Source organism: Streptomyces sp. NRRL S-31 (genome assembly GCF_000718775.1).
Taxonomy (GTDB): domain Bacteria; phylum Actinomycetota; class Actinomycetes; order Streptomycetales; family Streptomycetaceae; genus Streptomyces.
Window position 1 is genome coordinate 1 of record NZ_JOCB01000055.1, and the last position, 56,313, is coordinate 56,313.

Below are 56,313 nucleotides of genomic sequence, written 5' to 3' on the forward strand. Positions count from 1 at the left end.
CGTCCACCCCTACCTCGTCGCCACCCAGGCCCACCCCGAGCTGCGCTCGCGGCCGACCCGCGCCAACCCCCTCTTCGCCGGACTGGTGAAGGCCGCGGTGGAGCGGAAGATCTCGCAGTAACACACCGGCTTGTACGGTGGCCGGGGTGCGCGCCTTCGACGGTGGGCACCCCGGTCGCCGTATGCGGCCGGTCTTGCGCGCGGACGTGGAAGGACAGGGCATGACGATCAAGGACACCCCGGCGGAGTGGGAGATCCGGGCGACGGAGACCCCGTTCACGGGCAACAAGACCTCGGTCCGCACGGACGACGTGGTCATGCCCGACGGCTCGGTGGTCCGCCGTGACTACCAGGTGCACCCGGGTTCGGTCGCCGTCCTCGCCCTGGACGAGGAGGACCGGGTCCTGCTGATCAACCAGTACCGGCACCCGGTGCGGCACAAGCTGTGGGAGATCCCGGCCGGGCTGCTCGACGTGCCGGGCGAGAACCCGCTGCACGCGGCCCAGCGGGAGCTGTACGAGGAGGCGCACGTCAAGGCCGAGGACTGGCGGGTGCTGACCGACGTGTACACCACGCCCGGCGGCTGCGACGAGGCCGTACGGATCTTCCTCGCCCGGCAGCTGTCCGAGGCCGAGGGCGAGCGCTTCGTGGCGGAGCACGAGGAGACCGACATGGAGCACGCGCGCGTGCCGGTCGACGAGCTGGTGCGCCGGATCCTCGCCGGTGACGTGCACAACAACTGCCTGGTCGTCGGGGTCCTCGCGCTGGTGGCGGCCCGCGGCGGGGACGGACTGGACGCGCTGCGCCCGGCCGACGCGCCCTGGCCCGCGCGTCCCTTCGCGAACTGACCGCACTCGTCCGGCGTACCGGTGTGACGATCGCCTGATCCGATCGGGCGATCCGTCCGCCGCGCTCCTCCGGGCACGTCGCCGAGCGTGAACTAGGCTCTGACACGCCCGTATCGGAAGACACCGGCGGGCTTGCGCGTGCGGTGGGACGGGAGTGTGGCCCGTGACGGATCAGGCGGTGGACCAAGAGGGTGCGGAGCTGTCCGCGCATCCGGTCGCGGAGGACCGTTTCCTGGGCCGTACACGGGAGTTGAAGGAGCTGCGCGCGGACATCGAGCGCGCGGGCCTGGACACCCTCTCCGGCCGCAAGGCGCCCCGCGCGCGCGTGCTCCTCGTCGCGGGCCGTCCCGGCTCCGGCCGCACCGCCCTCGCCCGCGAACTCGTCCGGCGGGTGGCCGGCCGGTACCCGGACGGCGTGCTGCGGGCCCGGCTGAGCGAGCCCGACGGCACCCCGGTACCCGTCGAGCAGGTGGCCCGCGAGCTGCTCGGCGCGCTGGAGCTGCCCGCCCCCGCCGGAGCCGCCGAGGACGACCTCGCCGCCGCCCTGCGCGCGGCCCTGGCCGACCGGCGGATGCTGCTCCTGCTGGACGACGCGGCCGGCGCCGAACAGGTCGACGCGCTCCTCCCGGACGCCCCGGACTGCCTGGTGGTGGCCGTGTCCAAGGGCCCGCTCACCGGGATCGCGGACGTCCGCCCCTGCACGCTCGGCGGCCTGGACACCAAGTCCGCGGTGGAACTGCTCACCGGTTACACCGGCGCGGTCCGCGTCACCGTCGACCCGTGCTCCGCGGAGAGCCTGGTGGAGTCCTGCCAGGGGCATCCGGCCGCGCTGGTGCTGGCCGGCGGCTGGCTCGCCGCCCGCCCCCAGGCGTCCGTCTCCGACCTCGCCAAGCGGCTGCACGCGTACACCGAGGACGGCGCGGACGGTACGGACGGCGGCCCGCTGTCCCGTGTCTTCCGGCTCGTCTACGACCAGCTGCCCGGCCCGGCCGCCCGGATGCTGCGGCTGCTCTCCCTCGCCCCGGCCGGTCTGGCCGACCCGCACACCGCCTCCGCCCTGGCCGGCTGCTCGGTCGACGCCGCCCGCGCCACCCTGGACGACCTGGTCGGTCTCGGCCTGCTGCGCGCGGTGGCCTCCCCGCTGCCGCAGTACGAGGTTCCCGGCTGCCTGCACCCGCTGCTGCGTGCCCTGGCCGGGAGCCAGGAGCGGCCCGCCGAGCTCCAGCTGGCCCGGGCCCGGATGCTGGAGCGGACGGTACGGCTGCTCCAGTCCTGCCGGGCGATCACCGAGACGGACAGCCCGCAGTTCCGGGAGAAGCTCAACGGCATGCCCCGGGCGCTGCGCTTCCCGACCCCGCGGGCCGCCGCCGAGTGGCTGCGCATCCGGCGTCCCGCCCTGCTGGCGTCGGTGCGTCTCGCGGTGGCCGACGGCGAGCTGGACACCCTCGCCCGCCGGCTGATGTCCCAGCTGGTCAGGGCGCTGGCGGCGCATGTCGGCACGCAGGCCGCCGCAGCCGACCTGTACGGCGTGCACCGGCTCGTCCTGGACGTCGCCGAGCGGCGCGGGCTGCCCCGGGAGAAGGCCGCGGCCCTGCTGAACCTGGGCGATCTGGACGCGCAGACCGGCCGCACCCGGGAGGCGCTGGCCCGTTACCGGGCCGCCCTGGACGCCGGACGCGAGGCGAACGACCCGTACGCGACCGGCCGCGCGATGGAATCCGTAGGCGGCGCCTACCAGGAGCTGGCGGACCACGACCGGGCCGCCGACTGGTTCGGTCGGGCCCTGGCCGAGCGGCTGGCCCGCGGGGAGGGTTTGGAGGCCGCCCGGTTGTACGGCCGGATCGCCACCGCCCACACCTACGCCGGCCGCTACGGCGAGGCGCTGAGGAACTGGCGGGCCGCCCTGTCCGGCTACCGCCGCGGCGGCGATGTCGCCGCCAGCGCCCGGGCGTTGAGCGAGATCGCCCGGGTCCAGGAGTACGCGGGCCGGCCGGAGGAATCGCTGCGCACCTGCCAGGAGGCGGTGGAGTGGGCCCGGCGCGCGGAGGACGCCCGGCTCCAGGCCGCGCTCCAGCTGCGGCTGGCGGACACCTTGGACCGCCTCGGCGACCCGGCGGCGGCCCGCCTGCACCGCGCGGCGGCGGAGCGCATGCTGGGGGAGGAGCCGCCGGAGGACCAGGAAGGCCCCGATCAGGGCCTGGATGCCTGCGAAATCCGTACTGCATCCAGTGAAGATTGATGCAATGGAAGGCTAGACAGGCGGAACACCTTCATTAGACTGGCTCTGCCGCACGTTCTCTGCGGTGTCTCCCGGTATGCCACCGCATGTCTGGGTACGTCTCTAATGCACCCCCATACCCTCTGAGCCAAGGACCGTGATCGACGTGAAGGTCGGCATCCCCCGCGAGGTCAAGAACAACGAGTTCCGGGTGGCCATCACCCCCGCCGGCGTGCACGAGCTGGTGCGCAACGGCCACCAGGTCGTCATCGAGCGGGGCGCCGGCCTCGGCTCCTCGATCACGGACGAGGAGTACGTCTCGGCCGGTGGCACCCTGCTCGACACCGCCGACGAGGTGTGGGCCGCCGCCGACCTGCTGCTGAAGGTCAAGGAGCCCATCGCGGAGGAGTACCACCGCCTCCGCAAGGACCAGATCCTCTTCACCTACCTGCACCTGGCCGCCTCCAAGGAGTGCACGGACGCGCTGCTGGAGTCGGGTACCACGGCGATCGCGTACGAGACCGTCGAGCTGCCGAACCGCGCCCTGCCGCTGCTCGCCCCGATGTCCGAGGTCGCGGGCCGGCTGGCCCCGCAGGTCGGCGCCTACCACCTGATGCGCGCGGCCGGTGGCCGTGGCGTGCTGCCGGGCGGTGTTCCGGGCGTGACCCCGGCCAAGGCCGTGGTGATCGGCGGCGGTGTCTCCGGCTGGAACGCCACCCAGGTCGCCGTCGGCATGGGCTTCGAGGTGACGCTGCTCGACCGCGACATCAACAAGCTGCGCGAGGCCGACCGGATCTTCGGCACGAAGGTCAAGGCGATCATGTCCAACTCCTTCGAGCTGGAGAAGGCCGTCCTCGACGCCGACCTCGTCATCGGCGCGGTCCTCATCCCGGGCGCCAAGGCCCCGAAGCTGGTCACCAACGAGCTGGTGGCCCGCATGAAGCCGGGAAGTGTCCTTGTCGACATCGCGATCGACCAGGGCGGCTGCTTCGAGGACTCCCACCCGACGACGCACGCCGAGCCGACCTTCCGGGTGCACAACTCGGTCTTCTACTGCGTCGCCAACATGCCCGGCGCGGTGCCCAACACCTCCACCAACGCCCTCACCAACGCCACGCTGCCGTACATCGTCTCGCTCGCCAACAACGGCTGGGTGGAGGCGCTGCGCCGTGACGCCGCGCTCGCCAAGGGTCTCAACACCCATGACGGCAAGGTCGTTTACAAGGAGGTCGCCGAGGCCCACGGGCTGGACCACGTCGAGCTGGAGTCCCTGCTCGGCTGACGGGCGACCGACTCCGTGACCTGGTGAGCGGCCGGGTCACCCCTGGGGAAAAGGCGATTCGTCAACACACGCCGTCAACACCACACACCCGGCCGGACCTTGCCCGACAAGGTCCGGCCGGATGTGTGTATGGTCACTTTGCGGCTCTCGGCCAACTCGCCTCGAACGTAACTCTTCGACCGATTCGCACACCGGTGAAACCTGCTGTGCGACGGCCGTACGCCCTTGACAGCGAGATGTTTCATTGCCGACACATCCTGCCGGGTCCGGCGGATTGTGTTGCTGCGGACCGCCGACACGCCATAGAGTCGCCAACCGTCGGCATGGTGCCACGCTGACCTTGTCTAGAAGTTTCCTGGTCACCAAGGAGGTAAGACGACTTGTGAATGAGTCGACATTTTCTCCCGGGGGTGGTCAACCAGGAATGCCGGTCCGGGGCCAGGGTCCCGCGGGATTCGAGGCTGTCGGCTCCGTAGCTGTGAGTACCTTCGCAGCCCACCAGAGTTCCGGTCCGCAGGCGGCCCGGACAGCACACCAGAGCATGGATGGCCATCACGTGAACGCCATGGCCGGCGACGGAAGTGGCACGCCCCGCAACCACTTCGCCGACTACGACGAACTGCCCGAGGGGCACTTCTACGACCCCGACGCCGAGTACGAGCCCGATCCGGAGTACGCGGCCACGCTCGCGCCCGACGCGGCCCGTCAGCGCCGTGAGCGCGTCGGCCCGACCGGGCGCCCGCTGCCGTACTTCCCGATCCCGGGCCCGCTGACCGACCACGGCCCCGCGAAGATCATCGCGATGTGCAACCAGAAGGGCGGCGTCGGCAAGACGACGTCGACCATCAACCTGGGTGCCGCGCTCGCGGAGTACGGCCGGCGCGTGCTGCTCGTGGACTTCGACCCGCAGGGCGCGCTGTCGGTCGGTCTCGGCGTCAACCCGATGGAGCTGGACCTCACCGTCTACAACCTGCTCATGGAGCGGGGCATGTCCGCGGACGAGGTGCTGCTCAAGACGGCGGTCCCCAACATGGACCTGCTGCCCTCCAACATCGACCTGTCGGCCGCCGAGGTCCAGCTGGTCTCCGAGGTCGCGCGCGAGTCGACGCTCCAGCGCGCCCTGAAGCCGCTGCTGCCCGACTACGACTACATCGTGATCGACTGCCAGCCCTCGCTGGGCCTGCTCACCGTGAACGCGCTGACGGCGGCGCACAAGGTGATCGTGCCGCTGGAGTGCGAGTTCTTCGCCCTGCGCGGTGTGGCCCTGCTGACCGAGACCATCGAGAAGGTCCAGGAGCGGCTCAACCCCGAGCTGGAGCTGGACGGCATCCTCGCCACGATGTACGACTCGCGCACGGTGCACAGCCGTGAGGTGCTGGCCCGCGTGGTCGAGGCGTTCGACGACCACGTCTACCACACCGTCATCGGCCGCACGGTCCGCTTCCCGGAGACCACGGTCGCCGGCGAGCCGATCACCACGTACGCCTCCAACTCCGTCGGTGCCGCCGCCTACCGCCAGCTCGCCAGGGAGGTGCTCGCCCGGTGTCACGCCGAGTGAGTCTGCCCGGAGCCGACGAACTCTTCCGTACGACAGGAGGCACGGCGCTCCAGCCGTCGACTCCCCGGCGCGCGGCGGGCGGGGAGACCCGGGTGCCGGCTCCCGCCGGGGAGAGCGACGAGACGGCCGCCGCCGAGGACATGCCGCCGTCGGTGCCCGTCCGGGCGGGTGACGGCGAGGGCGCGGAGCACGAGGCGGCGGAGGCCGAGCCGGCCGAGGCCGGCGAGTCCCGCGTCCGTCCGGCCCGCCGGCAGGAGGCGCCGGACGGTGCCGCCGCACAGCCGCGCAAACGAGGGCGGGCGGCGGCGCGGCGGCCCAGCGGGCGTGAACGGCACGACGAGAAGATCACCGTCTATGTGTCGGCCGAGGAACTGATGGACCTGGAGCACGCGCGGCTGGTGCTCCGCGGCGAGCACGGCCTGGCGGTGGACCGCGGGCGGATCGTCCGCGAGGCGGTGGCCGTGGTCCTGGCCGATCTGGAGTCCCGCGGGGACGCGAGCATCCTCGTACGACGGCTGCGCGGGCGGTAGCGGTAGCCTGCGGGGGCTATGACCTCGAACGGAGCCCCTGTCCCCGCCCCCGGCGCGACCGCCGGTCGCCGGCGTGCGCCGGGAAGGGGCCCCGGGGCCGCACCGGCCGCCGAGCCCGTGGACTTCGCCGAGCCCGTGGACTTCGCGGAGCCGGAACCCACCCGGGCGGCACCCGCCCACGGCGAGGGCGAGTCCGGCGCCGACGGGGTCTTCAAGGTCCGCCTCGCCAACTTCGAGGGGCCGTTCGACCTGCTCCTCCAGCTGATCTCCAAGCACCGGCTGGACGTCACCGAGGTCGCCCTGTCGAAGGTCACCGACGAGTTCATGGCGCACATCCGGGCCATGGGACCCGACTGGGACCTGGACCAGACCACGGAGTTCCTGGTCGTCGCGGCCACCCTGCTCGACCTCAAGGCCGCCCGGCTGCTGCCCGCCGCCGAGGTGGAGGACGAGGCCGACCTCGCGCTGCTGGAGGCCCGGGACCTGCTGTTCGCGCGGCTGCTCCAGTACCGCGCCTACAAGCGGATCGCCGACATCTTCGACGAGCGCCTGGACGACGAGGTCCGCCGTCGTCCGCGTACCGTCGGCCTCGAACCGCACCACGCCGAGCTGCTGCCCGAGGTCGTCATCAGCATCGGCCCCGAGGGCTTCGCCAGGCTCGCGGTCAAGGCGATGCAGCCCCGGCCCGAGCCGCGCGTCTACGTCGACCACATCCACGCCCCGCTGGTCAGTGTGCGGGAGCAGGCGGGGATCGTGGTGGCGCGGCTGCGCGAGCTGGGCGAGGCCGGCTTCCGGGTGCTGGTCGAGGACGCCGGTGACACGCTCACCGTGGTGGCCCGGTTCCTCGCCCTGCTGGAGCTGTACCGGGAGAAGGCCGTCGCGCTGGACCAGGAGACCGCGCTCGGCGAGCTGACCGTGCGCTGGACGGGCGGGGACACGGACGCGGCGCCGATGGTCACAGAGGAGTTCGACCGGCCGCCGAAGCGGCCCGAGGAGGACGGCAAGCCGTGAGCGAGACCACCGGGGCCCCGGCGGGGCCCGTGGCCGGACTGGACCTCAAGCCCGCCCTGGAGGCGGTGCTCATGGTCGTGGACGAGCCCGCGACCGAGGAGCACCTGGCGAAGATCCTGGAACGGCCCGCGCGGCAGGTCGCGGACGCCCTGCGCGAGCTGGCCGACGAGTACTCGGCGCAGGGCCGCGGTTTCGAGCTGCGGTTCGTCGCCGGCGGCTGGCGCTTCTACACCCGTGCCGCCTACGCCCCCGCGGTCGAGCGGCTGGTCCTGGACGGCCAGACCGCCCGGCTCACGCAGGCGGCGCTGGAGACCCTCGCGGTCGTCGCCTACCGCCAGCCGGTCAGCCGCAGCCGGGTCTCCGCCGTGCGCGGGGTGAACTGCGACGGCGTGATGCGCACCCTGCTCCAGCGCGGTCTGGTCGAGGAGGCGGGCACGGAACCCGAAACAGGTGCGATCCTGTACAGGACGACGAACTACTTCCTGGAGCGGATGGGCCTGCGCGGCCTGGACGAGCTCCCGGAGCTCGCGCCCTTCCTCCCCGAGGCGGAGGCGATCGAGGCCGAGACCCAGGAGGGGGTCCCGTCGTTCGACCCGGACGCGCCCGACGCGCCCGGCGGTCAGGACGCAGACGACTAAGACGGAAACCTTGATGCGAAGCAGCGGCAGCGGCAGCGGCAGGAACAGCGGACGCGGTAATCACCGCGGCGCCGGCAACGACCGGGACGAGCGGCAGGGGCAGGGCCGTCCCCGCAAGCCCCGCCCGGAGGAGCGCCGCTACGACGTGGGCCCCGGCGCCTCCAAGGACGGCCCCAAGTCGGGCCGCGGCGGCTCCGCCCGCGGTGGCGCCAAGGGCGGCCCGAAGCGGCCCCAGCAGGACGGCCGTACGGCCCCTTCGCGCTCGCGGGAGTACGAGACGCGGGTCGAGGAGCGCAACCGGGAGCGGTACGCCGGCAAGAAGGACGTGAAGCTCCCGAAGACCTTCCCGGGCGCCGAGCAGGAGGGCGAGCGGCTCCAGAAGGTCCTCGCGCGCGCGGGCTACGGCTCCCGGCGGGCCTGCGAGGAACTGATCGAGCAGGCCCGGGTCGAGGTGAACGGCGAGATCGTCACCGAGCAGGGCAAGCGGGTCGACCCCGAGAAGGACGAGGTCAAGGTCGACGGTCTGACGGTCGCGACCCAGTCGTACCAGTTCTTCTCGCTGAACAAGCCCGCGGGCGTGGTGTCCACCATGGAGGACCCGGAGGGCCGGCAGTGCCTCGGTGACTACGTCACCAACCGCGAGACCCGGCTCTTCCACGTGGGCCGGCTCGACACCGAGACCGAGGGCGTCATCCTGCTCACCAACCACGGAGAGCTGGCGCACCGCCTCACGCACCCCAAGTACGGCGTGAAGAAGACCTACCTCGCCGCCATCGTGGGTCCGATCCCGCGCGACCTCGGCAAGCGCCTGAAGGACGGCATCCAGCTGGAGGACGGTTACGCGCGCGCGGACCACTTCCGGGTGGTCGAGCAGACGGGCAAGAACTACCTGGTCGAGGTGACCCTGCACGAGGGCCGCAAGCACATCGTGCGCCGCATGCTGGCCGAGGCCGGCTTCCCGGTCGAGAAGCTGGTGCGCACCTCCTTCGGGCCGATCACCCTCGGCGACCAGAAGTCGGGCTGGCTGCGCCGGCTGTCGAACACCGAGGTCGGCATGCTGATGAAGGAAGTCGACCTCTAGGGCCTCTCGTTTGGATCATGCCGGGCTCGCGGGGTCCGGCACCGCGCCTCGCCGCGTTGTCGTCGGTTGCCATGGCTCCGCCACGGCGCCCTCCTCCGCCTTGCGATGCACGGCACCAGACCCCGCTCCCTGATCCGGCCTGATCCGAACGAAAGACCCTAACCGCCCCTTGCGGGTGATCACCATCCCCTTTACTGTCAGGATGACGATAAAGGGGATGGTGAACCGCGTGTCCGCACGAGCCGCAACCGGCGCACTTCTCGGCCTCGCCCTCGGGGACGCCCTCGGCTACCCGACCGAGTTCAAGACCGAGCCGCTGATCCTGTCGATGTTCGGACCCTGGCGGCAGCTGGAGCTGCCACGGCACGCCCGGGTCTCCGACGACACGCAGATGACCCTCGCCGTGGGACGCGCGCTCCGCACGGCCGGGCAGCGCGGGCCCCTCGAACCGCGACTGCTGGAAGGGCCGTTGCGCGAGGAGTTCACGGACTGGTACCGGTCGCCGGAGAACGACCGCGCCCCGGGCAACACCTGCCTGACGGCGTGCGACCTGCTCCTGGAGGACGGGCGGCCCTGGCAGGACGCCAGCCAGGTCGGCTCCAAGGGCTGCGGCGCCAACATGCGCGTCGCCCCGGTCGGACTCGTCCCCGGCCTGAACGACGAACAGCGCGCCGGCGCCGCCCAGTTGCAGGCCGCGCTCACCCACGGCCACCCCACCGCGCTGGCCGCCTCCGACCTGACCGCCCACGCCGTCCACCTGCTCGCCCGGGGCACCGACCCGGCCGGACTCGTCGGGCGGCTGCGGTCCTACGCCCTGGACCACCGCACCCACTACGACCACACCTGGCTGGGCGACCTGTGGACCCGGTCCCAGGACCCGAGCCCCGAGCACTTCATCGCGCGCGGCTGGGACGAGTGCCTGGCGGTCCTCGGCCGGCTCCGGGACGCCGTGCGCACCGTCTCCCCGGAAACCGACCCCTGCCTCGCGACCGGCGAGGGCTGGATCGCCGAGGAGGCCCTCGCCACCGGGCTGCTGTGCTTCCTGCTCTTCCCCGAGGAGCCCGTCACCGCCCTGCGCCGGGCCGCCTGCACCGCGGGCGACTCCGACTCCCTCGCCTGCCTCGCCGGTGCCTTCGCGGGCGCCTGGCTGGGCGCGGACGCCTGGCCCGCCGACTGGACGGACCGGATCGAGTACCGAGGCGACCTGTTGGCCCTGGGAGCCCTCTGGGACGCTTAGACCCATGATCGACGACCTCGACATAGACCTGGCCCCGGTGGTCGCGGAACAGCCCGACCCGCTGCTGTTCGCCATCGTCTCCGGAGCCCACCTGTACGGCTTCCCCTCCGAGGACTCCGACGTGGATCTGCGGGGCGTCCACCTGCTGCCCGCCGCCGACCTCGTCGGACTCCGGGAGCCGGAGGAGACCCGCTCGCGGACCTGGGTCCGCTACGGCGTCGAGCTGGACCTCGTCACCCATGACGTGCGCAAGTTCGCCCGGCTGATGCTCCGCCGCAACGGCTATGTGCTGGAGCAACTGCTCTCGCCGCTCGTCGTGCACACCTCCGAGGCGCACCGGGAGCTGACCGCGCTGGCCCCCGCCGTCCTCACCAGCCACCACGCCCACCACTACCGGGGGTTCGCGGCGACCCAGTGGCGGCTGTTCGAGAAGACCGGCGAACTCAAGCCGCTGCTCTACACCTTCCGGGTGCTGCTCACCGGCATCCACCTGATGCGCACCGGTGAGGTCCAGGCCCATCTGCCCACGCTGCTGGAGCAGCTCGGCGGCCCCGGCTACCTGCCCGAACTGATCGCCGCCAAGCGCGAGCGGGAGCACGGCGGCGCCGACGTCGACCGCGCGCGGGTGGCGGCCGACGTCGAACGGCTGCACACCGCGCTCGACGAGGCGCAGGCCGGCTCAGTCCTGCCCGACGCCGGCAGCGCCCACGACGCCCTGCACGACCTGGTGGTCCGGCTCCGCCTGGAGGGCTGAGGCCCGGCGCACCCGGTACAGGAAGGCGGCCACCCGCGCGTGATCCGGCTCCGGCGGCAGCGGGCTGCCGCCCAGCGCCTCCTCGGCCTCGGCCGCCAGCCGGGCCGTCCACGCCTCCACCCGGGCCCACGGCACCTCCCCGCGCCGCACCGCCAGCAGCGGCTCGCGCCGCGCGCCGACGTCGATCCGCAGCTCACCGGTGCGCAGCAGGTCCCGGGCGGACATCAGCAGGCGCAGCAGGTGCATCGCGTGCTTCCAGCGCGGCGCGCCCGTCGTACGGACGTCGGCGTCGAGCTTCCGCCGCTGGCCGAGGGCGTAGCCCGTGAAGGTGTCGTACGCCCGCCGGGACAGGAAGGCGCCGCGCAGGGACAGCAGTTCGCGGCCCGTGTCGTCCACGTGCTCCACCAGCGGGGAGTGCAAGCACTCCAGGATGTTCGGATTGGCGCGCAGCGCCAGCTCGCAGAACCGTTCCAGTTCCCAGGAGAACCGCTCCTCGCCCGGCCCCTCCACATGCGTCGGCGGCTTCTCGAACCGCCAGTACAGCGGGGTGGGGGCGAGGAACACCCCGCGTCGGTCGGTGTCGCTGCCGTCCGTCGCCAGCCCGAAGGCTCGGGAGCCCATGACGCAGGCGTAGACGGTGTGGTCGCGTACGAGGTCCTGCGGCTGCATTCCCGGAGCGTACGCGGCCACTCAGCCCAGGTGGATCGAATTGCCGTGCACCGTGATCGACTCCTTGGGCAGCGGCCGGGTCGCGGGGCCGTGGGCCACCGAGCCGTCGCCGACGCGGAACCTGCTGCCGTGACAGGGGCAGTCGATGGTGCCGTCCGCCACCCGGTTGACCGTGCAGCCCTGGTGGGTGCAGATCGCCGAGAACGCCTTGAAGTCCCCCTTCTTCGGCTGGGTGACCACGATCTTGTGCTCCTTGAAGACCTTGCCGCCGCCCACCGGGATCTCGCTGGTCCTGGCCAGCTCCTTCCCGGCCGGGGACGCCGCCTCGGCGGCGAGGGACGCCGACGGCGTGCTCGGCGCCGGTGCCGTGGGCGGTACCGGCGCCGCGGCGTCGCCGCCGTCCTTGCCTCCGCACCCCAGGCATCCCACGGCGAGCGCGCCGGCACCCGTGGCGAGGAGAGTGCGCCGTGTCGCTGGCTCGGACATGTCGGACCTCCGTACAGATGTACAAATCGGTGAATACCGGATCTTCCGCATCGTCTCAGCGGGCGGGCGGCGCGCGTTCGTACCGCGCGGGCTGACTACGCTGGACGGACCAAGAACAGACACGCATGTCAGCGAGGAGCAGCACCGTGGCGGTACGAGCGGTCCCGGGGACCGTGCGACGGGATCGGGACGGGGCCGGTCGCCCCGAGGAGCGGGGCGGGAGCCCGCGCACCGCCGGCCCCGACCGGAACGGGCCGGACGTCCGGGGCGCCGTGCCCCGGGGCGTGCGGACCGCCGCGCCCATCGAGCCGGGCGGACCCCGCGCCCGCATCGTCCGCATCCACCCCGGCGCCGCCGCGACCCCGCGCAAGGACATCGCCCAGTGAGAACCGCCCTCGTCATCGGTACCGGCCTGATCGGCACCTCCGCCGCCCTCGCGCTCGCCCGGCGCGGCGTCACCGTCCACCTCGCCGACCACGACCCCGAGCAGGCGCGCACGGCCGCCGCGCTCGGCGCCGGCACCGACGAGGCGCCCGACGGACCGGTCGACCTGGCGATCGTGGCCGCGCCGCCCGCCCACGTGGCCCGGCTGCTCGCCGACGCGATGCGCCGGGGCGCGGCCCGCGGCTACCTGGACGTCGCCAGCGTCAAGGGCGGCCCCCGCCGGGAGCTGGAGGCGCTCGGCCTCGACCTGTCCGCGTACATCGGCACGCACCCGATGTCCGGCCGGGAGAAGTCCGGCCCGCTGGCCGCGACCGGCGACCTCTTCGAGGGCCGCCCCTGGGTGCTCACGCCGACCCGGGACACCGACACCGAGGTGCTGAACCTCGCCCTGGAACTGGTCTCGCACTGCCGGGCCGTCCCGGTCGTCATGGACGCCGACGCCCACGACCGCGCCGTCGCCCTCGTCTCCCACATGCCCCACCTGGTCTCCAGCATGGTCGCCGCGCGCCTGGAGCACGCCGAGGAGGCCGCCGTACGGCTGTGCGGGCAGGGCATCCGGGACGTGACCCGGATCGCCGCCTCCGACCCGCGCATGTGGATCGACATCCTGTCCGCGAACCCGGGCCCGGTCGCCGACCTGCTCTCCGACGTCGCCGCCGACCTGGACGAGACGGTCCGGGCGCTGCGCGCCTTGCAGTCCCCGGACGAGGCCGAGCGGGGCGTGGGCGCCGCGGGCATCCAGGACGTGCTGCGCCGGGGGAACGCGGGCCAGGTGCGGGTACCCGGCAAGCACGGGTCCGCCCCGCGGGTCTACGAGACCGTGGTCGTGCTCATCGACGACCAGCCCGGCCAGCTCGCCCGGATCTTCGCCGACGCCGGCCGCGCCGGGGTCAACGTCGAGGACGTGCGCATCGAGCACGCCACCGGACAGCAGGCAGGTCTGGTGCAGCTCATGGTCGAGCCGAAGGAGGCGGCGGGTCTGCGGGAGGCGCTGCGGGAGCGTGGCTGGGCGCTGCGGCAGTAGGGGGTTTCGTTTGGATCAGCCCGGGTCCGCGACGCCCGGCACGGCACTCCCCCAGCCTCCGGCCGGGGGGACCCCCACGCCGCGTTGTCGGACCACCCACACCGCACCAGGAAGGTGTCCCCCCGTGGAAAACGGCGCCGCCCCGACCGCCAAGCCCGTGATCGTCGCGATCGACGGTCCCTCCGGCACGGGCAAGTCGAGCACGTCGAAGGCCGTGGCCGCGCAGCTCGGCCTGAGCTACCTGGACACCGGAGCCCAGTACCGGGCGATCACCTGGTGGATGGTGAACAACGGCATCGACCTGGAGGACCCGACCGCCGTCGCCGCCGTCGCCGGCAAGCCGGAGATCATCTCCGGCACCGACCCGGCCGCCCCGGCGATCACGGTCGACGGCGTGGACGTGGCCGGCCCGATCCGCACCCAGGAGGTCACCTCCAAGGTCAGCGCGGTCAGCGCGGTGCCCGAGGTGCGCACCCGGATCACCGAGCTCCAGCGTTCGCTGGCCGCCGAGGCCGAGCACGGCATCGTGGTCGAGGGCCGGGACATCGGTACGACCGTCCTGCCGGACGCCGACCTCAAGGTCTTCCTCACCGCCTCCCCGGAGGCCCGTGCCGCCCGCCGTAGCGGCGAGCTGAAGGGCGCCGACGTCCAGGCCACCCGCGAGGCCCTGATCAAGCGGGACGCGGCCGACTCCAGCCGCAAGACCTCGCCGCTCGCCAAGGCCGCCGACGCGGTCGAGGTGGACACCACCCAGCTCACCCTCGCCCAGGTCATCGAGTGCGTCGTCACCCTGGTCGAGGAGAAGCGGGCCGGGAAGTGAGCCAGCCGCCGGTCCCCTCGCGGCGGGGCGCGGAGGCCGGCCGGCGCATCGGCGTCGGTCTGATGTACGGCCTGTGGAAGCCGCGGGTGCTCGGTGCCTGGAAGGTGCCGGCCACCGGCCCGGTGATCCTCGCCGTGAACCACTCCCACAACATCGACGGCCCGATGGTGATGGGCGTCTCGCCCCGGCCGACGCACTTCCTGATCAAGAGGGAAGCCTTCGTCGGCCCGCTGGACGCCTTCCTGACCGGCATCGGCCAGCTCAAGGTGGACCGTGCCGCGGCCGACCGCACCGCGATCGGCCAGGCCCTTGGCGTGCTGGCGGCCGGGGGAGTGCTGGGCATCTTCCCGGAGGGCACCCGGGGCGAGGGCGACTTCGCCTCGCTGCGCGCCGGGCTCGCCTACTTCGCGGTCCGCGGCGGGGCGCCGATCGTGCCGGTGGCGGTGCTGGGCAGCGCCGAGCGGCCCGGGCGGCTGATCAAGTCGCTGCCCCCGCTGCGCTCGCGCGTCGACGTCGTCTTCGGCGACCCCTTCGAGGCGGGCGACGGCAGCGGGCGGCGCACCCGCGCGGCGCTGGACGAGGCGACCGAGCGCATCCGGAAGCAGCTCACCGGCCATCTGGAAAACGCCAGGCGCCTGACCGGGCGCTGGGCGACACTTGAGTAGTGGATCAGCCCACGCGCGGCGACTCCACCGATCACCACGAATGAACGACGAGGTACCCACTTCATGAACGACCAGATCCAGCCCGGCGACTCGGCTGAGCACGAGTACGACCACGGGGCTCTCGGCGACGCCGAGTACGCGGAGTTCATGGAGCTCGCCGCGGTCGAGGGCTTCGACATCGAGGACGTCGAGGGCGCCATCGAGGCGGCGGGCCATGGCCCGCTTCCGGTGCTCGCCGTCGTCGGCCGCCCGAACGTCGGCAAGTCGACCCTGGTGAACCGGATCATCGGCCGGCGCGAGGCCGTCGTGGAGGACAAGCCCGGCGTCACCCGCGACCGCGTCACCTACGAGGCCGAATGGGCGGGCCGCCGCTTCAAGGTCGTCGACACCGGCGGCTGGGAGCAGGACGTCCTCGGCATCGACGCCTCCGTGGCCGCCCAGGCCGAGTACGCGATCGAGGCGGCCGACGCGGTCGTCTTCGTCGTGGACGCCAAGGTCGGCGCCACCGACACCGACGAGGCCGTCGTACGGCTGCTGCGCAAGGCCGGCAAGCCGGTCGTGCTGTGCGCCAACAAGGTCGACGGCCCGAGCGGCGAGGCCGACGCCTCCTACCTGTGGAACCTCGGCCTCGGCGAGCCGCACCCGGTCTCCGCGCTGCACGGCCGCGGCACCGGCGACATGCTGGACGCCGTCCTGGAGGCGCTCCCGGAGGCGCCCGAGCAGAGCTTCGGCACCGCCGTCGGCGGCCCGCGCCGCATCGCGCTCATCGGCCGCCCGAACGTCGGCAAGTCCTCGCTGCTGAACAAGGTGGCCGGCGAGGAGCGCGTCGTCGTCAACGAGCTGGCGGGCACCACCCGCGACCCGGTCGACGAGCTGATCGAACTGGGCGGCGTGACCTGGAAGTTCGTCGACACGGCGGGCATCCGCAAGCGCGTCCACCTCCAGCAGGGCGCCGACTACTACGCCTCGCTGCGCACCGCGGCCGCCGTCGAGAAGGCCGAGCTGGCCGTCATCCTGATCGACGCCTCCGAGAACATCTCGGTCCAGGACCAGCGCATCGTCACCATGGCCGTGGAAGCGGGCCGTGCGATCGTCCTCGCCTTCAACAAGTGGGACACCCTCGACGAGGAGCGCCGCTACTACCTCGAGCGGGAGATCGAGACCGAGCTGGGCCAGGTCGCCTGGGCACCCCGGGTCAACGTCTCGGCCCGCACCGGCCGGCACATGGAGAAGCTGGTCCCGGCGATCGAGACCGCTCTCGCCGGCTGGGAGACCCGGGTCCCGACGGGTCGGCTGAACGCCTTCCTCGGCGAGCTGGTCTCGGCCCACCCGCACCCGGTCCGGGGCGGCAAGCAGCCGCGCATCCTGTTCGGCACCCAGGCGGGCACCAAGCCCCCGCGCTTCGTGCTCTTCGCCTCCGGCTTCATCGAGGCGGGCTACCGGCGCTTCATCGAGCGCCGGCTGCGCGAGGAGTTCGGCTTCGAGGGCACCCCGATCCACATCTCGGTGCGGGTGCGCGAGAAGCGCGGCGCCAAGAAGAAGTAGCGGCACCACGACCGCAGGGCGGCCCCCGGACTACCGGGGGCCGCCCTCGTCATACGCCACGGCGCGGCCCCGGCGGCAGGGCGACCGGGACCGGTACGGGGCTCATCCCGCCGTCCTGCGGCCGGCCGAGCGTGCCGACCCGCTGCCACTGCGACTGCTGCCGGGCGCTGTAGGCCCCCGCGCTGTAGGCGCTGTACGAGCTGCTGAACGAGCCCGCCCGGTGGCCGCCGTACCCGCTCGTGCCGTCCGAGGGGTCCCCGAAGGCACTGAACCTCAGCTCCTCCTCACCGCTGCGGTCCCCCGGCAGGGTGCGGAAGGCCTTGACCCATTCCGCGTAGAGGGCGTCGTAGATCGGTGTGGCCGACGGTCCGCCGGTGGGTTCCCGTGCCGACCGGGCGGACGGCACGGAGGAGAAGGCGGGCCGACGGGGAGGAGTGTCGTATGCGTGCACGTATGTCCCAACGACGGGGGTGTCAAAGGGATGCGGTGGGGCGACCCTCCAGGGGGACGGGGCCCGCACCGCTCACCCGGCGGGAGGCCCTCACGTGCCGGCGAGGGGCAGCGCCGCGGCGACCAGCCTCCCGTTCGCCGCGGCCTTGTCCAGTGCGTCCCGCAGCAGGTCCTCCCGGGGCTGCCGCCCGATCGAGCCTGCCGGCGCCGCGAACATGAGCACCTGCTGGTGCTTGTTGGCGGCGGCCCGCCAGCCGTCGGTCACCTGGAGCGGCTGGTGCGCCTGCCACCAGGCGACCGGCTGTCCGCCGTGGCCGCCCGGCTGGAGCACCGCGTGCAGCTGCCCCATGGCCAGCAGCACGGACCAGCCGTGCAGCACCGCGGGGACGGAGGTCAGCTCGTGCAGGGGCATGAAGCCCTGCTCGACGAGGAGCGGGAGGAAGTCGTCGCCGGGCCCGATCGTGCCCGGGCGGACGATCGGGGAGGTCGGCTCGACCACGAGCGCGGGGTGCAACTCGCCGTCGACCAGGACGAGTCCGCTGGTCACACCGAGCACCGCCTGCTCGGGCACGGCCCCCGCCGGAGCGCCGCCGGCCGCCTCGCCGCCGGCGGCGCCGATGGACCGGACGGCGCCCTGGAGCTGCTCCTCGGTGACCTGGACGACCTGTGAGGGCAGGCAGCCGGCGTGGGCGAAGGCGAGGACGGCGGTCTCGTCGCCGACGAACAGGACGGTGCTGGTGCGCTCCTGCTCGGAGTCGCCCGGGGTGCGACAGGACGTGCAGTCGTAACTGCCCGGGGCGTTCTCTCCGGCGAGCAGCCGGTCGGCTTCTTCGTCGCCGATCTCGGCGCGTACGGCGTCACTGACGTCGAGCATGCGCGGCACGGGTGGCTCCCTCGGGATGCGGTGCTGGGGTCGGCCGGGTGGCTCCCGGCCGATGAGCCCCCGGGGTCGCGGGCTCATGAAGAAGACAACGGGCGTCCTGTGGTGGGAGTCACGCCCGGGGGAGGACTGGTTCGAAGCTCCCGCCGTACAGGGTCACTCAGGGTGCGGATCAAGATACTGACCGTCAACTTCGTGTAAGGTCAATGCACTTGAAGGGGTGAAGTGGGTCACAGGTCACACCCCGGGATGGTCGAAAAATCGGGAAATCAACGGATGTAGTGGGTGGCCGAAAATCGCCGATACCGGCGGTAACAGGCAACTGGCCTGGAAAGACAGCGAGTTGGTTGATTCCGGCGGCCCGTCCTCCCTACATTCCTCCGCCGTGTGCAACGAGCACCGCTCGGGTACGTCCGCCGGCCGGCGTCAGGCAGAGCAACACCGCCGACACCGGTCGCCGTGGACGGGGCGGGTGCGCGCGACCGCGGCCAAGCGCGGTCCGGGCGTGTCCGCCTGGGGGAGCCCGGGTTCGTGGAGAGGGAACCACATGTCCGAGTGTGCCGATACCACCCGCAACACCGCCCGTTCCGACGGCGCCCGCAAGGGCCGTACCACGGCCGCGCTCGCCGGAGCCGCCCTGCTGGCCCCGCTGGGCCTGCTGGCCGCGACCGGCAACGCCGCCGCGGCGGACAACGGGGTGTGGGACCGCATCGCCCAGTGCGAGAGCGGCGGCAACTGGCACATCAACACCGGCAACGGCTACTACGGCGGGCTCCAGTTCTCCGCCTCGACCTGGCGCGCGTACGGCGGCTCCGCCTACGCCCCGACGGCCGACCAGGCCGGCAGAAGCGCGCAGATCGCCGTCGCCACCCGGGTCCAGCAGTCCCAGGGCTGGGGCGCCTGGCCCGTCTGCTCGGCCCGGGCCGGGGCCTCGGGCGCCGCTCCCGCGGCGGCCCGCTCCGGCTCCGGCACACCGGCCGCGAGCGGCGGCGCGACGACGAGGTCCGCGCCGGAGCGGTCCGCGCCGACCCGGACCGAGCCGACCCGGTCCGCCCCGGCGCAGACCCCGCGCCGCCCGTCGGCCGGCACCGGCCGCGGTGACTACACCGTCCGCGAGGGCGACACCCTGAGCACCATCGCCGCCCGCCACGGGTCCACCTGGCAGCGCGTCTACGCCGCCAACAAGGCCGTCATCGGCGACGACCCCGACGTGATCGTGCCGGGCCAGCGCCTCACGCTCTGAAGGCCCGGAGCACGGCCCGCGCGACAGCCGCCGTCCCGACGGGGGACGGCGGCTGTCGCCGTGCCGCCGGAGCCGTTCGAGCCGGTGGAGCCGGCCGGGGCGGTCAGGAGGACTCGGGTCCGGCTTGGTGCCGCTTCGGCTCGGGCTGCGGCGCCTGGGCCGCGTACTCGGGATGGTGCAGGTCGAAGGCCGGGGACTCCGAGCGGATCCGGGGCAGCGTGAGGAAGTTGTGCCGGGGCGGCGGGCAGGAGGTCGCCCACTCCAGGGAGCGGCCGTAGCCCCACGGGTCGTCGGTCTCCACCTTCTCGCCGTGCAGGGCGGTCTTCAGGACGTTGTGCAGGAACGGCAGCGTCGACAGGCCGAGCAGGAAGGAGCCGATCGTGGAGACCGTGTTCAGCGCGGTGAAGCCGTCGGACGCCAGGTAGTCGGCGTACCGGCGGGGCATGCCCCCGGCGCCCAGCCAGTGCTGGACCAGGAAGGTGGTGTGGAACCCGGTGAACAGGGTCCAGAACTGGATCTTCCCGAGCCGCTCGTCCAGCATCCTGCCGGTGAACTTCGGCCACCAGAAGAAGAAGCCGCCGAAGACCGCGAAGACGACCGTGCCGAAGACCACGTAGTGGAAGTGGGCCACGACGAAGTACGAGTCCGTGACGTGGAAGTCCATCGGCGGGGACGCCAGGATCACCCCGGTCAGACCGCCGAACAGGAACGTCACGAGGAAGCCCATGGCCCAGAGCATCGGCGTCTCGAAGGAGAGCGAGCCCTTGATCATCGTGCCGGTCCAGTTGAAGAACTTCACCCCCGTCGGCACCGCGATCAGGAACGACATGAGGGAGAAGTACGGCAGCAGCACCGCGCCGGTGGCGAACATGTGGTGCGCCCACACCACCATCGACAGTCCGGTGATGGCCATGGTCGCGCCGACCAGGGTCAGGTAGCCGAAGAGCGGCTTGCGGCTGAAGACGGGGATGATCTCCGTGATGATCCCGAAGAACGGCAGCGCGATGATGTAGACCTCGGGGTGCCCGAAGAACCAGAACAGGTGCTGCCACAGCAGCGCCCCGCCGTTCGCCGCCTCGAACACCCGGGCGCCGAACCGCCGGTCCGCCTCCAGCACCAGCAGCGCCGCCGCCAGCACCGGGAACGCCATCAGGACCAGGACCGAGGTGAAGAGCGTGTTCCAGGTGAAGATCGACATCCGGAACATCGTCATGCCGGGCGCGCGCATCCCGATGATGGTGGTGACGAAGTTGACCGCGCCCAGGATCGTCCCGAAGCCGGCCAGTGCCAGGCCCATGATCCACAGGTCCGGGCCGAGACCGGGGGAGCGCGCGGAGTCGTTGAGCGGGGCGTAGGCGAACCAGCCGAAGTCCGCGGCGCCGTCCGGCACCAGCAGCGAGCCGAGCACGATCAGCCCGCCGAACGTGAAGAGCCAGTACGACAGCATGTTCAGCCGGGGGAACGCCACGTCCGGGGAGCCGATCTGCAACGGCATCAGCTCGTTGGCGAAACCCGCGAAGCTCGGGGTGGCGAAGAGCAGCAGCATGATCGTGCCGTGCAGTGTGAACAGCTGGTTGTACTGTTCGCCGCTCATGATCTGGAGCCCCGGCCGGGCCAGCTCGGCGCGCATCAGCAGCGCCATGACCCCGCCGGCCAGGAAGAACGCGAACGCCGTGACCAGGTACAGGTGACCGATCCTCTTGTGGTCGGTGGTGGTGAGCCAGTCCACCACCACCCGGCCCCGGCCGCGCCCCGCCGGTCGCGCCGTCGCCGCCGCGGTCTCGGTCCCCATCGCTCGCCCCTTCGCGTCATCGCGCCCGGGCCCGTCCCCGGCCGCGGCGCGCGTACCCGCGAGCAGTCGCCGTGACGTTCGCCGGGCCCGCGCTCCCACGGGGCGCGTCCGGCGGTTGTGTGCCGAATCCGTGAATTTCCGTTGTGACGTCAGCTGCCGTGGCACGGCACCGGATTGCTCGGGGAATCGCGTCCCGGGCACGCCCCGATCCCCACTGCGGCACTTTCCGCCGGGGAATTGGAAGCGGCCGCACGACACGCGTGAATTCTGTTCGATTACCCCGATAAGCCGTATGGAAACCCCCGTTCGTGTGACGGCCGGTCGGGGCGGTGGACCGAAGTCGCCGCGGCCGAAACGCGATCGGGTGAGCTGTGACAGAAGTGTGACGGGAACCGGATGCGGCCCTTACCCGGCCGTGCCCGGCTTCCGTCACCGCCGGTCGCGGCGAGGGGGGGACCTCCCCCGCCCTTGAGGCAGTGGGGGAGCGGGCACGGTGTCGCGGGGCAGGCGGGAGTCCGACGACAGGGCCTAGCGTGGACGCATGGCATCGATTCCCACTCCGCCAGCGGAGCCCCAGGACAGCCCGGACGGGTACGTCGGTCTCGACGCCGCGCACGCCGAGCGGTTCGCCCGGCAGCGCGGCTGGTCGACGGTACGGTCGCTGCCGCCGGGCGCGATCATCACGATGGAGTACCGGGCGGGACGGCTGAACTTCGAGGTGCGGGACGGCCGGGTGGCCCGCGCCTGGAAGGGCTAGGGGGCGAGCCCCCTCCCGGAGATCCCCGCGGGCCCCCCGCCGGGTGCGCGTACCGCGAAGGCCCCGCTCCCGGATCGGGAGCGGGGCCTTCGCCGTGCCGCGGGGGGTGGTGGTGCGTACCGGGACCCCGTGGTCCCACCCGCCGTCAGCCGCCGGTCAGGGGGCGGGCCGGCTGGGAGGTGCCGCGGGGGAGCCGGTCGGCGTGCGGCGGGCGGCGGCTGCCCGCCGGGGTGACCGGGGTGCGTTCCGAGCGGGCCGTGTGCGGTCCCGGCGCCAGGTGCGCCAGACCCCGCGAGGCCCGGGTCGAGGAGACCGGCTCGCGGGCCGGCGCCGGCTGCTCCGCCGACGCGCTGAGCGGCCTGAGGACGACCGGCGCGACCGGGACGGCGGGCTCGGCGGCGGGCCGGCCGCGGCGCGCGCGCCAGCGGTCGCGCAGGGCGAAGAGGCAGAGTTCGGCCTTGGCGATCAGCGGCTCGAACCAGGGCAGGGCGAGCAGGATCAGCAGGCCGGCGGCCCAGCCCAGCAGCACGTCGCTCAGCCAGTGCGTACCGAGGTAGACGGTGGTGAGGCCGACGCCGAGCGAGGTGACCGCGGAGAGGGCCGACAGCCAGCGGCGCGCTCTCGGGGTGGAGGCCAGATACGCCAGGATGCCCCAGGTCACCACCGCGTTGGCGGTGTGGCCGCTGGGAAATATATCGCCGCCGAGACCCATCTCGTTGGAGCCGATCACGGTCGCGTAGTGCGGGCCGAGGCGCCCCATGCCGATCTTGGCGGCGCCGACCGTGAGGTTCAGCAGCAGCAGCGAGGCGGCGAGGGTGAGCAGCGGGCGGACGGTGTGCTGCCGCCAGGAGCGCCAGCCGAGCCAGGCCGCGACCATCACGGCGGTGGGGCCGCGCTGGCCGAGCACCACGTAGTAGTCGAGGAAGGCGTGGATCGACGGCCACTGCTGGTACGGCCGGAAGAACATGACCTGCCAGTCCAGCCGGACGAGCCAGGAGGTGGTCACCACGGCCCACACGATCGCGAGGTAGAAAGCCAGGGTCGAGGAGAACAGCACGACCCGGTGCCGGCTCATCCTCGGCACATCGATGTGGGCCGGTCGTTCCGGCTCACGGTCCAGTCTGGCGAACACCCGGTCCAGACGCCGGGTGAGGTTTCGTTCGGTACGCACCCAATCGACGTTACAGCGAGTGAGCTGGGGACCCGGTCGAAACAGCGTCTTTGTGATGACGATGTGATGTGGGAAACCTCTCAAGGGCGGTCAGAATTTCCCGGATTCCGCAATGCCGTGAGTCCGATCGGGCCAATTCCTTTGATCATGCCGGGTGTTGTTTATATGGCGCTTATGAATGCGTTAACCCGGTCCTGGCGCGGAATTCTCCCGGGCGTCATCGGCCGTCAGAGTCGATCATGGTGGACCGGAGCCGTTCAGCCAGAACGCCCCGTAGACCGCCGCGGCGACCGCCAACCCCGCCGTGACCAGGGCCGCACGGGGGGCGCGCGACCGGGCCAGCGCGCGGGCGAGCGGCAGCAGCACGGGGAAGGCGGGCAGCAGCAGCCGCGGCTTGGAGCCGAAGTAGCTCGACGCGCACAGGGCGAGGGCGAGCACGACACCCGTGTAGACCAGCAGTTCGAGGGGCTGACCCGCGCGCACACCGGTGACGTACAGCCAGATGAGCAGGGCCACGCCGAGGATCAGGCCGAGGCCGGCGAGGGCGGACGGGAATGACGTGAACTTGTCGGCCACGAAGCGCGCGAAGGCGTAGCCCCCGTCGAAGCCGTTGCGCCATCCGGCCTGTACGTCCAGATAGCCGAGCGGACCCCGGCCGGTGCGGTGGCCCACCCAGAGGACGTATCCGGCCGCTCCGAGCGGGGCGAGCAGCATGCCGAGCGCGCGGCGCCAGAGGGGAGCGCGCTCGTCGTCGCGCGCGCCCGGCGTGTGCTGCGCGCCGCGCTCTCGCACGAACGAGACCACGCCCGCCGCCCACACCGCGGCGACCACCGCCACCCCCACCGGCCGGGTCAGCCCCGCCAGCGCCGCGAGCGCGCCCGCGCTCACCCACCGACCGGTCAGCACCGCGTACAGGGACCAGGCCGCCAGCGCCGTGAAGAGCGACTCGCTGTACGCCATCGACTGGACGATCCCGACCGGCAGCACCGCCCACAGCAGCACGGCGAAGAAGCCCGTCCGGGGGCCGTACACCCGGTCCGCGACCGCGAAGATCCCGCCCGCCGCGGCCAGCGACGAGAGGAGGGCCACGGTGAATCCGGCACCCGCGTACGACAGCGGGGTGACCGCGTGCAGCAGCCGCTCCAGCCACGGCAGCAGCGGGAAGAACGCCAGGTTGGAGTGGACGTCCCCGTTCGGCAGCCGCACCTCGTAGCCGTACCCCCGTTCGGCGACCCGCGTGTACCAGAGCGAGTCCCAGCGCGCGGTCAGCAGGGTGTACGCGCTCTTGCCGCGCGCGGCGCTCCAGACCGCCAGCACGGCCAGCCCGAGGGCGCGGACCGCCGCGTAGCCCAGGAGGGCCGGGGCCGCCCGGCGCGGGAGAGGGGCGCGCGGCGGAGCCACGGGCGTTGCACGATCGGTCACGGGGCCGATTATCGACCGCGCGGTGCGCCGGGCCGGTGGCCGGGTCGTGGCCGGGGGCCAAGCGGCGTGGTGTACGCCACACGGGTTCCGTCGCGCGTGTGAGAGGTCCGCCACGTACCCCCGGGGCGGACTCGCGTACGCTGGCGAGCCACCCGCGTGGGGTCGCGCGGGCCGGAGGCACCGCTCCTCTCCGGCCGTACGACAGGGAGTCCCCGTCCCGTCGGTCCGCCCCACGCGAGGGACCAGCTGGGAGGTACGTACATGTCCGGGACGACCACGGCTGCCGTGCGGCGGCACCGTCGGGCGGCCGGGGCCGGCGCCGACCGGTGGGTCGTCCTCGTCGTCCTCTGCGCCAGCCTGCTGCTCGTCGCCCTCGACGCGACCGTGCTGCACGTGGCCGTCCCCGCGGTCACCGAGGACCTCAGGCCCGGCGCCGAGGAACTGCTCTGGATCGTCGACGCCTACCCGTTGGTCTGCGCCTCGCTGCTGATCCTCTTCGGCACCCTCGGCGACCGGGTGGGCCGCAGACGCGTCCTGCTGCTCGGCTACGGCCTCTTCGGTGTCGCCTCCGCCGTGGCCGCGTGCGCCCCGAGCGCGGAGCTGCTCATCCTCGCCCGCGCGCTGCTCGGCGTGGGCGGCGCGATGATCATGCCGGCGACGCTGTCGATCCTCCGGCGGGTCTTCCCCGACCGGCGTGAGCGCGCCCTAGCCATCGGCATCTGGAGCGCGGTGGCGGCGGTCGGCGCGGCGGTCGGGCCGCTGCTCGGCGGCTTCCTGCTGGAGCACTTCTGGTGGGGCTCGGTCTTCCTGGTCAACATCCCGCTGATGCTCGTCAGCCTGCCGGTGGGCCGGATGCTGCTGCCGGAATCCCGGGGCGAGGGCGACGGACCCTGGGACGTGACCGGCGCGCTGCTGGCGGCGGCCGGCCTCTTCGGCGTCGTCCTCGGCGTCCAGCGGCTCGGCGGCGGGAGGGCGGCGGCGAGCCCCTTCACCGTGCTCCCGCTGCTGGCCGGCGCGGCCCTGCTCCTGCTCTTCGTGCGGCGCCAGCGGCTCCACCCGCACCCGCTGGTGGACCTGCGGATGTTCCGCCGGCCCGCGTTCAGCACCTCGGTGGGCTGCATCGTGCTGGCCATGCTGGCGCTGGTCGGCCTGGAGCTGATCGCCGCCCAGTACCTGCAACTGGTGCTCGGCCTGTCCCCGCTCCGGACGGGCCTGCGGCTGCTGCCGCTGACCGTCGCGGCCATGGCGGCCGGGCTGGCGGGCGCGCGCCTGCTGCGCCGCTTCGGGCCGCGCCGGATGGTGTGCTCCGGCTTCTGTCTGACGGCCGTCGCGGTGCTGGCCCTGACGGCGATGGGCGGCACCGACGACCCGGCCCTGCTCCTGTCCGGTTTCGTGCTGCTGGGCTTCGGTCTGGAGACCACGCTCTTCGGCGCGTACGAGTCGATGCTCAGCGAGGCCCCGGCCGACCGGGCCGGCGGTGCCGCGGCGATCGGCGAGACGTCGTACCAGCTCGGCGCCGGTATCGGCATCGCCCTGCTGGGCAGCGTGATGAACGCGGCCTACGCGCCGGGGCTGCGCTCGGTGCCGGGCGTGCCGCGGCACGCGTCGGCCGCGGCGGGCCACTCGCTCGGCGAGGCATACGAGGTCGCCGGCCGGCTCGGCGGGAGTGCCGGGGCCGCGCTGTACCGGGCGGCGCGTGACTCCTTCGTGCACGGGCTGCATGTGACGCTGCTGGTGAGCGCGGGTCTGCTGGTGCTGGGCGCGGTGCTGGCGCTGCGGCTGCCGTCGGTCATGACGTGCGCCGAGGAGCCGGCCGCGGGCGAGGTCGGGCTGCCGGCGCCGCGGGAGGCGGAGGCGGCGGCCGGGAAGCCGCGGGTCAGCGCCTGATCGCTCTGGACGTGCGGCACACCGCACCGTAACGTCGGCCGGAGAGCCGTGACTAGCGCTGCTAGTTTGTCGCGTTCCCGTGTCCCGGAGGGTGTTCCATGTCCGCGTCCGCGAAGCTGCCCCCCTTCGATGCCGCCGACCCGCTCGGCATCGACGACCTGCTGGAGCCGGAGGACCTGGCCGTCCGGGACACCGTCCGCGGCTGGGCGGCCGACCGCGTCCTGCCGTACGTCGCCGACTGGTACGAGAAGGGCGAGCTGCCCGGCATCCGCGACCTCGCGCGCGAACTCGGCTCGCTCGGCGCCCTCGGGATGTCCCTCACCGGATACGGCTGCGCGGGCGCGAGCGCGGTGCAGTACGGCCTGGCCTGCCTCGAGCTGGAGGCGGCCGACTCCGGCATCCGCTCGCTGGTCTCGGTGCAGGGCTCCCTCGCCATGTACGCCATCCACCGGTTCGGCAGCGAGGAGCAGAAGCGGGAGTGGCTGCCCCGCATGGCCGCCGGCGAGGTGATCGGCTGCTTCGGGCTGACCGAGCCGGACCACGGCTCCGACCCCGCCGCCCTGCGCACCCGCGCCGAGCGCGACGGCGGCGACTGGGTGCTGAACGGCCGCAAGATGTGGATCACCAACGGTTCGGTCGCCGGGGTGGCCGTCGTCTGGGCGCGGACCGAGGAGGGCATCCGCGGCTTCGTCGTGCCCACCGCCACCCCCGGCTTCTCGGCCCCCGAGATCAAGCACAAGTGGTCCCTGCGCGCCTCGGTCACCAGCGAACTCGTCCTGGACGACGTCCGGCTGCCCGCCACCGCCGTGCTGCCGGAGGCCAGCGGTCTGCGCGGCCCGCTCAGCTGTCTCTCGCACGCCCGGTACGGCATCGTCTGGGGGGCGATGGGCGCCGCGCGCAGCAGCTTCGAGGCGGCCCTCGGTTACGCGACGTCACGGGAGCAGTTCGGGCGGCCCATCGGCGGCTTCCAGCTCACCCAGGCCAAGCTCGCCGACATGGCGGTGGAACTGCACAAGGGAATCCTGCTCGCCCACCATCTGGGGCGGCGGATGGACGCCGGCCGCCTGCGCCCCGAGCAGGTCAGCTTCGGCAAGCTCAACAACGTCCGCGAGGCCATCGGGATCTGCCGTACGGCGCGGACGATCCTCGGTGCCAACGGGATCTCCCTGGAGTACCCGGTGATGCGGCACGCGACCAACCTGGAATCGGTGCTCACCTACGAGGGCACCGTCGAGATGCACCAGCTCGTGCTGGGCAAGGCGCTCACCGGGCTCGACGCCTTCCGGTGAGCCCCGTCGGGGGGCAGGGCCGGTGAGCGGCCCTGCCTCAGCTCTGGTTGAAGAAGCCGTCCGAGCGGTGCGCGGACGCCTCGCCGCTGATGATCTCCGTGTCGGCGGGGGTCAGCAGGAACACGCGGTTGGACACGCGGTCGATCGAGCCGCGCAGCCCGAAGATGAGCCCCGCCGCGAAGTCCACGACCCGCTTGGCGTCGCCCGGCTCCATGTTGGTGAGGTTCATGATGACCGGGACCCCGTCCCGGAACAGCTCGCCGATGACGCGGGCGTCCCGGAAGCTGTCCGGGGTGACCGTGCCGATCCGGCGTCCCTTCTCCTCGGCGGTGTCCGTGGCCACTCTCACCCGCGGGTCGGTGACCCAGGCGGCCCCGGACTCGGTGCCCTCGGAGTAGTCGTCGTCGTAATAGCGCTCGTCATCGTTGTCGTCGACGAGGCCGAGCCATGCACTCGCCTTGCGTACCGATCCCATGGACGCCTCCTCTCACAGCGGTCATTCTTGCTTTCCGCATCCCTATGGTCATCCATGATGCGGACGGTGCGCCAAGTGGATAGACGCCGCGCGGGGGGTTTGTGACGGTACTGGTGCACAGCGGATCCGTCGAGAGTCCTTGTGCCCCAAGGGTTGCGACTCATACGGCTGCTGACTGAGAGTGAAATATGATTGTCGGCGGCGGATGGGTGAGGCGCGGTGCGTCCGGGTGAACGGCAACGTCGTATCACAGTACGGCGGATGCCGGGTCCGGAATCGTCCATCTCCGCTCCGGCCGGCCCGGCGAGCGGCCCCGGGCCGAGGCGGCGGCGCGTCCGCCCGGGCTCCGTCCGGCCCCGCGCCGGGCCCGTGACCCCGGTCCTGACAAGGGCTCAGCCGGTCCGATGGGCGCGCGGCGCCGGACGGCCCCCATGGCGCCGGGGCGCCGCGGGGGCCGTGGGGGTCGTACACGAACGGGGGTGCCGTCGCGACCGGCGTTGCCCCGTGAGGGTCGCCGGGCGGATCGTCAGTTCTTCAGCTCCGGCGGACTGATGCGGGACTCCTTGATCGCGGAACCCGTCGTACCCCACTTCTTCAGGATCTTGTCGTAGGTGCCGTCGGACAGCAGCTTGTTCACCGCCGCCTGGAAGGCGGGCGCCAGTTTCGTGCCCTTCTTGAAGGCGAAGCCGACGTCCAGGCGGTGGTACTCGTTGAGGAACTTCAGCCCGTCCTGGTGTGCGACGGCGTAGCGCAGACCGTTGATCGTGGACATCACGATGTCGCTGCGGCCCTGCTGGAGCGAGGGCCAGATCGCGCCCGGCTCGGCGTACGTCTGCACCTCGTACGCCTTCTTGCCCGCGTCGGTGCACAGGTGCTTGTTCTGCTCCAGCGTGGCCTCGAACGTGGTGCCGGCGTTGGTCGCGATGTTCAGGCCGCACAGCTGCTTGAGGTCGGTGATCTTCGAGAGCTTGCTGTCCTTGCGGGTGGCGAAGCCCTGGCCGTCGTTGACGTAGGTGACGAAGTCGATGGTCTTGCGGCGCTCGTCGGTCACGCCGAAGTTGCTCGCGCCGAAGTCGTACTTGCCACTGTCCAGGGCGGGCAGGATCGCGTCGAAGCTCGCCTGCTCGACCTTCAGCTCGATGCCGAGCGCCCGCGCGACCGCCTTGGTGAAGTCGACGTCCTGGCCGGTCAGGGTCTTGCCGTCGGCGAGGTAGGTGGTGCCGGGCGGGGTGCCGCCGACGCTGATCGCGACGGTGAGACGCGTGGTGCCGGCGGGCAGCAGCTTCGCCGCGGCCTCGTCCTTGCGCACGCCGGAGACGACGTCGGTGGTGGGCGCCTCGGCGTTCTTGGCCGCCACTCCGGAGGCGTCCGTACCGTCCTGACCGCCGGATCCGGAGCCGCAGGCGGTGAGCAGCAGGGCGGCCGAGGTGATCGTGACAAAGGGCGTGAAATAGCGATAAATGGACGTGCGCATCGGGTAGCGGTCTCCTGAAGCAGAGGAAGAGCGGGCGGCGCGAGGGGACGCGAAGGGACGCGAGGGGAGGGGCGCGTGTGAAGGCTGCTGAGGCTGTGCGGGCTGTGCGGGCGGAGAACAGCGAGAGAACGCGAGTAAGCCCGCCGTGAGGGCGGGCGCGCGCAGGGGATCAGCTCAACAGGAAGAGGACCACACGCGACCGAAGTCGATGTGGGAGCGGGTGACCAGCCACTGCTGCGGATGCATGGCCCCAGTGGAACAGGCATCCGGTTCCGCGTCAACCGACTTGAGATGTACGGCTCACAGTATGGACAGCCTTGACAGCGGACCGAAACGCCCGCGTACTCTCGGTACACGGCCCTGCTGAGGGGCTCGGCCGTACCCGCGCCGCGCGGCGCGCCCGTGTGAAGGCACCACCCCGTATCGACGGTTCGACGCGTCACGGAGCCTTCGCATGTCTTCCGACACCCTTGCCAAAGTCCCCACCGCATCCGACGTCCCCGAACCCGCGGACGTCCCGCGGATCGTCCCGCAGCGCCGTTACGGCCAGTGGACGGCGGCCCTCGTCGTCCTCGCGCTGCTCGGGTTCGCGGTCAACTCGGTCCTGCGCAACCAGGCGTTCCAATGGGACGTCGTCGCCGACTACTTCACCTCCGACTCCGTCCTGCGCGGACTGTGGCTCACACTGTGGCTGACCGCCGTGGTGATGGTCCTCGGCTTCGCCCTCGGCACCCTGCTCGCCGCGTTCCGGCTCTCCGCCAACCCCGTGCTGCGGGCGGTCAGCTGGGGCTACGTGTGGCTGTTCCGGTCCATCCCGATCCTGGTGCAGCTGCTGCTGTGGTTCAACATCGGGGCGCTGTACCCGCAGGTGTTCGGCGTGAAGACGGTCAACCTGCTCAGCCCGGTCGCCGTCGCGATCGTCGGCCTCACCCTGCACGAGGCCGCCTACGCCGCCGAGGTCGTCCGCGGCGGCATCCTCTCCGTCGACCGCGGGCAGATCGAGGCCGCCCAGGCGCTCGGCCTGAGCCGGTGGCGGCGCTGGTGGCGGATCGTGCTGCCGCAGGCGATGCGCTCCATCGTGCCGCCCGCCGGCAACATGCTGATCGGCACCCTCAAGGGCACCTCGATCGTCAGCGTGATCGCCGTCAACGACCTGCTGTTCTCCACCCAGTTGATCTACCACCGCACCTACCAGGTGATTCCGCTGCTGATGGTCGCCACCCTCTGGTACGCCGTGGTCACCACCGTGCTCGGCATCGGCCAGACCTATGTGGAGAAGTACTACGCACGCGGCACGGAGAACGCACGATGAGACACCAGCTGGTCATCGTGGGAGCCGGTCCGCGGGGGACCGGCGTCCTCGAACGCCTCGCCGCCAACGCGCCCGGGCTGTACGAGGGCCCGGGTCTCGACATCCACCTGGTCGACCCCCACCCGCCGGGCGGCGGACGCATCTGGCGGCAGGCCCAGTCACCGCTGCTGTGGATGAACTCGCACGCCGAGGACGTCACCATGTACACCGACGAGACGGTGACCATGGAGGGCCCGGTGCGCGAGGGCCCCACCCTGCACCAGTGGGCCGGACTGGACGCCCGCACCTTTCCCGACCGGCGGATCCAGGGCCGCTATCTGCGCCACGTGTACGAGCGGGCCCTCGCCGACCTGCCCCCCGGCGTCACCGTCCACCACCACCCGCGGCGCGCCCTGCGGATCGGCGGCCCGCGCGAGGGCCGGCAGCGGGTCTGGCTGGAGGGCCTGGAGCGACCGCTCCTCGCCGACCTGGTGATCCTCGCCGTGGGCCACCTGGACGCCGAACTCGACCCGGAGCAGACCCGGCTGGCCGAGTACGCCCGGGAGCACGGCCTGGTGCACCTGCCGCCCGACTTCACCGCCGACAGCGACCTGTCCGCGCTGGAGCCCGGCGAACCCGTCCTCGTCCGCGGCTTCGGCCTCGCCTTCGTCGACCTGATGGTGCTGCTCACCGAGGGCCGAGGCGGGCGGTACGAGGGGGACACCTACATACCCTCGGGGCGGGAGCCGGTGCTGCACGTCGGCTCCCGCCGGGGAGTGCCGTACCACTCCAAGATCGGCTACGACTGGACCGGCGACCGGCCCCCGCTGCCCCGTTTCTTCGGCCCCGCCGAGGTGGACGGCCTGCTCGCCCGGCCCGGCGGCTTCGACTTCCGGCGCGATGTGTGGCCGCTGGTCGAGAAGGAGCTGGGCTTCGCCCACTACCACCGGCTGTTCACCGCCCACCCCGGGCGTACGGCGATGGCCTGGGCCGACTTCGAGGAGAAGTACGCGGTGGCCGACGGCCCGGCCGAGATCCGGGCCCTGGTCGCCGCGGCCGTGCCCGACCCGGCCGACCGGCTCGACCTCGCCGCGCTCGACCACCCGCTGGACGGAGTGCGGTACGCCTCCCACGACGACCTCCAGGCAGGGCTGCGGGCGTACATCGAGACCGACCTGGACCGCCGTCACGACCCGGAACACAGCCCCGACCTGGGTGTCTTCCTCGGGCTGCTCTCCGTCTACGGGCAACTGGTCCGGCTCGGGGACATCGGGCCCTGGTGGCACGGGTTCTTCAGCTACCTGGCGTCCGGTCCGCCCGGACCCCGGCTGCGGCAGATGCTCGCGCTGTCCCGGGCCGGTCTGCTCCGGTTCGTCGGGGCCGGGATGACCGTCACCGCCGAGGACGGCCTCTTCCGGGCCACCAGCCCCACCGTGCCGGGTTCCTCCGTCACGGCCCGGGCGCTGGTGGAGGCCCGGCTCCCGGCGCCCGCCGTCGGCCGGGCCCGGGACAGCCTGCTGCGCGAACTGCGCGCCGACGGCGCCGCCGAGACCCCCGACGGGCTGCTCCGGGTCGACCCCGGCGACGGCCGGATCCTCGACGGCGCCGGCCGCCCGCACCCCCGGCGGTTCGCCCTCGGCCCGTACACCGACAACCGGGCCCCCGGGGCGTTCACCCGCCCGCGCACGGGCGGCCCCGCGTTCCGGCAGAACGACGCGACCGCCCGGGCGGTGCTGTCCTTCCTGCGCGCCCCCCATGTAAAGGAACTCCCGCGATGAGCGTCATGGTCGACATCCGGTCGGTGCACAAGAGCTTCGGCTCGCTGAAGGTGCTCAGAGGCATCGACCTCCAGGTCCGCGCCGGTGAGGTCACCGTCGTGCTCGGCCCCTCCGGCTCCGGCAAGTCCACCCTGCTGCGCACCATCAACCACCTGGAGAAGGTGGACCGGGGGGAGATCAGCGTGGACGGCGCGCTGATGGGGTACCGGCGGGCCGGGGACAAGCTGTACGAGCTGCCCGAGCGCGAGGTGCTGCGGCAGCGCACCCGGATCGGGTTCGTCTTCCAGAGCTTCAACCTCTTCCCCCACCTCACCGTCCTGGACAACGTCGTCGAGGCGCCGGTGTCCGCGCGGCGGCGGCCCCGCGCGGCGGCGGTGGAGAGCGCGCACCGGCTGCTGGAGCGGGTCGGGCTGGCGGACAAGGCCGGCGCCTATCCGCGGCAGCTGTCCGGCGGGCAGCAGCAGCGGGTGGCCATCGCGCGGGCGCTCGCGCTGGAGCCGAGGCTGCTGCTGTTCGACGAGCCGACGTCGGCACTCGACCCCGAGCTGGTCGGGGAGGTGCTGGACGTCATCCGGGACCTGGCGGCGCAGGGCACCACGATGATCGTCGTCACGCACGAGATCGCGTTCGCCCGGGAGGTCGCCGACACGGTGGTGTTCATGGCCGACGGACGGATCGTGGAACAGGGGACGCCGGACGAGGTGCTGGGCGCCCCGCGGCAGGAGCGGACCCGGGCGTTCCTGGCGAAGGTGCTGTGAGGGTGGGAGCCGTCGTACGGGGCCGCGGTGGGTCCGGCATCCCCCGTTCGGGACGGGGCGACTGCGGGCCGGGCCGGCACGACTGCCCACCGTCCCGGCGAGGCCACGGTTCGCCTGGCCGGCGTGAGTGCGGGGCGGGTTGGCGTGACTGCCCGTCGTCCTGGCGTGAGCGCGAGCCGGGTTGGCGTGACCGTCCGCCGTCTTGGCGTGACCGCGTGCCGGGTCGGCGTGACTGCCCGCCGTCCCGGCGAGGCCACGGTGCGGGTCCGCGTGGCCACGGTGCGGGTCGGCGGGGTCCCGGGACGCGCCGGTGGTCGGTGGTGCGGTGGCGTGGGAGGGCCGGGTGAGCGGGCGGTTCGGGCGGGGGATGCCGCATCTCGCCGCCGCTCTCGACCAGCCCGGAGTCCTCGACGCCGGGGCGTACGTCGAGCTGGCCCGGCTCGCCGAGCGGGGCGGGCTGGACTTCGTGACGCTGGACGACTCCTTCGCCCGGCCCGGGCCGGACGCGCTCGGCGTCCTCAGCCGGGTGGCGCCCGCGACCCGGCGGATCGGGCTGGTGCCGACGGTCACCACCACCCACACCGAGCCCGTCCAGGTGCAGGCCGCCGTGGCCACCCTGGACTGGGTCAGCCGGGGCCGGGCCGGCTGGCGGATCGAGGTGTCCACCACCGAGGGGGAGGCCCGGCTGTTCGGCCGCCGGCACGCGGCTCCCGCCGACGCCCTGTGGCGGGAGGCGGGTGAGGTCGCCGACGTGGCCGGGCGGCTGTGGGACAGCTGGGAGGACGGCGCCGAGATCCGGGACGCGGCCACCGGCCGCTTCCTCGACCGGGACCGGCTGCACCGCGTCGACTTCACCGGCACCGCCTTCTCGGTCCGCGGTCCGTCCACCGTGCCCCGGCCGCCGCAGGGCCACCCCGTCCGCGTGGTCGACGCCACCGACGGCGACGCCCGCGCGGTCGCCGCCCGGTACGCGGACGTGGCCCTGGTGCGCGCCACCACCCCCGCCCAGGCCGCCGGCGCCCGGGAGGACCTGCGGGAGCGGGCACGCGCGTGCGGGCGCGACCCGGGCACGCTGCGGGTCCTGGCGAGCCTGCTGGTCGATCTCGGCGACGGCGAGCACGCGGCCCAGCCGGGACACGGCGGCGGCGGCCCCCGGCCCACCGTGCGGGGCCCGCTGTACCGGGGCGGCCCGGTGGACCTCGCGGAGCTGGTGGCCGGCTGGCACGCCGACGGCGTCACCGACGGCTTCCACCTCGTCCCGGTCGAGCCGCGCCGCGATCTGGAACGGCTGGTCAACGGCACGGTCGCGCTGCTCCAGCACCGCGGTCTGTTCCGCACCTTCTATCCGGGCGGCACCCTGCGCGAACATCTGGGCCTGGCCCGGCCCGCCAACCGGTACGCCATGACCGGCGGAACGTCATGACCGGGGGAACGTCATGACCGTACGACGGCGGCTGTGCCTGGCGGTCCTGTCGCCGGGGTCCGACCGGACCGGGGCGGAGACCGACGGCACCGCGTGGGCCGGGGAGCGGGCCGGCGCGCGGCTCGCCTTCGCCGGGTTCGAGCGGCTCGCCCGCACCGCCGAGCGCGGGCTGTTCGACTTCCTGCTGCTCGACGAGGAACCGCCGCTGCCCGAGCACCGGGGGCGGCTGCACGAACTGGACCCGGTGGGCGGGCCGGAGCCGGTCGCCGTACTGAACGCGCTCGCCGGGGTCACCACCCGGCTGGGGCTCGCCGCCACGGTGAACGCCGTCCACGGGGAGCCGTACGAGCTGGCCCGCAGGCTGGCCACCCTCGACCACCTCAGCGCGGGCCGGGCCGGCTGGCGGGTGGCGGTCCCGGCGGACGTCCGCACCGGCGCGGACCACCGCGCGGGGAGCCACTTCGACCCCTTCGGCCGGGCCGCCGAACTCGTGACGGTGGTACGGAGGTTGTGGGACTCCTGGAGCCCCGACGGAGTGCCGCGGCCGTTCGCGTACCGCGGCCGGCACTTCGACATCGCGGGCGAGTTCGGGCTGCCCCGCTCGCCCCAGGGGCAGCCCGTGGTGATCCGGTCGGGGGACTCCGAGCGGGCCCGGGAGCTGGCCGCGGCCTCGGCCGACGTCCTGCTCGCCCGGCACGCCCCGCTGGAGACGGCCCGCGCCCGCTACACCGACGTCAAGCGCCGGCTCGCGGCGCACGGCCGTGCCCCGCGGGACCTGAGGGTCATGCCCCGGATCACCGTCGTCCTCGGGGACACAGCGGCCGAGGCGCAGGAGCGGGCCGCCGGGATCAGACGGCGGCGGATCACCCCGGGCCTCGCGCTGTACGCGCTGGAGCGGGTCTGGGGCACGGACCTCTCCGGGTACGACCCCGACGGCCCGTTGCCGGCGACCGCGCCCGGCACCCGGGACGGCCGGGTCCTCGCGCTCGCCGAGCGGTGGCGGGCGCTGTCCGCGGAGAAGGGGCTCTCCATCCGGGAGACCGTGATCGAGGCGAGCGGCCGGCAGTCCTTCGTCGGCACGCCCGACTCGGTCGCCGCCGACCTGCACCGGTACGCCGGCGAGGGGGCCGCCGACGGTTTCGTCCTGGTCCCCGGAGATCCGGCCGACGGGCTGGAGGAGTTCGTGGACCGGGTGGTGCCGCTGCTCCAGGAGCGCGGTGCCTTCCGCACGGAGTACCGGGGCGGCACGCTCCGCTCCCACCTCGGACTGTCCCACCCGGAACGGGAGACCTGACAGATGAAAGGAACGGAAGAGATGACGACGGACGCACCCGATGCCTGGAAGCGGTGGCACGAACGGCGTGTGGAGACGGCCTCGGCACCCTACGGACTGCTCGCGCTGACCGGGACGCACTGGATCGAGGACTACCCGGATGGCCGACTTCCGGCCATTCCCGGGGTCTGGGTGGCCGAAGAGGACGCGGTGGTGCTCACCGCCACCGAGGCCGACGGCCTGACCGTGGCCGGCCGGCCCCTCTCCGGCGAGGTCAGACTGACCGCCGACCACGGCCCGGAGGCCGAGGCGCGGGTCGCGCTCGGCGCGAAGCGGTTGGTCGTCCTGGTGCGCGAGGGCGTGTGGGGCGTGCGGGTCTACGACCCCGAGTCCGCCGCCCGGCGGGCCTTCCGGGGCATCGAGGCCGAGCCCTACGACCCGCGCTGGTCGGTGCCGGGCCGGTTCACGCCGTACGAGGGCACGCGCACCGTGCGGCTCGGCAACGCCGACGGCCGGGAACGCGGCTTCGAGCTGGCCGGTGAGCTGACCTTCACGCTGGCCGGCCGGGAGCGGACGCTGAAGGTCGCGCGGCCGGAGGGCGGGGCGCTGTGGGCGGTGTTCGCCGACGCCACCAGCGGCGACACGAGCTTCCGGTTCCGCTTCCTCTTCTCGCCGTCCCCGGACGCCGAGGGGCGTACGACCGTCGACTTCAACCGCGCCCAGCTCCCGCCGTGCGCCTTCGCCGACCACTTCCTCTGCCCCTTCCCGCCGCCCGGCAACACGCTGGACGCGGCGATCGAGGCGGGGGAGCGCCGGCTGGGCTGATCCGGGGCGGAGCGCGGGGCCGGTGCCGTCGACCCCGACGCGTCCGGGGGGCCGGGCGGTCCGGGGGGTCCGGGGCCGACGGCCGAAAGGCACCCTTGTGCCGACCGGCCGTTCGGCCGAACATTCCCCCCAGCGCTTGTCAGGGACATGCACATTCGAATCCGGTCGGGTCCCTGGCTGCGCCTCACGGGCCCCGACCCCACGCGGGCCCCCGACTTCCCTTGGAGGGAACGACACGTGAGGATCAAGCGCACCACTCACCGGAGCGGCACCGCGAGACGGACCCGGCTGACCGCCGTGGCCACCGGCTTCCTGGCCGCAGCCGCGTTCGCCGCCCCCACCGCGAACGCGAGCGACACCCACACCTTCAGCGCCGCCCAGCTCACCCGGGCGAGCGACGCCGTCCTCCGGGCCGACGTCCCCGGTACGGCCTGGGCGGTGGACGGCGAGTCCCACCGCGTCGTCGTCACCGCCGACAGCACGGTCTCCCAGGCCGAGATCGCCAGGATCCGGAAGCAGGCCGGAGACGGCGCGGACGCCCTGGTCGTCAAGCGCACGCCGGGCAGGTTCAACAAGCTGATCTCCGGCGGCGACGCCATCTACGCCAGCAGCTGGCGCTGCTCGCTGGGCTTCAACGTGCAGGACTCCAGCGGCAACTACTACTTCCTGACCGCCGGGCACTGCACCGACGGCGCGGGCACCTGGTGGTCGAACTCGGCCCACACCACCACGCTCGGCACCACGGCCGGCTCCAGCTTCCCCGGCAACGACTACGGCCTCGTCCGCTACACCAACAGCTCGGTGGCCAAGTCGGGCGCCGTGGGCAGCCAGGACATCGCCGGCGCGGCCACGCCCTCCGTGGGTACGACCGTCTACCGCCGCGGCTCCACCACCGGTACGCACAGCGGCCGGGTCACCGCCCTGAACGCGACGGTCAACTACGGCGGCGGCGACATCGTCTCCGGCCTGATCCAGACCACCGTCTGCGCCGAGCCCGGCGACTCCGGCGGCCCGCTCTACGGCGGCACCACGGCCTACGGCCTGACCTCCGGCGGCAGCGGTGACTGCACCTCCGGCGGCACGACGTTCTTCCAGCCGGTCACCGAGGCGCTGAGCGCCTACGGGGTGCACGTCTTCTGACGGACCCCGTCCCGGCGCTCCCGCCCCCGCCCGCCCGTGCGCGCGGGGGCTTCGTCGTGCGGGCGTTCGCGCAGGTCGGAGGCGCTCGAACGGGTGTCGTACAAGTGTTCGGGAATGGAGGTAGGGTGGGGAGTGGAGTAGGGAACTGATGTTCGAGAGCCGTTCGAGGGCTCCTGTGTGCGGGAGGTGTGCGTGCCGGGCTTCGCGCATCTGCACACCGTCTCCGGGTTCTCCCTGAGGTACGGGGCGTCCCATCCGGAGCGGCTGGCCGAGCGTGCCGCGGAGCGGGGCATGGACACCCTCGCCCTGACCGACCGCGACACCCTCTCCGGCGCGGTGCGCTTCGCCAAGGCCTGCGCCGGCGCGGGCGTCCGCCCGCTGTTCGGGGTGGACCTGGCGATGGCGGCGGAGGAGGCCGTACGGCAGCCGAAGCGGCGCACCCCGGTGCGCGGCGGCGCCTTCGTGGACGAGTCGGCCCCTCGGGCGACCTTCCTCGCCCGGGACGGCGCCCGCGGCTGGGCCGACCTGTGCCGGCTCGTCACGGCGGCGCACGCGGACGGGGGGACCCCGCGGCTCCCCTGGAGCGGCAACCGGGGCGACGGCCTGCTGGTGCTGCTCGGACCCGGGTCGGAGGTGGGACGCGCGCTCGCCGCCGGGCGCCCCGACCGGGCCGCCGCGCTGCTGGCCCGGTGGCGCGAGGTCTACGGTGACGCGCTGCGGCTGGAGGCCGTCTGGCACGGCCGCACGGGTACGGAGGCCGGCTCCCTGCGGCTGGCGGCCCGCACCGTCGGGTTCGCCGCCGAGCAGGGGGTGCGGCCGGTGCTCAGCAACGCCGTCCGGTACGCCGACCCGGGCATGGGCCCGGTCGCCGACGTGCTGGACGCCGCGCGCCGGCTGGTGCCGGTCGACCCGCGGGGCGGGCTGGACTCCGGCGCGGCCTGGCTGAAGGACGCGCCGGAGATGCTCCGGGTCGCCGAGCGGGTCGTGGAGGCCGCCGGGTACCGGCCGGAGGCCGCCCGCCGGCTGCTGGAGCAGACCCTGGCCACGGCCGCGGAGTGCCGGGTCGACCCCGAGGGCGACCTGGGGATGGGGAGCGTGCACTTTCCCGAACCGCACCTGGTCGGCGCCGGCCGGCGCACCGCGCAGCGGGTGCTCGCCTCGCGGGCGGCGGAGGGCATGCTGCGGCTCGGGTACGGCGGGCGGCGCGCGTACTGGGAGCGGATGCACCACGAGCTGGACATCATCGCCCACCACGGCTTCGCCTCCTACTTCCTGACGGTCGCCCAGGTGGTCGACGACGTCCGGGGGATGGGGATCCGGGTCGCCGCCCGCGGTTCCGGCGCCGGGTCGCTGGTCAACCACCTGCTCGGGATCGCGCACGCCGACCCGGTCGAGCACGGGCTGCTGATGGAGCGCTTCCTGTCCAAGGAGCGCGTGGTCCTGCCGGACATCGACATCGACGTGGAGTCCGCGCGGCGGCTGGAGGTCTACCGGGCGGTCATCGGCCGGTTCGGCACGGAGCGGGTCGCCACCGTCGCCATGCCGGAGACCTACCGGGTCCGGCACGCCGTCCGGGACGTGGGTGCCGCGCTGTCCATGGACCCGGCCGAGATCGACCGGATCGCCAAGTCCTTCCCGCACATCCGGGCCCGGGACGCCCGGGCCGCCCTGGCGGAACTGCCCGAGCTGAGGCGGCTGGCCGGGGAGCAGGAGAAGTACGGCAGGCTGTGGGAGCTGGTGGAGGCGCTCGACGCCCTGCCGCGCGGCATCGCCATGCATCCGTGCGGGGTGCTCCTGTCCGACGCCTCCCTGCTCGCCCGCACGCCGGTGGTGCCGTCCAGCGGTGAGGGGCTGCCCATGGCGCAGTTCGACAAGGAGGACGTGGAGGACCTCGGGCTGCTCAAGCTGGACGTGCTGGGAGTGCGGATGCAGTCGGCGATGGCGCACGCGGTCGCCGAGGTGGAACGGGCGTCCGGGGAGCGGATCGACCTGGACGCGGTGCCGGCCGGGGACCCGGAGACGTACCGGCTGATCCGGTCCACCGAGACCCTGGGCTGCTTCCAGATCGAGTCGCCCGGCCAGCGCGACCTGGTGGGACGGCTCCAGCCGGCCGGCTTCCACGACCTGGTCGTGGACATCTCGCTGTTCCGGCCCGGCCCGGTCGCCGCCGACATGGTGCGGCCCTTCATCGAGGCCCGGCACGGACGGGCGCCGGTGCGCTACCCGCATCCGGACCTGGAGGAGGCGCTGAAGGGGACGTACGGGGTCGTCGTCTTCCACGAGCAGGTCATCGACATCGTCGCCGTCCTGACCGGCTGCGGGCGGGGCGAGGCCGACCGGGTGCGGCGCGGGCTGTCCGACCCGGAGTCGCAGGGCCGCATCCGGGTGTGGTTCGCGCAGCGGGCGGCGGCCCGGGGGTACGACGCGGAGACGATCCGGCGGACCTGGGAGATCGTGGAGGCCTTCGGGTCGTACGGCTTCTGCAAGGCGCACGCCGTCGCCTTCGCCGTGCCCACCTACCAGTCGGCGTGGCTGAAGGCCCATCACCCTGCCGCCTTCTACGCCGGGCTGCTCACGCACGACCCCGGGATGTACCCCAAGCGGCTGCTGCTGGCCGACGCCCGGCGGCGCGGGGTGCCGATCCTGCCGCTGGACGTCAACGTCTCCGGGGTCGCCCACCGGATCGAACTGGTGTCCGAAGCGTCGGGGGCGGCGAAGGTGTGGGGGCTGCGGCTCGCCCTCCGCGACGTGCACGGCATCAGCGAGACCGAGGCGCGGCGGATCGAGGACGGGCAGCCGTACGCCTCCCTGCTGGACTTCTGGGAGCGGGCCCGGCCCGGCAGGCCGCTGGCCGGCCGGCTCGCCCAGGTGGGCGCGCTGGACGCGTTCGGCGCCAACCGGCGTGACCTGCAACTGCACCTGACCGAGCTGCACCGGGGCGCCCGGGGCGGCGGCGGGGGACAGCTCCCGCTGGCCGGCGGCAGGAAGACCGCGCCGGCCGGTCTGCCGGACCTGACGCCGGAGGAGCGGCTCAGCGCCGAGCTGGGCGTGCTGTCCATGGACGCCTCGCGCAACCTCATGGACGACCACCGGGAGTTCCTGGAGGAACTGGGCGTGGTCACGGCCCGCCGGCTGCGCGAGGTGCGGCACGGGGAGACGGTCCTGGTCGCGGGCGCCAAGGCGGCCACCCAGACCCCGCCGGTCCGCTCCGGCAGACGGGTCGTCTTCTCCACCCTGGACGACGGCACGGGCCTGGTCGACCTCGCGTTCTTCGACGACTCGCACGAGGCCTGCGCCCACACCGTCTTCCACTCCTGGCTGCTGCTGGTGCGCGGAGTGGTGCAGCGGCGCGGGCCGCGCAGCTTCAGCGTGGTGGGCTCCGCCGCCTGGAACCTCGCCGAACTGGCCGACGTGCGGCAGCGGGAGGGGCTCGCCGGGGTCGCGGCCCGGCTGGCCGGACCGCCCGCCGCGGACGGGGCCGGGGCGCGGGACGGCGGTGGTCCGTCCCGGGCCCGGCTCGCCGGGTCCGACGGGCTGCCCGCGCCGGCCGGCTCCGCGGCCCGCGACCCGATGGCGGACCGCACGATCCGCATGCCCACGGGGTACGAGATGCACCCCTGGGCCGATCTGCGGCCCGCCGGCCAGGACGCCGCGCAAGGGCCCGCGGCGATCAGGAAGTTGTGGCACCGGAGTCCGGGGAGTGCGGGATGACCATCCTCTGCGTACGTTTCCAGCCGTCACCCCCGCATGAGGTGGCCCTGCCGGAACTGCTCGGCCTGCTCCAGGAGTTCACCCCGGTCGTGGAGGCGCTGCCGCCGGACGGGGCGCTGGCCGACCTGGGCGGCGCCGAGCGGTACTTCGGGCGCGGCGCGGTGGAACTGGCCGCGGTGATCCGGGTACGGGCCCTCGCGCGCTACGGCGTCGACTGCGTGATCGGCGCCGGACCGGGCCCGATGCTGGCCCGCGTGGCGCTGCGCGACGCCCGGCCCGGGGTGACCCGCGCGGTGCCCGGGGACGCCGCCGCCGAGTTCCTCGCCGGCAAGCCCGTCGCCGCGCTGCCCGGCGTCGGCCCGGCGACCGCCCGCACCCTGGGCGAGTACGGCCTGGACACCCTGGGCCGGGTCGCCGCCGCGCCGCTGTCCACGCTTCAGCGGCTGATCGGTGCGAAGGCCGGCCGGGAGCTGCGGGAGCGGGCGGGCGGCCTCGACCGCGGCCGGGTCGTCCCGAACGCCGTCTCCCGGTCGCTGGTGGCGGAACGGGCCTTCGCCGTGGACGAGCTGGACCCCTCCCGGCACCGCGCGGCGCTGCTGGCGGCCGCCGGGGAGACCGGCGCCCGGCTGCGCGCGGTGGAGACGGTCTGCCGCACCCTGACCCTCACCGTGCGGTACGCCGACCGCTCCTCCACCACCCGCAGCCGCACCCTGGCGGAGCCGACCGCGCACTCGGCGGCGCTGACCGCGGCGGCCTACGGCATGTACGAGGCGCTCGGCCTCCAGCGGGCCCGGGTCCGCGCGCTCGCCCTGCGCGCCGAGGGCCTGACCCCCGCCGGCCAGGCCGCCCACCAGCTCACCTTCGACCCCGTGGACGAGAAGGTGCGCCGTCTGGAGGAGGTCGCGGACCGCGCGCGGGCCAGGTTCGGGCCGCGCGCGGTGCTGCCGGGCACGCTGGCGGCGTGACGCCCGGGGCGGGTGCGCGGCCGGTCGTCCCCGGCGGCCCAGGGGCCGCCGGTCACCACCGGAAGTTTTTACCGACGCGTAACTTCACACCCGACCTACTCGCCCGTAACTTGACGGATGAACAGCATCCCGTGATCCGGATCACAGGGTTAGGCCGTGCACCTCCCGTGAGCCGCAAGGAGACCACACGATGCTGCCCTGGAAGCGAGTGCTCAGACCCCTCGCCGCGCTGCTCCTGACCGCCGCCGTCGCCGTCGTACCGGCCGCCGCCGCCACGGCCTCCGACGCCACCGCCTCGGGCTGGAACGACTACTCCTGCAAGCCCTCCGCCGCGCATCCCCGCCCCGTCGTCCTCGTCCACGGCACCTTCGGCAACTCGGTCGACAACTGGCTCGGCCTCGCCCCGTACCTGGTCGGCCGCGGATACTGCGTCTACTCCCTCGACTACGGGCAGCTCCCGGGCGTCCCGCTCTTCAACGGCCTCGGCCCCATCGACAAGTCGGCCGGACAGCTGTCCGCCTTCGTCGACACGGTGCTCGCCGCCACCGGAGCCGCCGAGGCCGACCTGGTCGGCCACTCCCAGGGCGGCATGATGCCCCGCTACTACCTGAAGTTCCTCGGCGGAGCGGCCAAGGTGAACGCCCTCGTCGGCATCGCCCCCGACAACCACGGCACCGACCTCGACGGACTCACCCACCTGCTGCCGTACTTCCCCGGCGCCGAGGACCTGCTCAAGGCCACCACCCCCGGCCTCGCCGACCAGATCGCCGGCTCCGCCTTCCTCACCAAGCTCAACGCGGGCGGCGACACCGTCCCCGGAGTGCGCTACACGGTCATCGCCACCCGGCAGGACGAGGTGGTCACCCCCTGGCGCACCCAGTACCTGAGCGGCTCCGACGTCCGCAACGTCCTGCTCCAGGACCTCTGCCCGCTCGACCTCTCCGAGCACCTCGCCATCGGCCTGTCCGATCGGATCGCCTTCCACGAGGTGGCCAACGCGCTCGACCCGGCCCACGCCACCGCCACCGGCTGCGCCTCGGTGTTCAGCTGACGCGCCCCCGGGGCCTGTCCGGCCTGAGCCGCCGGACAGGCCCCGGAACCCTCGCCGACCGGCCCGGGCGGGCCGGGCCGACGGGCGGGATCCCATGGGCGCTGAGGCAGGCGCCCGTTCCGCGCGCACCACCGCGAGCGGCCGGCCGGGGACGGCCCGGCGTCAGCCGTCGGGCCACCAGGTGCGCGCGATGTCCGCGCGCACCTCGGGGCGGCCCGCCGGGCGCTGCTCCGGCTCCTCGCGGCTCCGGCGGCTGTCCGTCCTCTTCAGGGGCTTCTGCGTGGTGGTACGGCGCATGGCTGCCTCCTTCGGTGCCCACCGAGTTCCGCGTCGGCGCGCAGATAGACGCTTTTGGGGAGAATTGCCCATCGGTGCCGGAATGTCTGTGACGGCTGTCACGTCCGGGCCGTCCGTGGCCCGTGTCACCCTCCGGTCATACGGGGGAAGTACACGCACGGCGTTGCGGATGCCCCGGAAGGGGGCGGGGATGCGCGGTCACCGACGATCCGTCGGGCGCACGGGGAGCCACTGTGCGGACACGCCATGCCGTGGAGAGTGACGGTGTGATACCGCCCCACCCCGGTCCGTCATGCCAGCAGTTCCGCGAAACCGCCGTCCCGGTACGCCAGCGCCTCCAGCGTGTCGAGCGCTGCCTCCGCGGCGGACGCGGCGTCCGGGTCCGCCTCCCGCAGCCCGCTCGCGGCGAACTCGTCCTCGTCCAGGCGCCGCACGTCCCGCCCGTCGGCGGAGCGCCACAGGTCCAGGTCGAGGTCCTCCACGACCAGCTCGGCGCCGGAACGGACCGCGGGCCGGGTGACATCGCAGTACCACCCCTTGACGGAGCCGTCCGCGGCGCGGACCTCCTTCACCGAGTACCAGCGGTCGCGCCAGTAGTACTCGGTGAACACGTCACCCGGCTCGAAGCGCACGAAACCGAAGTCGCGGACGCCGGAACCCGCCCACAGGGCGCGTACGGCGATCCGGGTGCCGTCGTCCCGCAGCAGCTCCGCCGGATAACGGATCTTCGTCCGGCCCGCCTTGACCAGGACGACCTCCACCTGGCCCGCCGGATCAGCCGAGTTCGCGGACATAACGTACCTCCGTCGCGCAGGTCTGGTACCCGAGCCACTTGTTGACGGCGATCATCGGGGCGTTGCCGGTGTCGTTGCCCGTGAACGCGTCGGTGAGACCGGCGGCTTGGGCCCGGTGCAGGGACCGCGCCTTGGCGAGCTTGGCCAGACCGCGGCCGCGGTGGGTGCGGGCGGTGCCGGTCATCGCGGTGGAGTAGCGGCCGTCGCCGTCGGTGTAGGCCGCGGTGAACGCGACCGGCCGGCCGTCGGCACAGACGACGGTGGTCAGCTCCCGGTCCAGCAGCGGGTGCCGCCAGGTCTCCGCGAGCCAGGCGTCGTAATCCGCCAGCGCGTACGCCACGTCGCTCGGCTCGTCGAGCATCGTCTCCGCGTCCAGCGCGAACAGCGGCCGGGGATCGTCCGCGAAGTCGGCGGCCGTGCGCAGTTCGACGCCGGCCGGCACCTCCGGCCGCGGCGGGAGGGTGCCGTGCGCCAGGTCGAGCCGGAGGAAGTGGGCGGAGCGGCCCGGGCGGTAGCCGCGCCGCTCGGCGAAGGCCCGGTTGGCCGGCTCGTCCAGTACCCATGCGAACAGCTTGGTCGCCCCCAGCGACCCCAGGTACTCCTCGCCGGCCTCCACCAGAAGCCGGCCGGCACCCCGGTGGGCCCGGTCCGGGCGGACGTAGACGTTCAGGCAGGCCTGGCCCGGTTCGGCGGCGTCATGGACCAGATGGATCTGCGCCGTGCCGATCACCTCGCCGTCCTCCTCCGCGACGAGCGGCCGGAACCGGGCGCCCGGGTGCATCCGGAGGGCCGTGTGCCGTACCGACTCCGCGGTGAACAGGAGGTACGGCAGGGCGAGCCGGCGGACACGGGCGAAGCCCGCCGCGTCGGCCGGGTCGTCGGGGCGGAGGTCGCGCACGAGGACGGTCATGGGCAGGGACGGTACGGCGCGGGATACCACCGCGCCTCTCATTTTCCGGCGGGTGCGGGACAATCGCCCCTGTGAGCCTGAAGATCCGCATCGACGACAGCGCGCCCCCGTACGAGCAGGTGCGGGCGCAGATCTCCGCGCAGGCGCGGTCCGGAACCCTGCCGGTGGGGTACCGGCTGCCGACCGTGCGGGGCCTGGCCGAGTCCCTGGGGCTCGCCGTGAACACGGTGGCCAAGGCGTACCGGGCACTGGAGGGCGACGGGGTGATCGAGACGCGCGGGCGCAACGGCACCTTCGTGGCCGCCGCCGGGTCCGCCGCGGAGCGGGAGGCGTCGCTGGCCGCGCAGGCGTACGCGGAGCGCGCGCGCCGGCTGGGGCTGGCGGAGAAGGAGGCGCTGGCCGCCGTGCGGGACGCCCTGCGCGCGGCCTACGGGGAGTAGGTCAGCGCGGCGCCGAGGGCTGCGGGGTCCGGGTCACCGGCAGCCCCGCCCTGCGCGCCGCCCTCCCGAAGGCCACCGCGTCGGCCACCGCCGCACCGCCCGGATCGTTGTTGAAGTACGCGTACACGTCCTCCCCGTCCGGCCAGGTCGTCGCGACCCGGTCCACCCATGTCTCCAGGGACCGCCTGCCGTAGCGCGGCCAGGGCCGGGCGCGGCCCTGGTGGAAGCGGACGTAGCCCCAGTCGGCGGTGCGCCACAGCGGGGTGACGGGGCGGGCCAGGACGTCAGCCCAGCACAGGGCCGCGCCCCGGGACTCCAGGACCCGCCGCAGCCGCGGGGTCCACCAGGAGTCGTGGCGGGGTTCCACCGCGACCCGTGTACCGGGCGGGAAGCCGGCCAGGCAGGCGTCCAGCAGGGGCGGATCGGCGCGCAGGGTGGGCGGGAGCTGGAGGAGGACCGGGCCCAGCCGGTCGCCGAGCCCCGCCGCGTGGGTCATCAGCCGGTGCACCGGTTCCCCGGGGTCCTTGAGCCGCTTGATGTGGGTGAGGTACCGGCTGGCCTTGACCGCGACCACGAAGTCCGGCGGGACCCGCACCCGCCAGGCGGCGAAGGTGTCGTACGACGGCAGCCGGTAGAACGCGTTGTTGATCTCCACGGTCGCGAAGAGCCGGGTGTACTCCTCCAGCCACAGCCGCGTCGGCACCCCGGCCGGGTACACCAGCTCCCGCCAGTCCGCGTACTGCCACCCCGACGTGCCCACACACAGGGTCATACCCCCATGGAAGCACCTACAGGTACAGCCCCGCGTCCGCTCCCTCCCGGGCTCCCGGCACCGACGTCGGCGCCGTGCCCCGGCGCAGCGCGTACAGCTCGGCCAGGGTCGCCCCCTCCCGGCCGACGCCCTCCTCGGTGCCGAGCCAGTCCACCGCCTCCCGGCGGGTCAGCGGCCCCACCTCGATGCGGGCGAGACAGCGGCCGGGGCGGACCACGGCCGGGTGCAGCCGCTCCAGGTCCTCGTTGGTGGTGACACCGACCAGGACGTTGCGGCCCTGCCCGAGCAGGCCGTCGGTGAGGTTGAGCAGCCGGGACAGGGCCTGGCCCGCGGTGTGGCGGGCCTCGCCGCGGATCAGCTCGTCGCAGTCCTCCAGCAGCAGCAGGCGCCAGCGGCCCTTGCCGGCGCCGTCGTCCTCGCCGATCGCGATGTCCATCAGATAGCCGACGTCGGAGAAGAGCCGCTCCGGGTCGAGGACGCAGTCCACCTGGCACCAGTCCCGCCAGGACCGCGCCAGCGTGCGCAGGGCGGAGGTCTTGCCGGTGCCCGGCGGGCCGTGGAGCAGCAGCAGCCGGCCGGCGATGTCCGCGGGCGTCGTCCGCATCAGGCGGTCCATCGCCTCCGCCACCGGTGCCGTGTAGTTGGGCCGGACCTCCTCCCAGGTGCCCGCGGAGATCTGCCGGGTGGTGCGGTGCGGGCCGCGCCGCGGGGAGACGTACCAGAACCCCATCGTCACGTTCTCCGGCTGTGGTTCGGGCTCGTCGGCGGCGCCGTCCGTGGCCCGTTCCAGGACCGTCTTGGCCAGTTCGGCGCTGGTCGCGCTGACCGTCACGTCCGCGCCCCGGTTCCACCGGGAGACCAGCAGGGTCCAGCCGTCCCCCTCGGCGAGGGTCGCGCTGCGGTCGTCGTCCCGGGCCACCCGCAGCACCCGGGCACCCTCCGGCAGCAGGGTCGCGCCGGAGCGCACGCGGTCGATGTTCACCGCGTGCGAGTACGGCTGCTCGCCCGTCGCGAAGCGGCCCAGGAACAGGGCGTCCACGACGTCGGACGGCGAGTCGGAGTCGTCGACGTGGAGCCGGATCGGCAGGGCGTCGTGTGGGTTCGCGGACATGCCGCCATGATCCGGCACGGAGGGGCTCCGCGCACGGCATTTCCGCCCCGACGCCGTGCCGGTGGAGCGGTCCCCGGGCCGGGCGCGGGAGTTCTCCGGGACCGGGCGCGGGTGTTCCCCGGAGGCCGGGCGCGCCCCCGGGGAACGGCTGCCGGCGGACTAGCGGGACCGCACGGGACCTTATGGGACCTTACGGGACGAGCTTCAGCAGCTTGTTCGGGGAGCCGCTGCCCACGCCGCTCAGCACGCCCGGGGTGGCGCCGCCGACCAGGGCCGTGGCGACCTGGGCCGGGGTGGCCGAGGTGTGCCCGGAGAGGTAGACGGCGGCGGCACCGGCCACGTGCGGGGTGGCCATGGAGGTGCCGGAGATGGTGTTGGTGGCGGTGTCGCTCGTGTTCCAGCCGGCCGTGATGGACGAGCCGGGCGCGAACAGGTCCAGCACCGAGCCGTAGTTGGAGAAGCTCGCCCGGGCGTCGGAGCCGGTGGTGGCGCCGACGGTGAGGGCCTCGGTCACCCGGGCCGGGGAGTACGAGGACGCGTTGGCGTTGCTGTTGCCGGCCGCGATCGCGTAGGTGACGCCGCCGGCGATGGAGTTGCGCACCGCCGTGTCCAGCGTGGTGGACGCGGAGCCGCCGAGTGACAGGTTGGCGACCGAGGGGCCGCTGTGGTGCGCGGTCACCCAGTCGACGCCGGCGACCACCCCGGCGGTCGTGCCGGAGCCGTTGGCGTCGAGCACGCGCACGGCGACGATCTTCGCCTTCTTGGCCACACCGTAGGTGGAGCCCGCGATGGTGGTGGCCACATGGGTGCCGTGGCCGTTGCCGTCCTGGGCGGTGGTGTCGTTCTCCACCTCGTCGTAGCCGTACGCGGCCCGGCCGCCGAGCTGGCTGTGGGTGATGCGGACGCCGGTGTCGATGACGTACGCGGTGACCCCGCCGCCGGCGCTGTCCGGGTAGGTGTAGGTGCCGGACAGCGGCAGGCCGGCCTGGTCGATGCGGTCCAGGCCCCAGGGGGCGTCGGACTGGGTGGTGTCGGCCAGGTGGACGCGCTGGTCCTGTTCCACGGCGGCCACCGCCGGGTCGGCGGCGAGTCGCGCGGCCTGGTCCGCGGTGAGGTGGGCGGTGTAGCCGTTCAGGGCGGCGCGGAAGGTCTTGCGGACCGTGCCGCCGTACCGCTCGACCAGCGCCTTGCCGGTGCCGGACGAGGCCGTGAAACCGGCCGTCTTCTTGAGGGTGACGAGGTAACTGCCGTGGACGGCGGTGGGGGAGTGCGCGGCGAGCACCGTGCCGGTGGCCGGGGCCGCCTGGGCGGGCAGGGCGGTGAGCCCGCCGACGAGGGCGGCGGCGGCCACGCCGGTGAGCGTGGCTGTGCGGAGCTTGTGGGTACGCAGGTGTGCCATTGCGGGGGAGTCCTCCTGCTGGCGGTGCGCGCTCGGGGCGCGGCGCGCGCGGGGGTGCGCGCGGGCTCGCGCGCACGGCCCTGGAGCGTCGCGTTCCACTCCGGGACCGAGGAAAGCCTCCGTCCGTCCTCGCGTGCGGGACAAGGGAGTTGGCGAGGAGTCAACAGACCTGACATGCACACGCAATACATGAGCGGTGAACGTCTCGGGCCGATCCTGTCGAGGAATCAAATTTTTGGCATGAACACTTCCTGTCAACACGCGTAGCTGCTACCACGGTTGTGGCGGAGATCCTGCTAGACGGAGGTTCCATGAGACGTTCCCGACTTACCGGATTCGTTACCTCGCTCCTCCTCGCCGTCGGCCTCGGTCTCACCGGGGCCGCTTCGGCGCAGGCGTCCACGACGGCCGCGGCCGGCGGCTACGTGGCGCTCGGTGACTCCTACTCCTCCGGGGTGGGTTCAGGCAGCTACATCAGTTCAAGCGGCGACTGCAAGCGCAGCACGAAGGCGTACCCCTACCTGTGGAACGCCGCCCACAGCCCCTCCTCGTTCGCCTTCACCGCCTGCTCGGGCGCGAAGACGGACGACGTGCTCGCGAACCAGCTCGGCTCGCTGAACTCCTCCACCTCACTGGTGTCCATCAGCATCGGCGGCAACGACGCGGGCTTCTCCGACGTCATGACGACCTGTGTGCTCCAGTCCGACAGTTCCTGCCTCTCCCGCATCAACACCGCCAGGGCGTACGTCGCGAACACGCTCCCCGGCAAGCTGGACACCGTCTACGACTCCATCCGCGCCAAGGCCCCGTCCGCCCGGGTGGTCGTCATCGGCTACCCCCGCTTCTACCTGCTCGGCCAGTCGTGCCTCGGGCTCTCCGAGACCAAGCGGTCCGCGATCAACGACGCCGCCGACTACATGAACGCCACCATCAAGACCCGCGTCGCCGCCCACGGCTTCGTCTTCGGTGACGTCCGCTCCACGTTCACCGGCCACGAGATCTGCTCCGCCGACTCCTGGCTGCACAGCGTCGACTGGCTCGACATCGGCGAGTCGTACCACCCGACCGCGTCCGGCCAGTCCGGTGGCTACCTGCCGGTGCTCACCAATGCGGCGTGACGTAGGGGCTCGCTCTTCGGGGTGAACTCGGGCACGTGAGATCGCCCACGTTGCGGCCGTCCCCGTCGCCCGCGCGGTGCACGGCGGGGACGGTGGCGGTCGCGGGGTATCGGAGTGATCGCTTCCGCGGCGGAGGTCGTCGTCACCCCCGGCGGACACGGCGGCGCGTACACCGGCACCGGCTCCCGCACCCCCGGCGCCACCGCGTTCCCCCGGGCTTCCGGCGGGCGACACGCCCATGACCGTGAAGGATCCGACTCCTCCGCGACATCACGCACCGTGACCGTCGAGCCCGACGGGGGCCCGGTGCGGCCCACCGGTCGACCCGCTGTCCAACTCGCCCTGAAATCGGTTGCCTTCGGAGAGTAGTCGAACGGGGATGGTCAACACCCTTACGGGGAAGGTGAATCCTGTGGCCGCGATACCGGCGTGCCCCGGTGGGGCGATAGGGTTACCCTGCCCGGGCCGGGTGACTCGTACGGGTGGGGAGTGACATGGAACAGATAACAGTGCGCAGCAGGGCGAGGGTCCCTGCGATCACCTGCGGGAGCAGCGCGACCAGTTCGCGCCTCGACCGCCATCTCTCGGTGCTGGCGGGACCCGCCATACCGCAGCGGGAGACGCTCGAGGCGACGTCACTGATGCGTGAACTGACGGCGCGAAGCTCCGCGCACACGCGCAGCGACCGGGGTGCGCGGGTCCGCCACGTCTCCCTGTTCGCGCCGCTGCGCCGGCTGCGCCGTTCGCTGTTCGGCGGGCACTGACCGGCCGCCGGAGCGGGTCACCGACCTGCCACCGGCGCGGCCACGGCGCGGGGATGCCCGCGCTCAGGCCGCCACACCGTCCCGGCGTAGCGCTGCGATCTCGTCGTCCGTCATCCCCACGGCACGCAGCAGCGCTCCGGTGTGCTGCCCGAGCGCGGGTACGTCACCCATCCGTGCCTCGTCCCCGCCCGGCAGTGTGATGGGCGGCAGCAGTGCCTTCAGCGGCCCGGCCGGCGATCCCACCCGACGCCACCGCTCCCGGGCCGCCAGCTGCGGATGCTCCGCCAGTTCACGCAGGTCCCGCAGCCGGGCGCAGGCGATGCCGGCCCGTTCCAGCCGGGTAAGCGCCTCCTCGGTGTCCAGCGTCCGCAGCGCCCCCGCGACCAGCGCGTCCGTCCGCTCCCGGTGCGCCACCCGCGCGGCGTTCGTCGCGAACGCCGGGTCGGCGGCCAGTTCGGGGCGGCCCATGACCTGTCCGGCCAGCCGCCCCCACTCCCGGTCGTTCTGCACGGACAGCAGCACCCGCCCGCCGTCCGCCGTCGGATAGGCGTCGTAGGGCGCGATCACGGCGTGCGCGAGCCCGGTGCGCGCCGGTGGCTCGCCGTCGTGCATCGCGTGGTGCAGCGGATGCCCCAGCCACTCGGCGAGCGCCTCCAGCATCGACACCTCCACCGGCCCGCCCCGGCCGGTCGTCCCGCGCCGCACGAGCGCGGCCAGCACACCCGAGAAGGCGTACATGGCCGCCGCGATGTCCGCCGCCGGGATGCCCGCCTTCACCGGCTGCTCCGGCGTCCCGGTCACCGACACCAGCCCCGCCTCGCACTGCACGAGCATGTCGTACGCCCGCTTGTCCGCGTACGGCCCCGAGCCGCCGTAGCCCGAGATGTCCACGGCGACCAGCCGCGGGTGGGCGGCGCACAGCGTGGCCGCGTCCAGGCCGAGCCGGGCCGCCGCGCCGTGCGCGAGGTTCTGCACGAACACGTCCGCGTCCGCGACCAGCCGCCGTACGACGTCCAGGCCGCGCGGGTCCTTCAGGTCCAGCGCGAGGGACTCCTTGCCGCGGTTGCACCACACGAAGTGCGAGGCGAGCCCGCGGGCCGCCGTGTCGTAGCCGCGCGCGAAGTCGCCGCCGTCGATCCGCTCCACCTTGATGACCCGGGCGCCCAGGTCGGCGAGCTGCCGGGTCGCGAAGGGCGCGGACACGGCCTGTTCGACGGCGACGACGGTGATGCCCTCCAGGGGCAGGGGGAGTCGGTCCATGGGGTGGATGATCTCCCCTGGGCGGCCCCGCTGTCAGCAGCCGGTCAGCGTGCGGCGCGCGCGTGCGCCCGCACCGCCAGGGGCAGGAACACCGCGGTCAGGGCCGCGCACCAGGCGAGCGACCCGGCGATCGGGTGGGCCACCGGCCAGGCGGCGCCCTCGGGGACCGGCGCGTTGCCGAACAGCTCCCGCAGGGCGGTGGTCACCGCGCTGATCGGGTTCCACTCGGCGAGCGTGCGCAGCCGGCCCGGCAGTCCGTCCGTCGGGATGTAGGCGTCGGACAGCAGCGGCAGCACGAACGAGCAGGCCCCGAGCTGGCCGGCCGCCTCCTCGCTGCGGCTGAGCAGTCCCAGCAGGATGCCGGCCGAGGTGCAGGCGAACCGGAAGAACAGCAGCAGCCCCACGGCACCGGCGGCCCCGGCCGCCGATCCCTCGATCCGCCAGCCCACCGCCAGCCCGGTCAGCAGCAGCGGCACGGTGCCCACCGCCGTGACGACGAGGTCGGCGACCGCCTGCCCGAGCGGTACGGCGGCCCGGCTCACCGGCATGGTGCGCAGCCGGTCCGTCACCCCCCGGTGGGTGTCCTGCGCGGCCTGGAACATGCCCGTCATCAGCCCGCCGACGGCGGTGGCGACGAGCAGTCCGGGCACCAGGAAGGAGCGGTACTCGGGGCCGGGCACCGCCAGCGCGCTGCCGAACACGTACCCGAAGAACAGCAGCATGTTGACCGGCATCAGCTGGGTCAGGACCGCCAGCCCCGGGTTGTTGCGGACCCGGCGCAGCTGCCTGCCCGTGATCGCCAGTCCGTCGTGGGCCAACGCGCTCATGCCACGGGCTCCTTGCTGTCGGTGGTCTGCCCGGTCAGTCGCAGGAAGACGTCGTCGAGGGTGGGCGGCCGGATGCTCGCGTCCAGCAACGGCACGCCGGCCGTGTCTAGTTCACGCACCAGGCGGGGCAGGGTCAGGGTCGGGTCGGTGGTGACCGCGCCGACGGCGTGGCGCACGCGGTCGAACACCGGCTCCCGGCCCGTCAGCCGGTCGAGCACTGCCGCTGCCCGCGGCAGCGCGTCCGCGTCCGCGACCACCGCCTCCGCGTGCGAGCCGACGGCCGCCTTGAGTTCGGCGGGGGAACCGGTGTGCGCGACCCGGCCCCGGTCCACCAGGGCGATGTCGTCGGCGAGCCGGTCGGCCTCCTCCAGGTACTGCGTGGTCAGCAGCACCGTCGTGCCCTCCGCCTTCAGTTCGCGCACCGCCTGCCAGACGCGGGCGCGGCTGGCGGGGTCGAGTCCCGTGGTCGGCTCGTCCAGGAAGAGCACGTCGGGGCGGCGGACCAGGCTCGCGGCGAGGTCCAGCCGGCGCCGCATGCCGCCGGAGTACGTCGACGCCCTGCGGTCCGCGGCCCCGGTCAGTCCGAAGCGCTCCAGCAGTTCGTCGGCGCGGGCGCGGGCGGCCGGTCCGCGCACCCGGTGCAGCCGGGCGAACAGCCGCAGGTTCTCCCGGCCGGTGAGGTCCCCGTCGACCGAGGCGTACTGCCCGGTGACACCGATGCGGCGCCGCACGGCCGCCGCCTCCCGGACCAGGTCGTGCCCGGCGACGCGGGCCGAGCCGCTGTCCGGGCGCAGCAGCGTGGTCAGCAGCCGCACCGCCGTCGTCTTCCCCGCCCCGTTGGGCCCCAGCAGCCCGCAGACCGTGCCCTCGGCGACGGCCAGGTCCAGCCCGCGCAGGGCGCGCACGGCGCCGAAGCGCTTCTCCAGACCTTCACTAAGTACGGTGTACGTAGTAGTCATGCCGGGACCATAGCGCACTACGTACGGTGTACGTAACTAGGATGGAGGCCGAGGTGATGACCGATGGCAGACCGAGGGGCCGTCCCCGAGGTGATCTGGGCGCGTCCCGAGCGCGCCGGCCGGGGCCCGAGGCCGGCGTACACGCGCGACGACGTCGCCGCCGCCGCCGTCCGGATCGCCGACGCGCGGGGGCTGGACGCGGTGTCGATGCGGCACGTGGCGGCCGAACTGGGCTGCGGCACCATGTCGCTGTACAACTACGTCCCCCGCAAGGAGGACCTGTACGAGCTGATGATGGACGCGGTCGCCGCGGAGCACGAGCTGTGGGAGCCGAGCGGTGACTGGCGGGCCGATCTGCGCCGGGTCGGGCACCAGACCCGCGCGCTGATGCGGCGCCACCCGTGGGTGCCGCGGCTGATGTCCCCCGTCCACGGCTTCAGCCCGCACGCCCTGCGCTTCCTGGAACACTGCCTGGCCTGCCTGGACCCGCTGGAGGCGGCCAACGGCACCAAGATCGAACTGATCGCCATGCTGAACGGCGTCGTGACGACGTACGTCCGCAACGAACTCGACACCGCCGAACGGGCGCGCGCCCTGCCCTGGTCCCAGGAGGAGGAGGACGCGGCGCGCGCCGGCTACCTGGGCGGCCGGCTCGCCTCCGGCGCGTATCCGAGGATGGCGGCGGCCTTCCGGGAGGACTTCGGGCCGGTCGACCTGGAAGCGGTGTTCGAGCGGGCGCTGGAGCGGGTCCTCGACGCGTTCGCGCCGCACCGGCCGGGCCCGGCCCCGGAACGCGACGCCAAGTGAACGAGGAGCGGGCCGAGGGCACCGGGGACACCCCCGGCCGGAGACGGCCCCGCGCCGCCGTACGCCCGGTCAGACCAGAGTGAACTGGCCCTCGGGGCCCTCTTCGCGGTGGTCCAGCACGGAGGCGGGGCGGCGGGCCGGGCCGGGGGGCGGCAGGACGCCCGCCTCCCGCAGGCCGGTCGCCGTGACGGCCGACACCAGCGTCAACCCGGCCCGCTCCGCCCGTACGCCGGCCAGCAGCGCCAGGACGGTGATCAGTTCCAGCAGCTCCGAGGTCCAGCTCTGCGGCCAGGCCGCCGGACGGATCGCGTCGAGCGTGCCCGGCTCGGCCGGCGCGGTGCGGGCCGCGAACCAGCTCTCCAGGACCCGGACCCCGGCCACCTCGAAGTCCCACGCCGCGGACGGGACGGGGGAGATCCGGCCCTCGTCCAGGTGCAGGGTCTCCTCGTCGCGGTCGTAGCGGAGGGTGCGGGGGAGGCCCGGCAGGGGTGCGCGGACGTACGGCCGGCGACCGCCCGGCAGCTTGGGGCGTTCCCCGTCCCGGCGCATCAGCCACAGCGCCCGGCGGCCCAGCTCCACACCGGCCGCCCACACGCCGGGGTCGTCCGTGAGCGGCACGGCGAGGTCGGGGCGGGCCGTCGCCAGGATCCACGCCAGCACGTCGGACGCGGTGGGGCGGGCGCCCAGCCGGGCCGCGAGGTGGTCCAGCAGACCGGGGGCCAGGTTCGGTTCCGTGCCGCCGGGGCGGCGGTGCAGCGGGCGGACGCGGCCGGTGCGCAGTGTGGGCAGCAGCCCGGTCGCCAGCAGCGGGAGGCCGGCGTCCCCGGTCTCGACCGTGAAGACCTGACGGGCGTCCGCCACCCGCCACAGCTCCGGGCGGGCGGCGTCGATCAACCGGTGGTCCGGGATCAGCCACCGCTCGTCGAACGGCGCGGCCAGCACCCGGACCGGCTCCGCGCAGGGTCCCGTGGCACGCGCGAGCCGCTCCGT

General features: G+C 73.5%; 52 protein-coding genes (1 of these 52 only partly in view). 33 read left to right on the top strand and 19 right to left on the bottom strand.

Features of this window, described 5'->3' with window-relative positions:
* Positions 1-221 precede the first annotated feature (221 nt).
* The 10 genes from IF37_RS0121465 (at position 222) to IF37_RS0121510 (ending at position 11,157) form a co-directional block, all read left to right on the top strand.
* Positions 222-848: an NUDIX hydrolase gene (locus IF37_RS0121465; RefSeq protein ID WP_030744907.1), complete on the top strand. Its 627-nt coding sequence runs from the start codon at positions 222-224 to the stop codon at positions 846-848.
* A 163-nt stretch (positions 849-1,011) separates the two neighbouring features.
* A complete protein-coding gene (locus IF37_RS0121470) occupies positions 1,012-3,087 on the top strand; it encodes a tetratricopeptide repeat protein (protein ID WP_030744909.1) in 2,076 nt (691 codons plus the stop codon).
* A 136-nt stretch (positions 3,088-3,223) separates the two neighbouring features.
* Complete coding sequence (gene ald, locus IF37_RS0121475; protein ID WP_030744911.1) at positions 3,224-4,348, top strand: alanine dehydrogenase; 1,125 nt, start codon at positions 3,224-3,226, stop codon at positions 4,346-4,348.
* A 424-nt stretch (positions 4,349-4,772) separates the two neighbouring features.
* Positions 4,773-5,906: a ParA family protein gene (locus IF37_RS0121480; protein WP_079165826.1), complete on the top strand. Its 1,134-nt coding sequence runs from the start codon at positions 4,773-4,775 to the stop codon at positions 5,904-5,906.
* Entirely contained in the window at positions 5,891-6,436 is a 546-nt protein-coding gene (locus IF37_RS0121485; RefSeq protein WP_063886402.1) for a hypothetical protein, read from the top strand. Before IF37_RS0121480 ends, IF37_RS0121485 begins: the two co-directional genes overlap by 16 nt.
* Positions 6,437-6,454: 18 nt before the next feature.
* The gene (locus tag IF37_RS0121490; protein ID WP_052845296.1) at positions 6,455-7,447 is read left to right on the top strand and encodes a ScpA family protein; all 993 of its coding nucleotides are present in this window, start codon (positions 6,455-6,457) and stop codon (positions 7,445-7,447) included.
* A complete protein-coding gene (gene scpB, locus IF37_RS0121495; protein WP_030744920.1) occupies positions 7,444-8,085 on the top strand; it encodes an SMC-Scp complex subunit ScpB in 642 nt (213 codons plus the stop codon). The genes IF37_RS0121490 and scpB overlap by 4 nt, the downstream gene beginning before the upstream one ends.
* Positions 8,086-8,098: 13 nt before the next feature.
* Positions 8,099-9,166: a pseudouridine synthase gene (locus IF37_RS0121500; RefSeq protein ID WP_030744922.1), complete on the top strand. Its 1,068-nt coding sequence runs from the start codon at positions 8,099-8,101 to the stop codon at positions 9,164-9,166.
* Between the two features lie 217 nt (positions 9,167-9,383).
* Positions 9,384-10,403 carry an ADP-ribosylglycohydrolase family protein gene (locus IF37_RS0121505; RefSeq protein WP_030744924.1) on the top strand — a complete coding sequence of 340 codons (1,020 nt, stop codon included), beginning with the start codon at positions 9,384-9,386 and terminating at the stop codon, positions 10,401-10,403.
* A 4-nt stretch (positions 10,404-10,407) separates the two neighbouring features.
* On the top strand, positions 10,408-11,157 hold the full coding sequence (locus IF37_RS0121510) for a nucleotidyltransferase domain-containing protein (RefSeq protein ID WP_030744926.1): 750 nt from the start codon (positions 10,408-10,410) through the stop codon (positions 11,155-11,157).
* Here IF37_RS0121510 and IF37_RS0121515 read toward each other — a convergent pair.
* Positions 11,083-11,826 (bottom strand): nucleotidyltransferase domain-containing protein, encoded by a 744-nt coding sequence (locus tag IF37_RS0121515; protein WP_030744928.1) that lies wholly within the window; start codon positions 11,824-11,826, stop codon positions 11,083-11,085. The genes IF37_RS0121510 and IF37_RS0121515 overlap by 75 nt on opposite strands.
* Positions 11,827-11,847: 21 nt before the next feature.
* The gene (locus IF37_RS0121520; RefSeq protein ID WP_030744931.1) at positions 11,848-12,312 is read right to left on the bottom strand and encodes a Rieske (2Fe-2S) protein; all 465 of its coding nucleotides are present in this window, start codon (positions 12,310-12,312) and stop codon (positions 11,848-11,850) included.
* Between the two features lie 146 nt (positions 12,313-12,458).
* Here IF37_RS0121520 and IF37_RS0121525 point away from each other — a divergent pair, with 146 nt between their 5' ends.
* The 5 genes from IF37_RS0121525 (at position 12,459) to der (ending at position 16,810) form a co-directional block, all read left to right on the top strand.
* On the top strand, positions 12,459-12,698 hold the full coding sequence (locus IF37_RS0121525) for a hypothetical protein (protein WP_030744933.1): 240 nt from the start codon (positions 12,459-12,461) through the stop codon (positions 12,696-12,698).
* Positions 12,695-13,780 carry a prephenate dehydrogenase gene (locus tag IF37_RS0121530; protein ID WP_030744935.1) on the top strand — a complete coding sequence of 362 codons (1,086 nt, stop codon included), beginning with the start codon at positions 12,695-12,697 and terminating at the stop codon, positions 13,778-13,780. Before IF37_RS0121525 ends, IF37_RS0121530 begins: the two co-directional genes overlap by 4 nt.
* A 124-nt stretch (positions 13,781-13,904) precedes the next feature.
* Positions 13,905-14,600, top strand: a complete 696-nt coding sequence (cmk, locus tag IF37_RS0121535) for a (d)CMP kinase (protein WP_030744937.1) — start codon at positions 13,905-13,907, stop codon at positions 14,598-14,600.
* Positions 14,601-14,662: 62 nt separating this feature from the next.
* Positions 14,663-15,265 (top strand): 1-acyl-sn-glycerol-3-phosphate acyltransferase, encoded by a 603-nt coding sequence (locus IF37_RS0121540; RefSeq protein ID WP_052845297.1) that lies wholly within the window; start codon positions 14,663-14,665, stop codon positions 15,263-15,265.
* A gap of 63 nt (positions 15,266-15,328) precedes the next feature.
* Positions 15,329-16,810 carry a ribosome biogenesis GTPase Der gene (der, locus tag IF37_RS0121545; protein ID WP_030744941.1) on the top strand — a complete coding sequence of 494 codons (1,482 nt, stop codon included), beginning with the start codon at positions 15,329-15,331 and terminating at the stop codon, positions 16,808-16,810.
* Positions 16,811-16,859: 49 nt separating this feature from the next.
* Here der and IF37_RS0121550 read toward each other — a convergent pair whose 3' ends face one another.
* Positions 16,860-17,261, bottom strand: a complete 402-nt coding sequence (locus tag IF37_RS0121550) for a hypothetical protein (protein WP_030744943.1) — start codon at positions 17,259-17,261, stop codon at positions 16,860-16,862.
* 90 nt (positions 17,262-17,351) lie between these two features.
* Positions 17,352-18,143, bottom strand: a complete 792-nt coding sequence (locus tag IF37_RS0121555) for a hypothetical protein (RefSeq protein WP_030744944.1) — start codon at positions 18,141-18,143, stop codon at positions 17,352-17,354.
* A 544-nt stretch (positions 18,144-18,687) separates the two neighbouring features.
* Here IF37_RS0121555 and IF37_RS0121560 point away from each other — a divergent pair.
* Positions 18,688-19,383, top strand: a complete 696-nt coding sequence (locus IF37_RS0121560) for a transglycosylase family protein (protein WP_030744946.1) — start codon at positions 18,688-18,690, stop codon at positions 19,381-19,383.
* A gap of 103 nt (positions 19,384-19,486) precedes the next feature.
* Here the strand turns inward: IF37_RS0121560 and ctaD are convergent, their stop codons facing one another.
* Positions 19,487-21,175 carry a cytochrome c oxidase subunit I gene (gene ctaD / locus IF37_RS0121565; RefSeq protein ID WP_030744948.1) on the bottom strand — a complete coding sequence of 563 codons (1,689 nt, stop codon included), beginning with the start codon at positions 21,173-21,175 and terminating at the stop codon, positions 19,487-19,489.
* A gap of 541 nt (positions 21,176-21,716) precedes the next feature.
* On the opposite strand from ctaD, the gene IF37_RS0121570 reads away from it, so the two are divergent.
* Positions 21,717-21,932, top strand: coding sequence for an I78 family peptidase inhibitor (locus IF37_RS0121570; protein WP_030744950.1), 216 nt, complete (start codon positions 21,717-21,719; stop codon positions 21,930-21,932).
* 145 nt (positions 21,933-22,077) lie between these two features.
* On the opposite strand, the gene IF37_RS0121575 is transcribed toward IF37_RS0121570, so the two are convergent.
* The gene (locus tag IF37_RS0121575; RefSeq protein ID WP_030744952.1) at positions 22,078-23,103 is read right to left on the bottom strand and encodes a phosphatase PAP2 family protein; all 1,026 of its coding nucleotides are present in this window, start codon (positions 23,101-23,103) and stop codon (positions 22,078-22,080) included.
* Positions 23,104-23,340: 237 nt separating this feature from the next.
* On the bottom strand, positions 23,341-24,525 hold the full coding sequence (locus IF37_RS0121580) for a mannosyltransferase family protein (protein ID WP_030744954.1): 1,185 nt from the start codon (positions 24,523-24,525) through the stop codon (positions 23,341-23,343).
* A gap of 261 nt (positions 24,526-24,786) precedes the next feature.
* Between IF37_RS0121580 and IF37_RS0121585 the strand changes: the two genes are divergently transcribed.
* Positions 24,787-26,412 (top strand): MFS transporter, encoded by a 1,626-nt coding sequence (locus IF37_RS0121585; protein ID WP_030744956.1) that lies wholly within the window; start codon positions 24,787-24,789, stop codon positions 26,410-26,412.
* Positions 26,413-26,510: 98 nt separating this feature from the next.
* Positions 26,511-27,701 carry an acyl-CoA dehydrogenase family protein gene (locus IF37_RS0121590; RefSeq protein ID WP_030744958.1) on the top strand — a complete coding sequence of 397 codons (1,191 nt, stop codon included), beginning with the start codon at positions 26,511-26,513 and terminating at the stop codon, positions 27,699-27,701.
* Positions 27,702-27,738: 37 nt separating this feature from the next.
* Here IF37_RS0121590 and IF37_RS0121595 read toward each other — a convergent pair whose 3' ends face one another.
* Together IF37_RS0121595 and IF37_RS0121600 are read right to left on the bottom strand one after the other, a co-directional pair.
* Complete coding sequence (locus IF37_RS0121595; protein ID WP_030744960.1) at positions 27,739-28,176, bottom strand: cell division protein SepF; 438 nt, start codon at positions 28,174-28,176, stop codon at positions 27,739-27,741.
* A 526-nt stretch (positions 28,177-28,702) separates the two neighbouring features.
* Positions 28,703-29,650, bottom strand: coding sequence for an ABC transporter substrate-binding protein (locus tag IF37_RS0121600; RefSeq protein ID WP_030744962.1), 948 nt, complete (start codon positions 29,648-29,650; stop codon positions 28,703-28,705).
* A 454-nt stretch (positions 29,651-30,104) separates the two neighbouring features.
* Between IF37_RS0121600 and IF37_RS0121605 the strand changes: the two genes are divergently transcribed.
* The 10 genes from IF37_RS0121605 to IF37_RS0121650 all read left to right on the top strand — a co-directional run bounded on the left by IF37_RS0121605 (position 30,105) and on the right by IF37_RS0121650 (position 43,865).
* Positions 30,105-30,962, top strand: a complete 858-nt coding sequence (locus IF37_RS0121605; RefSeq protein ID WP_030744964.1) for an amino acid ABC transporter permease — start codon at positions 30,105-30,107, stop codon at positions 30,960-30,962.
* Positions 30,959-32,719 carry an FAD/NAD(P)-binding domain-containing protein gene (locus IF37_RS0121610; protein ID WP_030744966.1) on the top strand — a complete coding sequence of 587 codons (1,761 nt, stop codon included), beginning with the start codon at positions 30,959-30,961 and terminating at the stop codon, positions 32,717-32,719. The genes IF37_RS0121605 and IF37_RS0121610 overlap by 4 nt, the downstream gene beginning before the upstream one ends.
* Positions 32,716-33,477: an amino acid ABC transporter ATP-binding protein gene (locus IF37_RS0121615; protein ID WP_030744968.1), complete on the top strand. Its 762-nt coding sequence runs from the start codon at positions 32,716-32,718 to the stop codon at positions 33,475-33,477. The genes IF37_RS0121610 and IF37_RS0121615 overlap by 4 nt, the downstream gene beginning before the upstream one ends.
* 367 nt (positions 33,478-33,844) lie before the next feature.
* Positions 33,845-34,900, top strand: coding sequence for an LLM class flavin-dependent oxidoreductase (locus tag IF37_RS0121620; protein WP_030744970.1), 1,056 nt, complete (start codon positions 33,845-33,847; stop codon positions 34,898-34,900).
* A gap of 13 nt (positions 34,901-34,913) precedes the next feature.
* On the top strand, positions 34,914-36,194 hold the full coding sequence (locus IF37_RS0121625) for an NtaA/DmoA family FMN-dependent monooxygenase (RefSeq protein WP_030744972.1): 1,281 nt from the start codon (positions 34,914-34,916) through the stop codon (positions 36,192-36,194).
* Positions 36,195-36,215: 21 nt separating this feature from the next.
* A complete protein-coding gene (locus IF37_RS0121630) occupies positions 36,216-36,998 on the top strand; it encodes a DUF1684 domain-containing protein (RefSeq protein WP_030744974.1) in 783 nt (260 codons plus the stop codon).
* 237 nt (positions 36,999-37,235) lie between these two features.
* Entirely contained in the window at positions 37,236-38,138 is a 903-nt protein-coding gene (locus IF37_RS0121635) for a S1 family peptidase (RefSeq protein ID WP_030744975.1), read from the top strand.
* 192 nt (positions 38,139-38,330) lie between these two features.
* On the top strand, positions 38,331-41,849 hold the full coding sequence (locus IF37_RS0121640) for a DNA polymerase III subunit alpha (protein WP_030744977.1): 3,519 nt from the start codon (positions 38,331-38,333) through the stop codon (positions 41,847-41,849).
* A complete protein-coding gene (locus IF37_RS0121645; RefSeq protein ID WP_030744979.1) occupies positions 41,846-42,814 on the top strand; it encodes a DNA polymerase in 969 nt (322 codons plus the stop codon). Before IF37_RS0121640 ends, IF37_RS0121645 begins: the two co-directional genes overlap by 4 nt.
* Positions 42,815-43,004: 190 nt before the next feature.
* Positions 43,005-43,865, top strand: coding sequence for a triacylglycerol lipase (locus tag IF37_RS0121650; RefSeq protein ID WP_030744981.1), 861 nt, complete (start codon positions 43,005-43,007; stop codon positions 43,863-43,865).
* Between the two features lie 162 nt (positions 43,866-44,027).
* On the opposite strand, the gene IF37_RS46400 is transcribed toward IF37_RS0121650, so the two are convergent.
* The 3 genes from IF37_RS46400 to IF37_RS0121665 form a co-directional block, all read right to left on the bottom strand.
* A complete protein-coding gene (locus IF37_RS46400; protein ID WP_106981824.1) occupies positions 44,028-44,162 on the bottom strand; it encodes a hypothetical protein in 135 nt (44 codons plus the stop codon).
* A 290-nt stretch (positions 44,163-44,452) separates the two neighbouring features.
* Positions 44,453-44,956 carry a DUF402 domain-containing protein gene (locus IF37_RS0121660; protein ID WP_030744983.1) on the bottom strand — a complete coding sequence of 168 codons (504 nt, stop codon included), beginning with the start codon at positions 44,954-44,956 and terminating at the stop codon, positions 44,453-44,455.
* Positions 44,937-45,866 (bottom strand): GNAT family N-acetyltransferase, encoded by a 930-nt coding sequence (locus IF37_RS0121665; RefSeq protein WP_030744985.1) that lies wholly within the window; start codon positions 45,864-45,866, stop codon positions 44,937-44,939. The genes IF37_RS0121660 and IF37_RS0121665 overlap by 20 nt, the downstream gene beginning before the upstream one ends.
* 71 nt (positions 45,867-45,937) lie before the next feature.
* On the opposite strand from IF37_RS0121665, the gene IF37_RS0121670 reads away from it, so the two are divergent.
* On the top strand, positions 45,938-46,306 hold the full coding sequence (locus tag IF37_RS0121670; RefSeq protein WP_030744988.1) for a GntR family transcriptional regulator: 369 nt from the start codon (positions 45,938-45,940) through the stop codon (positions 46,304-46,306).
* A gap of 1 nt (position 46,307) precedes the next feature.
* On the opposite strand, the gene IF37_RS0121675 is transcribed toward IF37_RS0121670, so the two are convergent.
* The 3 genes from IF37_RS0121675 to IF37_RS0121685 form a co-directional block, all read right to left on the bottom strand.
* Positions 46,308-47,078 (bottom strand): DUF72 domain-containing protein, encoded by a 771-nt coding sequence (locus IF37_RS0121675; RefSeq protein ID WP_030744989.1) that lies wholly within the window; start codon positions 47,076-47,078, stop codon positions 46,308-46,310.
* A gap of 16 nt (positions 47,079-47,094) precedes the next feature.
* A complete protein-coding gene (locus IF37_RS0121680; RefSeq protein WP_030744991.1) occupies positions 47,095-48,189 on the bottom strand; it encodes a DUF5925 domain-containing protein in 1,095 nt (364 codons plus the stop codon).
* Between the two features lie 190 nt (positions 48,190-48,379).
* Positions 48,380-49,588: a S8 family peptidase gene (locus tag IF37_RS0121685; protein ID WP_030744993.1), complete on the bottom strand. Its 1,209-nt coding sequence runs from the start codon at positions 49,586-49,588 to the stop codon at positions 48,380-48,382.
* A 311-nt stretch (positions 49,589-49,899) separates the two neighbouring features.
* Between IF37_RS0121685 and IF37_RS0121690 the strand changes: the two genes are divergently transcribed.
* Both IF37_RS0121690 and IF37_RS0121695 read left to right on the top strand, forming a co-directional pair.
* Positions 49,900-50,706: an SGNH/GDSL hydrolase family protein gene (locus IF37_RS0121690; RefSeq protein ID WP_030744995.1), complete on the top strand. Its 807-nt coding sequence runs from the start codon at positions 49,900-49,902 to the stop codon at positions 50,704-50,706.
* Positions 50,707-51,200: 494 nt separating this feature from the next.
* Positions 51,201-51,470: a hypothetical protein gene (locus IF37_RS0121695; RefSeq protein ID WP_030744997.1), complete on the top strand. Its 270-nt coding sequence runs from the start codon at positions 51,201-51,203 to the stop codon at positions 51,468-51,470.
* A gap of 63 nt (positions 51,471-51,533) precedes the next feature.
* Here the strand turns inward: IF37_RS0121695 and IF37_RS0121700 are convergent, their stop codons facing one another.
* From IF37_RS0121700 to IF37_RS0121710, 3 genes are read right to left on the bottom strand one after another with little or no spacing between them, the layout of a single operon-like run.
* Positions 51,534-52,730: a CaiB/BaiF CoA-transferase family protein gene (locus IF37_RS0121700; RefSeq protein WP_030744999.1), complete on the bottom strand. Its 1,197-nt coding sequence runs from the start codon at positions 52,728-52,730 to the stop codon at positions 51,534-51,536.
* A 44-nt stretch (positions 52,731-52,774) separates the two neighbouring features.
* The gene (locus tag IF37_RS0121705; protein ID WP_030745001.1) at positions 52,775-53,557 is read right to left on the bottom strand and encodes an ABC transporter permease; all 783 of its coding nucleotides are present in this window, start codon (positions 53,555-53,557) and stop codon (positions 52,775-52,777) included.
* A complete protein-coding gene (locus IF37_RS0121710; RefSeq protein WP_030745004.1) occupies positions 53,554-54,516 on the bottom strand; it encodes a daunorubicin resistance protein DrrA family ABC transporter ATP-binding protein in 963 nt (320 codons plus the stop codon). The genes IF37_RS0121705 and IF37_RS0121710 overlap by 4 nt, the downstream gene beginning before the upstream one ends.
* 63 nt (positions 54,517-54,579) lie before the next feature.
* Here IF37_RS0121710 and IF37_RS0121715 point away from each other — a divergent pair, with 63 nt between their 5' ends.
* Positions 54,580-55,323, top strand: a complete 744-nt coding sequence (locus tag IF37_RS0121715; protein WP_030745006.1) for a TetR/AcrR family transcriptional regulator — start codon at positions 54,580-54,582, stop codon at positions 55,321-55,323.
* 69 nt (positions 55,324-55,392) lie between these two features.
* Here IF37_RS0121715 and IF37_RS0121720 read toward each other — a convergent pair whose 3' ends face one another.
* Positions 55,393-56,313 carry the 3' portion of a type ISP restriction/modification enzyme gene (locus IF37_RS0121720; RefSeq protein WP_030745008.1) on the bottom strand. 234 nt of this gene lie beyond the right edge of the window, so the window shows 921 of its 1,155 coding nt (coding positions 235-1,155); its start codon lies off the right edge, out of view; it ends in the stop codon at positions 55,393-55,395.

What these genes read in the sequence shown, in the direction of transcription:
- IF37_RS0121465 (WP_030744907.1), top strand. Translation starts at nt 222, where the DNA reads ATGACGATCAAGGACACCCCGGCGGAGTGGGAGATCCGGGCGACGGAG.
- IF37_RS0121480 (WP_079165826.1), top strand. Translation starts at nt 4,773, where the DNA reads ATGCCGGTCCGGGGCCAGGGTCCCGCGGGATTCGAGGCTGTCGGCTCC.
- IF37_RS0121490 (WP_052845296.1), top strand. Translation starts at nt 6,455, where the DNA reads ATGACCTCGAACGGAGCCCCTGTCCCCGCCCCCGGCGCGACCGCCGGT.
- IF37_RS0121500 (WP_030744922.1), top strand. Translation starts at nt 8,099, where the DNA reads ATGCGAAGCAGCGGCAGCGGCAGCGGCAGGAACAGCGGACGCGGTAAT.
- IF37_RS0121505 (WP_030744924.1), top strand. Translation starts at nt 9,384, where the DNA reads ATGGTGAACCGCGTGTCCGCACGAGCCGCAACCGGCGCACTTCTCGGC.
- IF37_RS0121510 (WP_030744926.1), top strand. Translation starts at nt 10,408, where the DNA reads ATGATCGACGACCTCGACATAGACCTGGCCCCGGTGGTCGCGGAACAG.
- IF37_RS0121515 (WP_030744928.1), bottom strand. Translation starts at nt 11,826, where the DNA reads ATGCAGCCGCAGGACCTCGTACGCGACCACACCGTCTACGCCTGCGTC.
- IF37_RS0121520 (WP_030744931.1), bottom strand. Translation starts at nt 12,312, where the DNA reads ATGTCCGAGCCAGCGACACGGCGCACTCTCCTCGCCACGGGTGCCGGC.
- IF37_RS0121540 (WP_052845297.1), top strand. Translation starts at nt 14,663, where the DNA reads ATGTACGGCCTGTGGAAGCCGCGGGTGCTCGGTGCCTGGAAGGTGCCG.
- der (WP_030744941.1), top strand. Translation starts at nt 15,329, where the DNA reads ATGAACGACCAGATCCAGCCCGGCGACTCGGCTGAGCACGAGTACGAC.
- IF37_RS0121560 (WP_030744946.1), top strand. Translation starts at nt 18,688, where the DNA reads ATGTCCGAGTGTGCCGATACCACCCGCAACACCGCCCGTTCCGACGGC.
- ctaD (WP_030744948.1), bottom strand. Translation starts at nt 21,175, where the DNA reads ATGGGGACCGAGACCGCGGCGGCGACGGCGCGACCGGCGGGGCGCGGC.
- IF37_RS0121570 (WP_030744950.1), top strand. Translation starts at nt 21,717, where the DNA reads ATGGCATCGATTCCCACTCCGCCAGCGGAGCCCCAGGACAGCCCGGAC.
- IF37_RS0121585 (WP_030744956.1), top strand. Translation starts at nt 24,787, where the DNA reads ATGTCCGGGACGACCACGGCTGCCGTGCGGCGGCACCGTCGGGCGGCC.
- IF37_RS0121590 (WP_030744958.1), top strand. Translation starts at nt 26,511, where the DNA reads ATGTCCGCGTCCGCGAAGCTGCCCCCCTTCGATGCCGCCGACCCGCTC.
- IF37_RS0121595 (WP_030744960.1), bottom strand. Translation starts at nt 28,176, where the DNA reads ATGGGATCGGTACGCAAGGCGAGTGCATGGCTCGGCCTCGTCGACGAC.
- IF37_RS0121600 (WP_030744962.1), bottom strand. Translation starts at nt 29,650, where the DNA reads ATGCGCACGTCCATTTATCGCTATTTCACGCCCTTTGTCACGATCACC.
- IF37_RS0121605 (WP_030744964.1), top strand. Translation starts at nt 30,105, where the DNA reads ATGTCTTCCGACACCCTTGCCAAAGTCCCCACCGCATCCGACGTCCCC.
- IF37_RS0121610 (WP_030744966.1), top strand. Translation starts at nt 30,959, where the DNA reads ATGAGACACCAGCTGGTCATCGTGGGAGCCGGTCCGCGGGGGACCGGC.
- IF37_RS0121615 (WP_030744968.1), top strand. Translation starts at nt 32,716, where the DNA reads ATGAGCGTCATGGTCGACATCCGGTCGGTGCACAAGAGCTTCGGCTCG.
- IF37_RS0121620 (WP_030744970.1), top strand. Translation starts at nt 33,845, where the DNA reads ATGCCGCATCTCGCCGCCGCTCTCGACCAGCCCGGAGTCCTCGACGCC.
- IF37_RS0121625 (WP_030744972.1), top strand. Translation starts at nt 34,914, where the DNA reads ATGACCGTACGACGGCGGCTGTGCCTGGCGGTCCTGTCGCCGGGGTCC.
- IF37_RS0121630 (WP_030744974.1), top strand. Translation starts at nt 36,216, where the DNA reads ATGACGACGGACGCACCCGATGCCTGGAAGCGGTGGCACGAACGGCGT.
- IF37_RS0121645 (WP_030744979.1), top strand. Translation starts at nt 41,846, where the DNA reads ATGACCATCCTCTGCGTACGTTTCCAGCCGTCACCCCCGCATGAGGTG.
- IF37_RS0121650 (WP_030744981.1), top strand. Translation starts at nt 43,005, where the DNA reads ATGCTGCCCTGGAAGCGAGTGCTCAGACCCCTCGCCGCGCTGCTCCTG.
- IF37_RS46400 (WP_106981824.1), bottom strand. Translation starts at nt 44,162, where the DNA reads ATGCGCCGTACCACCACGCAGAAGCCCCTGAAGAGGACGGACAGCCGC.
- IF37_RS0121660 (WP_030744983.1), bottom strand. Translation starts at nt 44,956, where the DNA reads ATGTCCGCGAACTCGGCTGATCCGGCGGGCCAGGTGGAGGTCGTCCTG.
- IF37_RS0121665 (WP_030744985.1), bottom strand. Translation starts at nt 45,866, where the DNA reads ATGACCGTCCTCGTGCGCGACCTCCGCCCCGACGACCCGGCCGACGCG.
- IF37_RS0121675 (WP_030744989.1), bottom strand. Translation starts at nt 47,078, where the DNA reads ATGACCCTGTGTGTGGGCACGTCGGGGTGGCAGTACGCGGACTGGCGG.
- IF37_RS0121680 (WP_030744991.1), bottom strand. Translation starts at nt 48,189, where the DNA reads ATGTCCGCGAACCCACACGACGCCCTGCCGATCCGGCTCCACGTCGAC.
- IF37_RS0121685 (WP_030744993.1), bottom strand. Translation starts at nt 49,588, where the DNA reads ATGGCACACCTGCGTACCCACAAGCTCCGCACAGCCACGCTCACCGGC.
- IF37_RS0121690 (WP_030744995.1), top strand. Translation starts at nt 49,900, where the DNA reads ATGAGACGTTCCCGACTTACCGGATTCGTTACCTCGCTCCTCCTCGCC.
- IF37_RS0121695 (WP_030744997.1), top strand. Translation starts at nt 51,201, where the DNA reads ATGGAACAGATAACAGTGCGCAGCAGGGCGAGGGTCCCTGCGATCACC.
- IF37_RS0121700 (WP_030744999.1), bottom strand. Translation starts at nt 52,730, where the DNA reads ATGGACCGACTCCCCCTGCCCCTGGAGGGCATCACCGTCGTCGCCGTC.
- IF37_RS0121705 (WP_030745001.1), bottom strand. Translation starts at nt 53,557, where the DNA reads ATGAGCGCGTTGGCCCACGACGGACTGGCGATCACGGGCAGGCAGCTG.
- IF37_RS0121710 (WP_030745004.1), bottom strand. Translation starts at nt 54,516, where the DNA reads ATGACTACTACGTACACCGTACTTAGTGAAGGTCTGGAGAAGCGCTTC.
- IF37_RS0121715 (WP_030745006.1), top strand. Translation starts at nt 54,580, where the DNA reads ATGGCAGACCGAGGGGCCGTCCCCGAGGTGATCTGGGCGCGTCCCGAG.